The sequence below is a fragment of the Pedobacter sp. UYP1 genome, from assembly GCF_040547305.1.
In the GTDB taxonomy this organism is placed as follows: domain Bacteria; phylum Bacteroidota; class Bacteroidia; order Sphingobacteriales; family Sphingobacteriaceae; genus Pedobacter.
Window position 1 is genome coordinate 1 of the sequence record NZ_JBEPPL010000014.1, and the last position, 57,671, is coordinate 57,671.

At 38.1% G+C, this 57,671-nt stretch carries 44 protein-coding genes and 1 tRNA gene (1 of these 45 running past the window's edge); 23 read left to right on the forward strand and 22 right to left on the reverse strand.

The annotated features are described in order from the left end of the window. Window positions 1–258 precede the first annotated feature (258 nt). The 6 genes from ABIB30_RS21515 to ABIB30_RS21540 all read right to left on the reverse strand — a co-directional run bounded on the left by ABIB30_RS21515 (window position 259) and on the right by ABIB30_RS21540 (window position 7,311). Window positions 259–331: transfer RNA gene (locus tag ABIB30_RS21515), tRNA-Lys, on the reverse strand. Window positions 332–636: 305 nt separating this feature from the next. Continuing rightward, the gene (locus ABIB30_RS21520; protein ID WP_354305110.1) at window positions 637–1,731 is read right to left on the reverse strand and encodes a serine hydrolase domain-containing protein; all 1,095 of its coding nucleotides are present in this window, start codon (window positions 1,729–1,731) and stop codon (window positions 637–639) included. 50 nt (window positions 1,732–1,781) lie between these two features. Continuing rightward, on the reverse strand, window positions 1,782–2,237 hold the full coding sequence (locus ABIB30_RS21525) for a PaaI family thioesterase (RefSeq protein WP_354305111.1): 456 nt from the start codon (window positions 2,235–2,237) through the stop codon (window positions 1,782–1,784). Window positions 2,238–2,309: 72 nt separating this feature from the next. Continuing rightward, complete coding sequence (locus tag ABIB30_RS21530) at window positions 2,310–4,700, reverse strand: ABC transporter permease (protein WP_354305112.1); 2,391 nt, start codon at window positions 4,698–4,700, stop codon at window positions 2,310–2,312. Between the two features lie 160 nt (window positions 4,701–4,860). Then, the gene (locus ABIB30_RS21535; RefSeq protein ID WP_354305113.1) at window positions 4,861–6,345 is read right to left on the reverse strand and encodes a hypothetical protein; all 1,485 of its coding nucleotides are present in this window, start codon (window positions 6,343–6,345) and stop codon (window positions 4,861–4,863) included. A gap of 93 nt (window positions 6,346–6,438) precedes the next feature. Next, window positions 6,439–7,311 carry an ABC transporter ATP-binding protein gene (locus tag ABIB30_RS21540; protein WP_354305114.1) on the reverse strand — a complete coding sequence of 291 codons (873 nt, stop codon included), beginning with the start codon at window positions 7,309–7,311 and terminating at the stop codon, window positions 6,439–6,441. Window positions 7,312–7,741: 430 nt separating this feature from the next. On the opposite strand from ABIB30_RS21540, the gene ABIB30_RS21545 reads away from it, so the two are divergent. The 7 genes from ABIB30_RS21545 to ABIB30_RS21575 all read left to right on the forward strand — a co-directional run bounded on the left by ABIB30_RS21545 (window position 7,742) and on the right by ABIB30_RS21575 (window position 20,984). Next, window positions 7,742–10,861 (forward strand): SusC/RagA family TonB-linked outer membrane protein, encoded by a 3,120-nt coding sequence (locus ABIB30_RS21545; protein ID WP_354305115.1) that lies wholly within the window; start codon window positions 7,742–7,744, stop codon window positions 10,859–10,861. Between the two features lie 117 nt (window positions 10,862–10,978). After that, a complete protein-coding gene (locus ABIB30_RS21550) occupies window positions 10,979–12,634 on the forward strand; it encodes a RagB/SusD family nutrient uptake outer membrane protein (RefSeq protein ID WP_354305116.1) in 1,656 nt (551 codons plus the stop codon). Window positions 12,635–12,644: 10 nt separating this feature from the next. Beyond that, on the forward strand, window positions 12,645–13,166 hold the full coding sequence (locus ABIB30_RS21555; protein ID WP_354305117.1) for a hypothetical protein: 522 nt from the start codon (window positions 12,645–12,647) through the stop codon (window positions 13,164–13,166). A gap of 68 nt (window positions 13,167–13,234) precedes the next feature. Continuing rightward, window positions 13,235–15,916: a glycoside hydrolase family 2 TIM barrel-domain containing protein gene (locus tag ABIB30_RS21560; protein ID WP_354305118.1), complete on the forward strand. Its 2,682-nt coding sequence runs from the start codon at window positions 13,235–13,237 to the stop codon at window positions 15,914–15,916. A gap of 2 nt (window positions 15,917–15,918) precedes the next feature. Then, complete coding sequence (locus ABIB30_RS21565) at window positions 15,919–18,381, forward strand: glycoside hydrolase family 2 TIM barrel-domain containing protein (RefSeq protein ID WP_354305264.1); 2,463 nt, start codon at window positions 15,919–15,921, stop codon at window positions 18,379–18,381. A 45-nt stretch (window positions 18,382–18,426) separates the two neighbouring features. After that, complete coding sequence (locus ABIB30_RS21570) at window positions 18,427–19,740, forward strand: alginate lyase family protein (RefSeq protein WP_354305119.1); 1,314 nt, start codon at window positions 18,427–18,429, stop codon at window positions 19,738–19,740. A 56-nt stretch (window positions 19,741–19,796) separates the two neighbouring features. Continuing rightward, the gene (locus ABIB30_RS21575; RefSeq protein WP_354305120.1) at window positions 19,797–20,984 is read left to right on the forward strand and encodes a glycoside hydrolase family 88 protein; all 1,188 of its coding nucleotides are present in this window, start codon (window positions 19,797–19,799) and stop codon (window positions 20,982–20,984) included. Window positions 20,985–21,075: 91 nt separating this feature from the next. Here the strand turns inward: ABIB30_RS21575 and ABIB30_RS21580 are convergent, their stop codons facing one another. The 3 genes from ABIB30_RS21580 to ABIB30_RS21590 form a co-directional block, all read right to left on the reverse strand. Further along, the gene (locus ABIB30_RS21580; protein WP_354305121.1) at window positions 21,076–23,451 is read right to left on the reverse strand and encodes a TonB-dependent receptor; all 2,376 of its coding nucleotides are present in this window, start codon (window positions 23,449–23,451) and stop codon (window positions 21,076–21,078) included. A 123-nt stretch (window positions 23,452–23,574) separates the two neighbouring features. Then, the gene (locus ABIB30_RS21585) at window positions 23,575–24,621 is read right to left on the reverse strand and encodes a helix-turn-helix domain-containing protein (RefSeq protein WP_354305122.1); all 1,047 of its coding nucleotides are present in this window, start codon (window positions 24,619–24,621) and stop codon (window positions 23,575–23,577) included. A gap of 198 nt (window positions 24,622–24,819) precedes the next feature. Next, the gene (locus ABIB30_RS21590) at window positions 24,820–25,422 is read right to left on the reverse strand and encodes a tetratricopeptide repeat protein (protein WP_354305123.1); all 603 of its coding nucleotides are present in this window, start codon (window positions 25,420–25,422) and stop codon (window positions 24,820–24,822) included. A gap of 259 nt (window positions 25,423–25,681) precedes the next feature. On the opposite strand from ABIB30_RS21590, the gene ABIB30_RS21595 reads away from it, so the two are divergent. Further along, a complete protein-coding gene (locus ABIB30_RS21595; protein ID WP_354305265.1) occupies window positions 25,682–25,861 on the forward strand; it encodes a DUF4287 domain-containing protein in 180 nt (59 codons plus the stop codon). 46 nt (window positions 25,862–25,907) lie between these two features. Continuing rightward, window positions 25,908–27,161 carry a Na+/H+ antiporter gene (locus tag ABIB30_RS21600; RefSeq protein WP_354305124.1) on the forward strand — a complete coding sequence of 418 codons (1,254 nt, stop codon included), beginning with the start codon at window positions 25,908–25,910 and terminating at the stop codon, window positions 27,159–27,161. A 111-nt stretch (window positions 27,162–27,272) separates the two neighbouring features. On the opposite strand, the gene ABIB30_RS21605 is transcribed toward ABIB30_RS21600, so the two are convergent. After that, entirely contained in the window at window positions 27,273–28,763 is a 1,491-nt protein-coding gene (locus ABIB30_RS21605) for a serine hydrolase (RefSeq protein ID WP_354305125.1), read from the reverse strand. 479 nt (window positions 28,764–29,242) lie between these two features. Here ABIB30_RS21605 and ABIB30_RS21610 point away from each other — a divergent pair, with 479 nt between their 5' ends. After that, complete coding sequence (locus ABIB30_RS21610) at window positions 29,243–30,274, forward strand: ankyrin repeat domain-containing protein (protein WP_354305126.1); 1,032 nt, start codon at window positions 29,243–29,245, stop codon at window positions 30,272–30,274. Between the two features lie 40 nt (window positions 30,275–30,314). Here ABIB30_RS21610 and ABIB30_RS21615 read toward each other — a convergent pair whose 3' ends face one another. Continuing rightward, a complete protein-coding gene (locus ABIB30_RS21615) occupies window positions 30,315–30,668 on the reverse strand; it encodes a winged helix-turn-helix transcriptional regulator (protein ID WP_354305127.1) in 354 nt (117 codons plus the stop codon). Between the two features lie 142 nt (window positions 30,669–30,810). Between ABIB30_RS21615 and ABIB30_RS21620 the strand changes: the two genes are divergently transcribed. Continuing rightward, on the forward strand, window positions 30,811–31,770 hold the full coding sequence (locus ABIB30_RS21620) for an aldo/keto reductase (RefSeq protein WP_354305128.1): 960 nt from the start codon (window positions 30,811–30,813) through the stop codon (window positions 31,768–31,770). Window positions 31,771–31,888: 118 nt separating this feature from the next. Here the strand turns inward: ABIB30_RS21620 and ABIB30_RS21625 are convergent, their stop codons facing one another. Continuing rightward, window positions 31,889–32,368, reverse strand: coding sequence for a hypothetical protein (locus ABIB30_RS21625; protein ID WP_354305129.1), 480 nt, complete (start codon window positions 32,366–32,368; stop codon window positions 31,889–31,891). Window positions 32,369–32,844: 476 nt separating this feature from the next. On the opposite strand from ABIB30_RS21625, the gene ABIB30_RS21630 reads away from it, so the two are divergent. Both ABIB30_RS21630 and ABIB30_RS21635 read left to right on the forward strand, forming a co-directional pair. Further along, the gene (locus ABIB30_RS21630; RefSeq protein WP_354305130.1) at window positions 32,845–33,903 is read left to right on the forward strand and encodes a helix-turn-helix domain-containing protein; all 1,059 of its coding nucleotides are present in this window, start codon (window positions 32,845–32,847) and stop codon (window positions 33,901–33,903) included. 112 nt (window positions 33,904–34,015) lie between these two features. Continuing rightward, a complete protein-coding gene (locus ABIB30_RS21635; RefSeq protein WP_354305131.1) occupies window positions 34,016–36,412 on the forward strand; it encodes a TonB-dependent receptor domain-containing protein in 2,397 nt (798 codons plus the stop codon). 77 nt (window positions 36,413–36,489) lie between these two features. Here the strand turns inward: ABIB30_RS21635 and ABIB30_RS21640 are convergent, their stop codons facing one another. Both ABIB30_RS21640 and ABIB30_RS21645 read right to left on the reverse strand, forming a co-directional pair. Beyond that, window positions 36,490–37,041: a HEAT-like fold family protein gene (locus ABIB30_RS21640; RefSeq protein WP_354305132.1), complete on the reverse strand. Its 552-nt coding sequence runs from the start codon at window positions 37,039–37,041 to the stop codon at window positions 36,490–36,492. A gap of 663 nt (window positions 37,042–37,704) precedes the next feature. Then, a complete protein-coding gene (locus ABIB30_RS21645; RefSeq protein WP_354305133.1) occupies window positions 37,705–38,823 on the reverse strand; it encodes an acyltransferase family protein in 1,119 nt (372 codons plus the stop codon). Between the two features lie 198 nt (window positions 38,824–39,021). Here ABIB30_RS21645 and ABIB30_RS21650 point away from each other — a divergent pair, with 198 nt between their 5' ends. Further along, window positions 39,022–39,729 (forward strand): hypothetical protein, encoded by a 708-nt coding sequence (locus ABIB30_RS21650; protein ID WP_354305134.1) that lies wholly within the window; start codon window positions 39,022–39,024, stop codon window positions 39,727–39,729. Between the two features lie 48 nt (window positions 39,730–39,777). Here ABIB30_RS21650 and ABIB30_RS21655 read toward each other — a convergent pair whose 3' ends face one another. From ABIB30_RS21655 to ABIB30_RS21665, 3 genes are all read right to left on the reverse strand, one after another. Then, window positions 39,778–40,173: an immunity 22 family protein gene (locus ABIB30_RS21655; RefSeq protein WP_354305135.1), complete on the reverse strand. Its 396-nt coding sequence runs from the start codon at window positions 40,171–40,173 to the stop codon at window positions 39,778–39,780. Window positions 40,174–40,259: 86 nt separating this feature from the next. Further along, complete coding sequence (locus tag ABIB30_RS21660) at window positions 40,260–40,952, reverse strand: response regulator transcription factor (protein WP_354305136.1); 693 nt, start codon at window positions 40,950–40,952, stop codon at window positions 40,260–40,262. Beyond that, window positions 40,949–42,436, reverse strand: a complete 1,488-nt coding sequence (locus ABIB30_RS21665) for a sensor histidine kinase (RefSeq protein ID WP_354305137.1) — start codon at window positions 42,434–42,436, stop codon at window positions 40,949–40,951. Before ABIB30_RS21665 ends, ABIB30_RS21660 begins: the two co-directional genes overlap by 4 nt. Window positions 42,437–42,609: 173 nt before the next feature. Here ABIB30_RS21665 and ABIB30_RS21670 point away from each other — a divergent pair, with 173 nt between their 5' ends. Beyond that, entirely contained in the window at window positions 42,610–44,997 is a 2,388-nt protein-coding gene (locus ABIB30_RS21670; protein WP_354305138.1) for a TonB-dependent receptor, read from the forward strand. 14 nt (window positions 44,998–45,011) lie between these two features. On the opposite strand, the gene ABIB30_RS21675 is transcribed toward ABIB30_RS21670, so the two are convergent. After that, window positions 45,012–45,770, reverse strand: coding sequence for a response regulator transcription factor (locus ABIB30_RS21675; RefSeq protein ID WP_354305140.1), 759 nt, complete (start codon window positions 45,768–45,770; stop codon window positions 45,012–45,014). Window positions 45,771–45,864: 94 nt separating this feature from the next. Here ABIB30_RS21675 and ABIB30_RS21680 point away from each other — a divergent pair, with 94 nt between their 5' ends. Both ABIB30_RS21680 and ABIB30_RS21685 read left to right on the forward strand, forming a co-directional pair. Next, entirely contained in the window at window positions 45,865–46,515 is a 651-nt protein-coding gene (locus ABIB30_RS21680; protein ID WP_354305141.1) for a DUF1349 domain-containing protein, read from the forward strand. 210 nt (window positions 46,516–46,725) lie between these two features. After that, complete coding sequence (locus ABIB30_RS21685; protein WP_354305142.1) at window positions 46,726–47,169, forward strand: SRPBCC domain-containing protein; 444 nt, start codon at window positions 46,726–46,728, stop codon at window positions 47,167–47,169. 73 nt (window positions 47,170–47,242) lie between these two features. On the opposite strand, the gene ABIB30_RS21690 is transcribed toward ABIB30_RS21685, so the two are convergent. Together ABIB30_RS21690 and ABIB30_RS21695 are read right to left on the reverse strand one after the other, a co-directional pair. Beyond that, window positions 47,243–47,590 (reverse strand): YtxH domain-containing protein, encoded by a 348-nt coding sequence (locus tag ABIB30_RS21690; RefSeq protein ID WP_354305143.1) that lies wholly within the window; start codon window positions 47,588–47,590, stop codon window positions 47,243–47,245. 21 nt (window positions 47,591–47,611) lie between these two features. Then, complete coding sequence (locus ABIB30_RS21695; RefSeq protein ID WP_354305144.1) at window positions 47,612–47,983, reverse strand: SpoIIAA family protein; 372 nt, start codon at window positions 47,981–47,983, stop codon at window positions 47,612–47,614. 126 nt (window positions 47,984–48,109) lie between these two features. Here ABIB30_RS21695 and xth point away from each other — a divergent pair, with 126 nt between their 5' ends. Continuing rightward, complete coding sequence (gene xth / locus ABIB30_RS21700) at window positions 48,110–48,883, forward strand: exodeoxyribonuclease III (RefSeq protein ID WP_354305145.1); 774 nt, start codon at window positions 48,110–48,112, stop codon at window positions 48,881–48,883. Window positions 48,884–48,941: 58 nt separating this feature from the next. Here the strand turns inward: xth and ABIB30_RS21705 are convergent, their stop codons facing one another. Continuing rightward, on the reverse strand, window positions 48,942–51,440 hold the full coding sequence (locus ABIB30_RS21705; RefSeq protein ID WP_354305146.1) for a PAS domain S-box protein: 2,499 nt from the start codon (window positions 51,438–51,440) through the stop codon (window positions 48,942–48,944). A gap of 110 nt (window positions 51,441–51,550) precedes the next feature. Here ABIB30_RS21705 and ABIB30_RS21710 point away from each other — a divergent pair, with 110 nt between their 5' ends. The 5 genes from ABIB30_RS21710 (at window position 51,551) to ABIB30_RS21730 (ending at window position 56,821) form a co-directional block, all read left to right on the forward strand. After that, window positions 51,551–53,257, forward strand: coding sequence for an FAD/NAD(P)-binding protein (locus tag ABIB30_RS21710; protein ID WP_354305147.1), 1,707 nt, complete (start codon window positions 51,551–51,553; stop codon window positions 53,255–53,257). Between the two features lies 1 nt (window position 53,258). Then, window positions 53,259–53,852 carry a DUF1543 domain-containing protein gene (locus tag ABIB30_RS21715; RefSeq protein ID WP_354305148.1) on the forward strand — a complete coding sequence of 198 codons (594 nt, stop codon included), beginning with the start codon at window positions 53,259–53,261 and terminating at the stop codon, window positions 53,850–53,852. Beyond that, the gene (locus ABIB30_RS21720; protein WP_354305149.1) at window positions 53,849–54,400 is read left to right on the forward strand and encodes an HD domain-containing protein; all 552 of its coding nucleotides are present in this window, start codon (window positions 53,849–53,851) and stop codon (window positions 54,398–54,400) included. Before ABIB30_RS21715 ends, ABIB30_RS21720 begins: the two co-directional genes overlap by 4 nt. 94 nt (window positions 54,401–54,494) lie before the next feature. After that, window positions 54,495–55,931, forward strand: a complete 1,437-nt coding sequence (locus ABIB30_RS21725) for a hypothetical protein (protein ID WP_354305150.1) — start codon at window positions 54,495–54,497, stop codon at window positions 55,929–55,931. A 14-nt stretch (window positions 55,932–55,945) separates the two neighbouring features. Further along, entirely contained in the window at window positions 55,946–56,821 is an 876-nt protein-coding gene (locus tag ABIB30_RS21730; protein WP_354305152.1) for a glycosyl hydrolase, read from the forward strand. A gap of 76 nt (window positions 56,822–56,897) precedes the next feature. Here the strand turns inward: ABIB30_RS21730 and ABIB30_RS21735 are convergent, their stop codons facing one another. Next, on the reverse strand, window positions 56,898–57,671 hold the 3' portion of the coding sequence (locus ABIB30_RS21735; protein WP_354305153.1) for a hypothetical protein. Its footprint extends 630 nt past the window's final position; 774 of the gene's 1,404 nt are visible here — the last part of the coding sequence; its start codon lies off the right edge, out of view; the stop codon is at window positions 56,898–56,900.

Sequence of the window (57,671 nt, forward strand, 5' to 3'; positions counted from 1 at the left end):
TTTGCTCGGCTTGACTCAAAATGAAAATTCTCGTTTGATTTAAAAATGCAAAAGAAAGAATTTATTTTATTCCCCCCAACTTTTCCGCTTGATCCATATTTACATTCATTTTGGTGAGTTGAATTAACCAAAATTTACTCACCGAATCACTCACTTTTTTTATGTGATTTAATGCTTATTTTGATATATCCCTGAAACTAAAAAAGCTTGCAATCATATGATTTGCAAGCTTTTACGTAGTTTTGATACTATCTTCTGTGATCCCGCTGGGATTCGAACCCAGGACCACTACATTAAAAGTGTAATGCTCTACCAGCTGAGCTACGGAATCATCATTCTTTTCAGAATAATACTGGAAGCGTTTCCGTTTTCAGTGATGCAAAAGTATAATTTTAAATTGAATAAATACGTTTTAAGTGATAATAAAGCGGGATATTTTGAATTTTGTTGCTAAAGTGTTGAATCCTAGTTACAATAATTTTCATCATTTTATCTCTATTGCCCAGGAAACTGGCTTTACTTATTCATTATCCAGTCAATTTACCCTTTAAAGAAGAAAAACATACCCTGAAAACCGCTTTATCTTCTGAAATATATCACGCGGCACCAAATTTTGACCCTAACAATAATCTTTACCTACTGTGCTAAATAAGCAGAAATCACACTTAACCGCATTTTATTCAGCTCAACAGTATTCGTATTTGATAATAAGATAAAAGTCAATCCTTTATCAATCAAATGCACCCAATTCGCATTATGTCCATATCCAGCACCTTGTCTTTCGGCAAATAATGTATTAATCTTTCCAAATTTCTTTGGATACACCCAGAAGCCGATGGCTACAGAACCCAGGTTTTCATAAGGAGTAAGCATCAGAGCAACAGTTTCCTTTTTGAGAATAGTGTGGTTAAATATCGCCTGATCAAAAATTAATAAATCTTCAGGAGTGGAATACATAGCCCCTGCAGAGAAATGATTATCTATATAATGATTAGTCGGCATATGAATTTTTGTGGTATCCTGGCCATCATTAGCATAACCCTCATCAATATTAACTATGATATCACTGTGGTGCAAATAATCGGTATGCTCCATATGAAGAGGTTTGAGTATCTTTTCCCTTAATACCTCCTCATACGGTTTCTTGTAGATGTTTTCAATGATCTTACCCAGGATAATATAATCCCCATTGCTGTAATTAAATTTAGTACCTGGCCTATCAATCAGCTTCTCAGAACAAAACTTCTGGATAAACTCATCAACAGACCAGATATCATTGCTATAGGCTTCAAAAAGATCCCTCATCTCTTTTGTATCTCTTCCACTACTGTAAGTCAAAAGATTCCGTATGGTCGCCTTTTTAGCCGCTTCGCCCTTATATTCCGGATAATAAGCAGCAATTGTAGAATCAAGATTGATTTTTCCCTCTTCATACAACTGCATAATCAAAACAGCAGTAAAAGTTTTAGTTACAGAGAATATCTTAAACCTTGTTTTTTCTGAGAACTTGATATCATAATGGCGGTTAGCAATTCCAGTATATCTCAAATATTCGACCTTTCCATTTTTTGCGATCAGCACCGCTCCATTAAAATTCTTTCGGATACAAGAATCAAGAACATGATCTACACGCTTGGAATACGGTGCAGCTTTAACAGCAGCAGTTTGTGCTTTTGTGGAAATCACTGCAAATAATAAAAATAAAATGCAGTAGGAGAGGTGTCTTTGCATATAGAAATAATTAAATAGCTAAATTATCAACAGATTATCAGGTGTGTATTTTATGCTCCATTTATTTTATGATCAGTCTTCAGTGCATTAGAATAGCCCCTGGCTAAAAGCCTGTCTTTTTTAAGATCCCATAATTCAAACTGCACATTTATGATCTGCCTGCCAGCTTTAATAACCGTTGTTTTACCTGTAATTACATCTCCAGCTTTTGCAGTAGAGAAATAATCTATGACGTTATTTATCGTCGTGTAAAAATACTCCCTTCCCAGGCTAATAATGGTAGCACCAATCATATCGTCCATAATAGCAGCCGTTACACCACCATGCAACGTACCAATCGGATTGGTCATTTCATCTCTGACAGTATATTCGAAAGTCATACTTCCATATTCTATTTCGCGAACTATTGGAGCCAGCCACAGCATAAATGCAGATGGAGAATTGGTTACTGTTTTTCCAAGCTGATCGATCAGACCCTGCCTGATTCGAGTGGTATCATTTTTCATATAAACCTCCTTTTGAGATTTAAATATACCACTTGGTATTATGATACTTGCTCATTATTTTAAAAAATTAATTTACTCATATTTCAGCGCATCAATCGTATTGGCAACAGCAGCTTTATAAGAACGGATACTAACCGTTATCAAAGTAATCAGCATTGAGATCAAAAAGGCCAGAGCAAAAGGCCAGATACCTAATTCTATACGATAAGCAAAGCCTGACAACCATTTTGAAACCAATAGATAAGCTAGCGGCCAGGCAATGAGGTTAGCCATGAAAACCATCAATAAAAATGAACCGTTCAGCATCTTGACCAATTCGAAAGTTGATGCACCCAATACCTTTCTGATCGCTACTTCTTTGGTGCGTTGAGTAGCCACGAATGAAATTAATCCGAATAGTCCAGTAAAAGATATGAATATAATTACTCCGGCAAAAACCCGGAATAATATAGCCATGATTTTTTCACTTTGATAATAACGGCTAACAGCATCACTAACAAATTGGGCCTTATAAATCTCATTTGGGAAAGTACTATTCCATAAAGCCCCGACCTCTTTCATAGCGGGCATAAGCTGAGCCTGATCCATTTTAATTGCAAACTTATAGTAAGCATCCTTTTGCGGATAAATTATAAGCGCAGAAATAGACTGTTGAAGTGATCTGTCGTTAAAATCCTTAACCACGCCAACAATCGGCATTTTAGTTTCGTTCTGATTGATGATTTTGCCAATTACCTCCTGCGGATTACTAATATTCATCTTCTTCAGAAAGGTTTCATTCACGACATAGCCATTCACGGTATCACTAGTTAAAAATACTTTCCCGGCTATCAATTTTAGATCAAATACCTTAAAATAATCAGCATCTGCAGAAGAACGTCTGATTTCGAAATCCTCGTTTTGCTGTCCATTGTAAGAAAAATTGGTGGTACTCATTTCGTTAGACAATGGCGGACGCTGGCAATAACTAAAGCTTTGAACGCCATTTATTTGCAGTACTCTTTCTTTAAAATTCTTATGTTTTGTCTGCGCAATACTATCATTTGGTACATTCATAATAGCAATAGCATCAGTTTTAAACCCTAATGGTTTTTGATGTACATAGTTCATCTGCTCCAGGATAATCAGTGTGCCAATAATCAGGATAATAGTAATTGAAAATTGGATAACAACCAGAACTTTACGTAGACTCATATTCCCGGAGTTTACTGTGATTTTGTTCTTGATCGCTAAAGCCGGACTAAAACCCGAAATAATTAATGCCGGGTAAAAACCTGCAAGCAAACTCACGATCACTACTAATACAATCAGGAATGCAAAAATTACCGGATGCTCAAAAATGCTGAAAGATATCTGGGTTTTAAATAAACTTTCCATTTGAGGAAGCGCTAATTCCGTTAAAATACAAGCGAATATTAAAGCGATCAATGTAATGGTAAAAGTTTCAGTTAAGAACTGAACGATCAATTGCTTACGTTTACCACCCAGTACCTTGCGTACACCAACTTCTTTTGAGCGGTTAATTGATTGTGCTGTAGTTAAATTAATGAAATTTATACAGGCTGTAACGATTAAGAATAATCCAATTACACCAAGTCCGTACAGTTCGCTTTTAACGGCGTATAATTCTGCAAAATTACCTTGTTTCTCACTAAAATGAATGTCTTTAAGGGCTTGCAGCGCATTAGTCTGGTTACCTTCAATCTTTTTGTCCTGATAGTACTTCTTATTAAAAAGTCTTAAAGGTTCTTTTAAAGCTGCAGCCGTGACCCCATTTTTCAGCAATATATAACACTCTGTTTGTGAACTCACCGAATCCCAACTCTTATTATCCTTTTGGGGGAAGTTCTGGTAGCTGATCATAATTTTAAGCGGAAAACTGCTGTTTTTAGGCATATCCTTAAATACTCCGGTAACTTTCAGGCTCGTTTTCTTACGAAAGACAATGATTTTCCCAATTGCATTTTCAATGGTACCAAAAAAACTCTTAGCAGTTTCTGCGGATAAAGCCACCGTATTAGGTTCCGTAATCACTGTTTCTGGACTACCATTCAGCCAGCCCATTTCAAAAATCTCAAAGAATTCCGGTTCGGCATAATGTACAACTTCTTCTGTCTTTATCCGATCTGCTCCATTCTGGTCTTTCACTTGAATAATACCATTGTCCATTGATATAGTTGCAATTTTTTCTATTCCAGCGAGGTCATTCTTCGCTGCGGCAGATAAAGGTATCGGAACTCCCTGTGTATCATCCTCGAAACTGCTATATTTCCAATGTGTGGTGAATCTGTAAATTCTATCCTGGTTTTTATAACCTTCATCAAAACTCAGTTGATAGCGAATAAAAATAAAGATGAGGATGCAGCTTGCCATTGCAATAGAAAGCCCCAGAATATTGATCAAAGTATAACCTCTGTTTTTCCAAAGGTTTCTCCATGCGATCTTTAAATTTAACTTGAACATATTAGATAGTTATACCTCTGGATTAGCTAATGGTATGCCAACCGTAAATTACTCAATAATACAGTTTAAAACCACTTTTCTTCGGAATAAAGCTTTTGTACTGTTCACGAATGAACAGTTAACGATCGGAAACGTACAGTAAGAAAAACGACAAAAATGCCTATAAATGTCTCGATTGATAGTTTCTAACTATAAAACTGATCAGTAACACAGACACATTTAATCCTGTTAATATAACTGCATAATCTAAGCTGTTTGCATGAAGCATACTACCCAGGTAATCAATAAAAGTCAGTTTATTGATCACTGCATAGGTAAGCATGAAAAATATGATTTCATACAGTTTTTTGCCCCCAGTTATAATTCCGGTACCTGCAGCTAATGAAATGATTAATACCGCTCCATTGATAATATTAATGACAGCATATATATCTGCTAAAACTGCATACCTCAAAATTACAGGTAATGCAAGTACAACCGCTAACAAAATACCGGACAGAATTTGTGCCGGTAATATTCTGAACAATGGCCTGTAAGATGCAAATGTGAAATAATGCAGCCTGTTTGTTTTCTCTTTAGTTGTCAGATCCGACCAGCGTGTAACCTGTAAAAACCATAGAATAGGGAGTAAGTAAGCGTGTGCTATAGTTAAAGGAGCAAAGCACATACTTAGCCATAAACCCATATTAACCAGCCAAAACCATTTGTTCCCTTTTCTAACTAGCAGGAGCAGTTCAGTCTTTATAAAAGGCAAAATACTATAGTCTGTAACCAGAGGAGGCATTAAACTTCTGCTGATACCCTGAGGTGTCAGGTTTAATCCATCAGTTTGCTTTGGTTCAGCTACTACTTTCTTTTTAGTGGCAGACTGTTTGAAATCAAACCTGTGAAAAAAGAAAGAAGAAATATAAACAAGCAGTACACTAATTGCTATCCATAACAGCCGGCTAACCAGAAAAGGCACTTGCCAATGAATTCCCTCGTAAACAAAAATTTTAAACGGTTTCTTGCCACTAAAGATAAAGCCAAATGACGGATCTTGAACACCGGTATGAAATTGAGAACTAATTTCCTGAGCGATACTACTGGTGATCGTTTTTAATCCAAAGGGATCAAGGAGTGTAGCCAGGTTATTGGCCTGCTGCAATTTAATAGAGGCCATTGTCATCCCAAAAAGCATAAAGTAAAGCAGGAATTGCAGCACCGTTCTTTTACCCAAAAACACTTCTGCCAGAATTGCCAGGGCAGAGACTAAAAACATGGCGGGAATTGGTAATATCAGGTAAGGTAAAACGAAATTTGCGAGTATAAAAGGATAACCTGAATCCCTGATGAAAAACATAATTATACTCACAATAAACGTGCAGCAAACAATTGTAAGCAAGACCATTAAATTGCTTAACATTTTGCTCAATAGGTAGTTAAAGTTTGTGATTGAAGTACAGGCAATGATCAGGCCTACTTCAGTTTCAATATCTTTCTTAATGGCGCTATTCACCAAAAGAAAACCATACATAGAAAGCATAACAGTGGCCATGATAGCCGAAACATAACCAGCCCATGCTGAATTATAAGCACCCTTGAAACCTGGAACGTTTAACGTGGTATAACTTGCGGTATGCAGTGGCACAAATAAATAGGCCATATATACCGTGAAAACCAAAGTGATTAAAAAAGAATAACTACGCGTACGTTGTAAATAATCGGCTTGGAGAAGGTTGTAGAAGTATTTCACAGGCTATGCGTTATTTTGAGTTAAAAATAAATAAGCATCTTCTAAACCAACCTTAACAGGAGTGGAGGAAGGCGCAATAGCATTGAAATCGCTAATGTAACGCACGCGTACTTGATCAATATGTCTTGCTGTATCAATTACCCGGTATTTACTTTTAAAGGCAGGAAGTGATGCAGACGCTATAAGAACTTCAAATACTTTATTTTCTGCGTATTTTATAATATCCGGCTGACTGCCTTTCGTAATTAACTTTCCACCTTGCATCACAGCTACTTCATCGGCAATCGTTTCAATATCTGAAACGATATGTGAGGAAAGAATAATGATACAATCATCCGCAAGTTCAGAGATCAACTGACGAAACCTAACCCGTTCTTCAGGATCAAGACCAACTGTAGGCTCATCAAATATCAGGACTTTAGGATCATTTAATAAAGCCTGCGCAATACCGATGCGTTGTTTCATTCCACCAGAATAAGTGCCGATTGGTCTTTTTGCATCAGCGATCAGGTTTACGCCTTCAAGTAATAGCTCAATCCGTTGATTCAGACCCTTTCCACCAATACCTTTCATAGCCGCTATATAACTTAAAAATTCATAGGCATTAAGATTTGGATAAACTCCAAAATCCTGAGGTAGATAACCAAGGATTTTGCGGATATGACCAGGACTCTTCACAATGTCAACACCATCTAAAAACAAAGTGCCTTGCGTTGGTTTACTGATCGTTGAGATAATTTTCATCAGCGTAGATTTACCTGCTCCGTTTGGCCCCAGCAAACCCAGGATTCCATTTTCCAGCGTAATTGAATAATCTTCCAGGCCAGTTTTATGTCTGTTATATTTCTTTGTGAGATTTTTAATTTCCAGTACCATGCGTTAATTTATATAAATAAGACATAGCAGGCAATGTTAAGTTACATCCTGAAAAAAATAAATTAAAGTTTAAAATATCGCGTTTTAAATCACCTATATAAGCTTTCCGAGCACAATACAATTTATTTGACCTGTTATAAGATCAAATTATTTCAAACGCTTGAAATGATGAAAAAGTGGCCTTTAGCACGTTTTTGGAGATTTAGCTTAAACCATTTAGAATGCTGTTGTTTAATTTCAATTCCTAATCAAACTAAAAACCAAATATAATATGACGTATTCTCTAAACCTCTCTCCGGGATGTCTGCATCTCTATGTATCGTCCGCTAATCTCCAAATTAATCAAGCCCTTCCTGTATAAGTAAATCAATAGTCTTTCCAATTTCAAAAATTGGGTTAAACAAGCAAATCAACCAAATATTTAAAAATTATGGATAAACTTTACAGCTATTTTCTTTGTATCTCCCTGTGCTGCTGCTTTTCCCTCACTGCGGGCGCACAACAAAAGATAACAGGAACAGTAAAAGACATTCAAGGTTTACCTTTACCCGGGGTGAGTGTCAAAATTAAAAATACCACAATCGGATCATTCACCAATGCGAATGGCCAGTACAGCATCTCATCTGCCAGCCCAAATGGCGTAGCCATTTTCAGTTTTGTAGGCTATCTTTCTAAAGAACTTTCCTTTAATGGGAAATCGGTGGTAAATGTAACCTTAGATGAAGATGCACAAGGACTTAACGAAGTTATTGTAGTGGGTTATGGCACACAGAAAAAAGTAAACCTTACCGGTTCTGTAGCACAGATCAGCGGCGATGTATTAACGAACCGGCCTGTTCCGAATGCAATTGCAGCACTTCAGGGGATTTCGCCAGGAGTGACCATTACCAGGAATAGCGGTAAACCAGGAGCGGAAAGCTATGGCCTGCGCATCCGTGGTTTTTCGTCTGCGAATGATACCAAAGCCTTGGTTTTAGTAGATGGAGTAGAAATGGATCTGGCATTGGTAAATCCGGACGACATTGAAAATATATCCGTTTTAAAAGATGCAGCCGCAGCTTCTATTTATGGAGCAAGAGCAGCTGGTGGCGTGGTTTTAGTAACTACGAAAAAATCTACAAGTGGTAAAACAAGAATCAACTTTAGCAATAACTATAGTTTGAATATTACTGCCAGACAACCCAAACGATTAAACTCCTGGGATGAACAAGCACTGATTGATGAAGCCAGGTTTAATGCAACAGGAGCGAAGGAATTTACAGATGAGCAAGTAGAATGGCTTAAAAATCCAAACTTTAACTACAGACCAAGCTTAACCGCAGATCGTTGGGATTATTACGCGAATACAGATTGGATTAAAGAAGGAATGGATAAGGTGAATGCCTCGCAAAACTATGCGCTTTCTGTAGGTGGCGGAAAACAAGAATTAAATTACCTGCTATCCGGATCTTACTTTAAACGTGACGGTGTATTGCGTTATGGGCCTGATGACAATTCAAGACAAAATTTAAGACTATCAGTAAATTCTCAAGTCAATAAATATGTAAGTGTAGGTCTGATTGCAGGTTATGTGAATTCAACAATCCATGAAAACTCTTACGATTCAGGTAATATTATAGACTTATTATACCGCATACGGACAAGGCAACCCGTTTTTACACCAGCCGAAGACGTAACAGGTCAGCAATATAATGGTGATTTACAACTGAACCCTATTGATATAGAGAAAAATGCAGGTGTTAAAACCAGCAGTTATGAAAGTTTTACAGGGAAGATCAGTTTAAATATTAAAAACGTAGTTAAAGGATTGGCATTCGATGTATCTGCTTCCAGAAATCAGGATATGTATAACTTAAGATCAGAGAAAAGAACATTAATCTGGTACGGTAAGAGTACAAATACGATAAGAAATTCTATCAATACGCCAAATCAACTTGATGTGACCAAGAATAAAGGTTACCAGGATAACCTGACAGGTCAGTTTACTTACGACTTGCAGCTGGCCGATAAACATAACTTTAAATTGCTTGCTGGTGCCTCATTTGAACAGTACCGTAAGGATGAAATTTCAGCAAGTGCAACCAATATGGTAAGCAATGATTTCTTTAGTCTGAATTTTGGAGATCCTGCGAATAAAACGAATAGTGACAAAATCGAAACCTGGGCTATTGGTTCTCTTTTCGGCAGATTAAACTATAATTATGACGGAAAATATCTCCTGGAAGCAGTAGTACGTCGTGACGGTAGTTCACGTCTGGGACCAGAAAACCGATTCCAGATATTTCCTGCATTCTCTGCAGGATGGCGCATCAGTGAAGAACCATTTTTTAAAAATAATGTTCGTTTTGTAGATAATCTGAAAATACGCGGATCATGGGGACAACAAGGAAACGGTTCTGTATTAGGTCTGTATGATTATATCTCTTTAATCACCAGTGGATTAACCATTACCGATCAGCCAAACCTGGTTTTTAACGGGACAAAAGCGCAGTACTTGTTTCAAAAAGACTTAGCATCCAGAAATAAAACATGGGAAACTGTAGAATCAAGTAACATCGGTATTGACGCCAGTTTATTTAAAAACAGGTTAACTATTACCGCTGAATACTATCAAAAGTATAATAAGAATATGTTAGCCACCTTAAACCTGCCGAGCATTATTGGGGTAGGTATTCCAAGCAGTAACGTAGGTGAATTAAAAAGCTGGGGGTCAGAACTGGAAATAAAATGGAGAGACATCTTCAAAAATGGTGATTACCATATTGGATTCAGCATTGCCGACAATCAAAATAAGCTGACTAAATATGACGGTAAAAACTCTATAGGTTCAGGAGGCAGAGTTGGCTTGTTACAAGGTTATCCACTAAACAGTCTCTGGGGATATAAAACAGACGGCTATTTCCAGACTCAAGCAGAAGCAGACGCTTATAAAGCTAAAGTGAAATATCCATTTTTTGCCAGCCCGGGGCCTGGTGATGTGAAATATAAAGATCTGGACGGCAGTGGAGTGATTGACGCAGGTGGAGGTACACCAGACAAACCAGGAGATTTAGTTTATTTAGGCAATACCAATCCAAGATATACTTTTGGAATCGACTTAGGTGGAAGCTGGAAAAGATTTGATTTCTCTGTGTTTTTCCAGGGGGTACTCAAACGTTCCTTCTTTATTGAAGAAAATACATTGTCGCCAATTCTTGGAACTTCAAACATGCCATGGACTATACATCAGGATCACTGGACGCCAGACAATCCGGATGCCTTTTTTCCACGCATGTATCAAACAAGTGCGCATAATTTCAGGCCTTCTGATAAATGGGTTCAGAATGGAAATTATATCCGCCTGAAAACTGTTCAGCTTGGCTATAATTTTAAAGTGAACAGGAAATATATTCAGAATCTTAAAGTATACTTCTCCGGACAGGATTTATTTGAAAGAACAAAAGTGCTGAGTGTATTTGATCCTGAACTGGGAGATAATGACAAAAATGTAAATGCGTCAACTTATCCTTTTTACCGTTCAGTATCATTTGGAGTAAATATTACTTTATAAGGGAACTATCATTAAAATAAAATGCAGAGATGAAACCATCATGATTTTTCAAATTACATAAAGAAATGACTATAAAATCATGATAGCCTCATAACCGCTAACAAACAATATAGACTGATGAGAAAATATAACATACTACTAATCTTTGTTCTGCTGGTTACGTTACTTAACCTGAGCTGTAAAAAGCTGGACAGATTACCAGAAACATCTTTTACAGATGATCAGTTTTGGAACACTGAAAATGATTTAATAAATGCAGCAAACAGGATGTATCAGCAATTGATTGGTTATACCGTAGATAATCGCGGAGATGACAATGTGAATCAGTCTGGTTTAAATGTGGTCAGTAATGGTAACCGTGGTGTTGCAGGTACCAGTGATGACTGGACAGTTCCGTACAGGCAGATTTTTACAGCAAATAATATTCTCGAGAAAGCAGGGAAAGCACAAGTTACCGATGCGATCAAAAACAGATACTTTGCAGAAGCTCGTTTTTTCAGGGCTTATGCCTATGCCGCTTTAGTGCAAAAGTATGGAGATGTGCCGTTGCTGTTAAAAACACTGACTATTGAGTCACCAGAATTAACGATGCCGCGTACTGAACGCTCAAAAGTGGTGCAATCTATTTACGATGACCTTGATTATGCGGCGCTTTGGTTACCAACCAGGGCTGCATTACCAGCTGCTCAATATGGAAGAGTGACTAAAAGTGCAGCCTGGGCCTTAAAAGCAAGAGTCGCACTGGACGAAGGTACAAGAGGCAAGTTCTTTAACACGCCAAATTATCAGCAAAACCTTCAGCTTGCCGCACAAGCAGCAACCTTAGTCATGGGGCAGGGGCATATGCTTTTCGCTAATTATCAGGGAATGTTCACGCATGATGGTGAAGGAGCTGGGAATACAGAGAATGTTTTTGTAAAGCTATATGGTTTAACAGCCGCATTAGGTTTAACGCATAATACCTCGCGTGATCTGGAAAATGGAAGAATTGCACCTACTCGTAATTTAATCCGCATGTTTTTATACAAAGACGGTTTGCCAGCTTACAATACTGACAATACCCCGTCAACCACTAAATCTACCTTTTTTGTGAATGAAAAGGACGAGGTAAGTTATAATACCATTCTGGATAACAGAGATCCGAGGATTACCACTTTAGTTTATAGAAGTGGGGAACAATCTTATCAGAGAGCTTGGGTGCCAGGGACTTCTCTAGGAACAAGATCAGCTTATGCCGCAAAGAAAGGATTTAATCCGGCCGATTGGACAACGAATAACAATGCGACTGTCCATAAACCATTGATCCGTTATGCAGAAGTTTTATTAATCTATGCAGAAGCAAAGTATGAGATGGATGGAGCAATCAGCGATGCAGATCTAAATCTGACCGTCAATGCGCTAAGAACAAGAGCCGGTTTACCCGTTAAATTAACCAATGCCTTTGTGACCACGAATAACCTGAGCATGCGCGAAGAAATCAGGAGAGAAAGAACTGTAGAACTATGTCTGGAAGGTTTCCGTTACAACGACTTGTTGCGCTGGAAAATTGCAGAAACTGTTTTGCCGAAAACTTTGCTGGGTGCTAAGTATAATGTGACAGAATGGGTGGGTACTACGGCTGCGTCTTTGAATCTGAATGCAGATAAAGTTTTAATAGTGGAAGATGCCAGTAAACGAACTTTCGATCCGAAAAGAGATTATTTATATCCTGTTCCATTGCAAGAAATCTCATTGAGCGGAAATAATGTAGTACAAAATCCCGGTTGGAATTAATCTTAAAAACATGAAGAAAACAATTATATATTTAACCGCTTTTGCACTTTCAGCCCTTGTTTTTACGGCCTGTAAAAAGGATGACGATAATTCAAAAAAAGGCTTGCAGGAATATGAAAATTATTATTACGCTGGATTTCTGCCCTGGAATAATACTGGCACAGAATCAGTACTCCGGACACAAACTAAACTGGTGAAGTTTCCGGTTCAATTTTATTCAGCCTATGTGCGTGACTACGATGCAACAGCTCAATATACCTTCGTGACTAAAGGAATTACAAATCCTGCAGTTGCAGGACAGGACTTTACCGTGGTTGATAAAAATGGGAATGCAATTACAGCCGTAAATGCGATATATTCACTTAATTTTCCACAAGCGAAAGCATTAGTTGATACTATATATATCAAGGTACTGAATAGTGCGGTTGCCGGAACAAGGAAAATAGAACTTGACCTGATTAAAAATACGAATGAAAAATACACGGTAGGAACTTTTACACAATCCTATATACGCTTTTTGGAAATCAAATAAATATGTATCCCGGGTTAGCAAAGGGTTAATCCGGGACTAATAATGAATTGTAATTTAAACCCTGAATTTTGAAATATACTTGCCGACACCTTATCACACTGCTGATACCCTGCGTTTTATTAGGCGCATCTACTGGCTATGCACAAAATAAACCAGCCAAACTGATCAGTTTAAATGATCAGTGGAAGTTCAGTAAAGACCAGGTAGCTGGTCAGGCTCCTTCCCCGAACCTGAACTGGGGAACTTTCAGTATTCCACATAGCTGGAATACAACAGATGTTATAGACGATGAACCTGGTTATTATCGCGGTACAGGCTGGTATAAGAGAAAACTCAAACTCGATCCAAGTTTAAAAAGCAAAGAAGTTTTCCTGGCTTTCAATGGCGTAAACCAGGAAACTGAGGTTTATGTAAATGGAAAACTGGCGGGAACTCATATCGGTGGATATACGAGGTTTGTTATCCCTGTAAGCGGTTTCCTAAATTATAAGGACGATGAAGTACAAGTAAAAGTAACCAACCGGTTTAATGAAGATATTGCCCCTTTGACCGCTGATTTTACCTTTTTTGGAGGTATTTACCGGAATGTGGAGTTGATAGTTACAGAACCGGTTCATTTTTCTAAAAATGATCATGGCAATAGTTCAGGCGTTTACCTGACAACACCTGATGTTTCCAAAGAAACGGCCAGCGTAAAAGCGAAGAGCCTAATTGAAAACGCCTCGGCAAAAGAAATTAAAGTTCAGGTACATACAGCTTTGACAAATGCTGATGGCGTAGTTGTGGCTACAAACATAGCTACCTTAACCGTACCTGCGCATCAAAAAAGCACTTTTGAACAAGACCTTAAAAACATTAAAAACCCTCAGCTATGGTCTCCTGAAAATCCATACCTGTACCGTGTTATCACACAGCTCATTGATGCTAAAACTAAAACTGTTTTAGATCAGGTAGCTAATCCATTAGGTTTCCGATGGTTTAAGTTTGATGCTGAAAAAGGATTTTTCCTTAACGGAGAACCTGTTAAATTAATGGGAGCGAGTCGTCACCAGGATTATGAAGGTATGGGAAATGCTGTTCCTGATGCTTTACAAATAAGAGATGTAGAATTACTGAAAAAAATGGGCGGAAACTTTCTGAGAGTTTCACATTATCCTCAGGATCCTCAGATTCTTGAAGCCTGTGACCGTTTGGGTATCCTGGCATCCGTAGAAATTCCTGTTGTCAATACGATTACAGAGTCTGCGGCATTTACAGAAAACTGCAAAGACATGCAGGTAGAAATGATCCGTCAAAACTTTAACCATCCAAGTGTGGTGATCTGGGCTTATATGAACGAGATTTTATTGCGTCCTAAGTTTACAGATGATAAACCCAGACAAGCAGTTTATTTTAAACATATCGTTACGCTGGCACAGACACTAGATAGTCTAACCAGAAAAGAAGATCCTTCAAGATATACAATGATTGCAAATCATGGTTCTTTTGATAGTTATCATAAAATAGGTTTAACTAAAATACCAATGATCGTAGGCTGGAATCTGTATTCTGGCTGGTATTCGGGTAATATTGAAGATTTTGGTAAATTTTTAGACCGTCATCATCAAGAATTGGCAGGCAAACCCATGCTGGTCACTGAATACGGTGCAGATGCCGATCCGCGTATCCGTTCTTTTTCACCTGTCAGATTTGATAAAAGCGTTGAATATGCTATCAAATTTAACCAGGTTTATTTAAATGATATTATCAAAAGACCTTTTGTAAGTGGCGCAATGGTTTGGAATTTAGCTGATTTTAATTCTGAAACCAGAGAGGAAACTATGCCTCACATTAACAATAAAGGGTTGTTAACCTTGGGCAGGGAGCCAAAAGATATTTACTTGCTTTACCAGGCTTATTTACTAAAAAAACCATTCCTTAAAATAGCTTCAGGGACATGGAAAATCAGAACTGGAGTTGCAGATTCTTCTAAATCATTTGCTACTCAACCTGTACAGGTGACCACGAATCAGAAAACAGCAGAGTTGTTTATCAATGGTCAGAGCCTGGGCGTAAATGATGCAGTAAATCATGTTTGTTCCTGGGAAGTTCCGTTTGTCAATGGCTTGAACCAATTGAAAGTTACCTCTGCGGCTTACAGTGATGAGCTGGATGTAGATTTTACTTTGCAGCCATTTGAATTTTCAGACCGTCAGGTCCCCTTTAAAGAAATGAATATTCTTTTGGGGGCGAAACGATTTTACATAGATAATACTACCCATCAAATCTGGATGCCAGACCAGCCTTATCAAAAAGGCAGTTGGGGATATATCGGAGGTGAATCATTCAAAGGCACGAATAACAGAATGTCTTATGGAAGTGATAAAAATATCCTGGAAACTGATAACGACCCTATTTATCAAACTCAGCAAGTTGGAATCAAACAATTCAAATTGGATGTGCCTGATGGTGAATATGAACTTTCTTTATACTTCGCAGAACTCATTGGTGGTGTTACTAAAGAAGCTTTAGCTTATAACTTAGATAATAATCATCAAAAAGAAATAGTTAGTCAACGCATATTTAATGTAAGTATTAACGGAGAAAGCTTTCTGGAAAACCTGAACCTGGCAGCAGATTATGGTTATACCACCGCAGTAAAGAAAAGTACAAGGATTACTGTGCAGGGTGGAAAAGGAATCACTTTAGACTTTAAGAAAATAGAAGGCGTACCAGTATTAAATGCTTTAGGGCTTAGAAAAATTTATTAATGATGATCAGATATTTTTGTGTGTTTGTTATTCTTGGATCTCTGCTTGGAATTCGTCCGGCAGAGGCACAGGAATCAAAACGTTTAAATCAGAATTGGGAATTCGTAAAGCAAGATTTAGGTGGGATCTGGGAAGCTGTCCGCCCAGTTGGCAAGGGAAACCCGGAGAGTGTACCGCTTTGGGAATCAGTTACCTTACCACATTGTGTGAATGCTACAGATGCGGTTGATCCTGCTGTAAACTATTACCAGGGGCCATCTTGGTACCGTACGACTATTGATGTAAATAATCCTTACCAAAAAGGACGTACATTATTGCATTTTGAAGGTGCGGGACAGAAAACAGAAGTCTACGTTTATACTACAAAAGTCGGCTCACATGTAGGTGGCTATGATGAATGGACAGTTGATATTACTGAGGCAGCCGAAGCTTTCAAAAAAACAGAAGTCTGCCGGAAACAATTCAAAGGTAAAATCCCGGTGTCTGTACGTACCGACAATTCAAGAGATCTGGAAATGATTCCTTCAGATCTTTCCGACTTTAATATTTACGGAGGCATTTACCGCTATCTGAACCTGGTTTATACGCCGGCGCTTTCTGCTGATAAACTCTTTGCTAAAGCAGAGGTCGATGCAGCCGGGAAATCCGGTCAGCTCACGGTGAATGCCAGATTCTATAATCCTTCAGGAATCAGTGAAGCTAAGGTTTTATTGAAATTAGCCGATCCTTCAGGTAAGGTGGTCGCCAAAACAGAAAAGAAATTAAATGACCTATCAAATGATATTGGGTTATGGGAACTTCAGGTAAAGAAACCTGTATTATGGTCGACAGCTCAACCTTTATTATATACGCTGCAATATGAAATCCATTCCTCAGCTGGCATCGCCAGGGGAACGGAAAAAGTTGGCTTCAGGAACTTTGAATTTGTAGAAAAAGGGCCTTTTATGCTGAACGGAAAACGTTTACTGCTCAGAGGCACACATAGGCACGAAGATCATGCAGGAGTTGCAGCTGCCATGACAGAAAATATGATCCGTGAAGAAATGATCATGATGAAAGATATGGGGGTTAATTTCATCCGTCTGGCACATTATCAGCAATCCCGTATTGTTTTGAATCTATGTGATAGTCTTGGAATTATGGTGTGGGAAGAAATTCCGTGGTGCCGTGGCGGATTGGGTGGAGATGTTTACAAAGAACAAGCCCGGCGGATGCTGACCAATATGATCGAACAACATTATAACCACGCCTCAGTTATTCTCTGGGGAATGGGAAATGAAAATGACTGGCCGGGTGACTTTCCTGAGTTTGACAAGCAGAAGATCAGGGTTTTCATGAAAGAACTAAACGATCTTTCTCATAAACTCGATAATTCCCGTTTAACTGCTATCAGGCGATGTGACTTCTGCAGTGATATTGTAGATGTCTATTCACCCTCTATCTGGGCAGGCTGGTACCGTGGTAATTACACCGATTACAAAGCCGTTTCTGAAGAAGAATTTAAAAAAGTAAAGCGGTTTATTCACGTAGAATGGGGTGGGGACAGCCATGCGATGCGGCATTCGGAAAATCCTGATAAAGCATTAAGTAAAATAAAAACTGGTCTGGGAGCCGACGAGCGGGCAGGAGATGCTTCCTTATTTGGAGGTGCAGCCAGAATTTCTAAAGATGGAGATTGGAGTGAATCTTACCTGGTAAACCTCGTGGACTGGCATTTGAAAGAGCAGGAAACTATGCCTTGGTTAAGTGGTACTGCTTACTGGCCATTTAAAGATTTTTCTACTCCTGTAAGACCAGATAACCCGGTACCTTATATGAACCAGAAAGGTGTTGTAGAAAGGGATCTGACTAAAAAGGAAGCTTTTTATGTTTTCCAGTCTTACTGGACAACACTGCCGATGGTGCATATTTATGGACATACCTGGCCAGTAAGATGGGGAGAACAAGGGGAAGAGAAAATGGTGAAGGTCTATGCTAATTGTACAGAAGCTGAGTTGTTTCTGAATGGTAAAAGCTTTGGTGTCAAGAAAAGAAATAGTCAGGATTTTCCTGCTGCGGGGTTACGCTGGAACCTTCCGTTTGTTAAAGGCGAAAATACAATTACTGTGGTTGGTAAAAAAGGTAAGGTAACGGTGAAAGATGAAATCAAGTTTAAGTATCAAACCGAAAAATGGACTAAACCAGCAAAACTAACTTTGACTAAAATTGACCAGCAAGATGATGTAGCGACCGTAGAAGTGAAACTCTACGACGATAAAAATATACAATGTCTGGATGCTGTAAACTGGATTAACTTTTCTTTAGCGGGAGAAGGTAAACTCATGGACGATTCAGGAACCTCATCAGGCTCAAGAAAAGTACAGGCTTATAACGGCCGTGCAATTATTAAAGTAAAATTAAATAAAGGAAAAAGTGTGGTCGCTGCCCAGTCTGATGGTTTGTCAGCTGCCTTTACCAACCTTTAAGCATTTTGAACAAATGAAATTAACCTATTGATTTAACCAAGCACTATGAAAGTAATATTTTCCGTTTTATCTGCTGCTGTTATTTATATAAGCCCGGCGGTATTTACCAATGATTATTCCCCTGCTGGTAGAGATACTTTGACTGTACAGTCTTTAGAGCCTGCACAGAGCATATCCGTGTCGTCTGTTCAGAACGAATTTTCTAGTCAAAAAGCGCCTGATTCTGCTGTCCAAAACGCATCCGATTTAACTCAGAAGGAAGGAATCATAAAGGGCGCGACTATTTTACTAAGGAAGCAAATCCTTGCAGAGGCAGTGTGGGCAATGACCCAGAAGCCAGTTACGATAACAGACGCCTCCTCACCCAGAAGTGCAGGAGGTAAACACGACTTCTTCTCTGAGGCTGATTATTTCTGGCCAGATCCTAAAAATCCTGACGGGCCATATATCAACCGGGATGGATTAACCAATCCTGATAATTTTGTAGAACACCGCAAAGCCATGATCCGTTTAAGTAAAGTAATCGGAGCGCTGGCTTCTGCTTATCAATTCACCGGAGATGAAAAGTACGTTACACAAGCAATTCTCCATCTGAAAGCATGGTTTGTAAACCCCGAAACTTTAATGAATCCGAACCTTAATTTTGCGCAGGCAGTGAAAGGGAAATTTACCGGACGTAATTATGGTATCATTGATACGATCCATTTAATGGAAGTTGCACAAGGGATGATTGTTATGGAAAAGGCAAGCGTATTTGATCCTCAAACTGCTTCAGCGATCAAAGGTTGGTTTTCAGCTTATACCAATTGGCTAAATACCAGTAAACCTGGGATTCAGGAGAAAATGGTAAAAAATAATCATGCCACTTGCTGGGCAATTCAGGTAGCGTCATTTGCTAAATTATGTAATGATCAGCCGATGCTGGATTCTATGCGTGTGCGTTATAAGACTGTACTTTTACCAAATCAAATGGGAGCAGATGGTAGTTTTCCGTTGGAAATGGCACGTACAAAACCTTATGGATATGCTATCTTTAATCTGGATGCAATGACGGTCCTTTGCCAGATTTTATCAACCCCATCAGACAATCTCTGGGAATTTAAAACTGCCGATGGTAAATCTATCAAACTAGGGCTATCTTACTTATATCCTTTTATTGCTGATAAAAGCAAATGGAGTTTGAAGCCGGATGTAATGTATTGGGAAAATTGGCCGGTTGCACAGCCTTTTCTTCTATTCGGAGCAAATGCTTATCAGGAAGAAGCCTGGTATGCAACCTGGAAAAAATTAGACCATAATCCACAAGTGGTAGAAGTAATCAGAAATCTGCCCATCCGCCATCCGCTGATCTGGTTGTAAGACCTGGTACCATTCAATGAACAAAAAACACGCATAAACTAATAATAACTAAATAGATGAAATTGAAAATAAACTTAACACTGGTTACCTTATTGTGTCTCTCTGCGGGAAGCACCGTAAATGCACAAAATGTGAATGTAGCCAAAGCATTAATTCCTGCTGAAAAACAAGTTGAGATCTTGCTTAAAAATTCAGTAAAGGTCATCGCATCAGAACCAAAATATATTGCACCACGTACACTGGAAAATAATCAATTGAAATTAGTAATTGGGAAAGACTGGACCAGTGGTTTCTTTTCTGGAATGTTATGGTATATGTATGAGCTGACCAAAGATCCTAAATGGTTGGAACCCGCTAAAGAATTTACACAAAAACTGGCACCACAGCAATTCAATACCGGAACACATGATTTAGGTTTTATGATTTATTGCAGTTATGGTAATGGCTATCGTTTAACTAATGATACCAGCTATAAGTCGGTTATTATACAAGCTGCAAAAAGTCTATCTAAAAGATTTAATCCAGTAGCAGGAGTGATCCGTTCCTGGGATCATAATGCAGATAAATGGCAGTTTCCAGTAATTATTGATAACATGATGAACCTGGAATTGCTTTTTGAAGCGACTAAATTGACCGGAGATTCTTCATTTTATAAGATTGCAGTGAGCCATGCAAATACAACCCTTAAAAACCATTTCAGAGAGGATTACAGTTCTTTCCATGTAGTTGATTACGATCCTGCAACCGGTGCTGTAAAGTGGAAAGGAACCGCTCAGGGTTATAGTGACCCATCTGCCTGGGCAAGAGGACAAGCATGGGCTTTATATGGTTATACTTTATGTTATCGTGAAACAAAAGATATCGCTTATTTAAAACAAGCAGAAGGTATCGCTAAATTTATTCTGAGTAATCCAACGCTTCCTGCCGACAAAGTACCTTATTGGGACTATAACGATCCTCAAATTCCAAATTCGCCAAGAGATGCATCAGCGGCAGCTATTACGGCTTCAGGTTTGTATGAATTGAGCGGCTATAGTAAAGAAGGTAAAAGTTATAGAAAAACAGCAGATCAGATCTTGAATAGCCTGATTAAAAACTATACTAGTAATGCAGGCACAAATGATGGTTTTATTTTAGCACATAGTACTGGTCATAAACCAGCAAAATCTGAAATAGATGTACCTATCATTTATGCAGATTACTATTATTTAGAGGCTTTGAAAAGAAGTAAAGGCGGGAAATAATCAATTAAAGGAAAGTTCCGGATATTTTGAAATGTCCCCAATATATTGACTGGTTTTGAAATTCAGCGGTTATTTGGGGGCATTTCCTGTTTTAGTTTGTTCTTCTTCTTTCTTCCTCATTTCCAAGGCTGCGTTGTTTAATGTTCACCTTATCATTTCCAAAGCTGTAAGCTAAAGAAAACCTGAAAAACCTGCTGCTGTAATTTTGGCCATAAACCTGTTTTATTCCGTTGACCACAGAAGTATAATCTCTCAGAGAGGCCTTATTAAACACATCATTAACAAGCATCGATAACTGCAGCTTATTTTTAAGGAGGCTTTGCTTGATCCCCATATTTAATCCTGATAACTGACCGGTTTCATATAAGCCTCTTTTCACGAAAGAAGTATAAAAATAATCTGCTTGTATTTTAGTAGAAGTGCTTAATGAAAAGGTATTATTCGTGGTTAAATATAGTTGTAAGCTGTTTTTGGGTATTGCATTTACCATCTCATTAAAAACACTTTTTGACCCCAAAAGATAAACTGAGTTTTGGCTTTGCCACCACGGGGTAAAGTTAACTGTATAATTTTCACCAATTCCATAATAGTATTCTTTGAAATAGTTTTGTCTGCTGATGATTTGAATATTCGTTACGGGGTCTGAATTAAACACGACTCCATATCCATCAGTTGTAATATTAAAGAACAAGTTTGTTCTCAGGTTTCCTTTATATACATAAGTAAAATCAAAGTTGTCATTATAGGAGGGTTGTAAAAATGGATTTCCTTCTGAATAACTCTTGCTGTTTAAATAGTAACGGAATGGGTTTAAATCTCTAAAAACCGGTCTGTCAACTCTTTTCCCATAATTGAATAAGAAATTATTGTTTTCATCTTTTTTGTAAGAAAGATAAAGGGTAGGGAATAACTTCAAATAATTGTTCACTGTTGTTTGATTTTTGTTGTCTGAATACCCGTTAGTCTGAATGTTTTCCATTCTTAAACCTATTTGCAGGCTAAACTGACTGCCCAGACTTTTAATTCCATTTACATATAATGACTGATTATTCTCCTGATAATCAAATCCATTGGATTGGGTTTTATCTAAAATAGGATAGCCGCTAATTGTATTGTAATAATTGATATCGGCTTTGCTCTTGATAAAACTCATTTTAGCACCGTAAGAGAGGTTCATAAATTTCAATGGATGTTCCATGTCAACCTTTATACTTGTATTGCGGATATTTTGTTCAGAAATATTTTTTGCGGATTGATTGATATTCAGAAATTCCATATCGGGCAAAAATGAGCTGGTCAAGAAATTGTTGTTGGTTTTTGAATTATAGGTGAAATAATCAAGATCAAAAGATAGTTTTCTACCGGCTGTATCCAGTTTCGTAAAAACATGTGCATTGTAAGTATGGCTGGAATTGTTAAGCTTGCTTAATCCATTATTAATCAAAAGAGAATCAATCTGATGGGCCGTATTCCTGATTTTGATGGTCGTCATGTCCTTTGAATCCGGGTTCTCCTGGTTGCCTATATATTGTATGCCCAGGGTGGTGCGATCAGAGACGTCATAATCGAATGCCAGACCACCAGAAAGATTGTTCTGTTGCTGCTTTCCTACACGGTTTAATTCCCAAAGACCATTCGGATAATAGGTAGTTAACTCTTCCGTTTGTTTCAGGCTTCCCGTTTTACCGTCAATATTCATAGCTAACCTGACCTTGTTTTTATTGTATAGAAAATTATCATTTAAGGAGTAAAAACTATAAGTGCTCTGATTATAAGTCATACTGGTTGAATTCTTCCAGGAGTCCTGAACTCCTTTCTTTAAAATTATATTAATCAGGCCCCCGTTTCCCCCAGCTTCGTATTTCGCGGGCGGGTTAGTAATCACTTCAACGCTTGCGATGTTGGTAGCATCAATTGAATTTAAATAACTGATCAGCTCATCTCCGGTTAACGCTATCAATTTGCCATCAATCATTACACGTGTATCCCCTTTACCCAATATGCTAATCGAATTATTCAAAATCATAACACCAGGCGCTGTGCCGATTGCGTTTACAGCGTTACCACCTGAAGCAGAGATACTATTCTCCACGTTAAATACGATGCGGTCTGTTTTATATTCGATCAGTTTTTTCTTAGCTACGATTCTGACTTCCTTTAACTCATCATTTTGCTGTAGCGTGATTATGCCTAAATTTGTGTCTTTTGCGATGAGTATAATTTGCTGCCATGTTATAAACCCCAGGTAACTAATCTTTAATTGATAAGAACCATTCTCTAGCTTCAATTCGAAAGACCCATCTTCTTTAGTGAGTGCCCCCGTGATTACTTTACCCTCAGGGCTTGTTAAAATTACATTAGCCCACACTATAGGCTCATTGTTTCCTTTGACATTCCCTTTTAACTGTATTTGTGATTTTGCCAATAATGGCAGTATTAGAATGGCATATAAGATGATTGTTTTCATACGTTTTACTTTATGAATACAAAGCTGCAGATGAAACGCCGGATAGGTGACCGATAAAAAAAGTCGGACTATTTTATTCTCAGAAAAATAGTCCGACTTTTTTTTATTGAAGTACGACTTTTGTTAAGTTGCTTGTAACGAGTTGTTTCTGTACTGTGTCGGTGTGAGTTGGGTGTGTTTCTTAAATGCGAAATTGAAGGTAGATTTTGAATTAAAACCAGCCGCATACAGTACCTCTTGTATATTCAATTCACGTTTTAGCGGATCTTTTAAAATCTCCATCGCTTTTTGAATGCGGTATTCATTGATAAAGTCAAAAAAGTGCTGATCCAGATGATGATTGATTAATATAGATAAGTCACGAACAGGCATTTTCATTTGATCGGCAAGATCCTGAATCGTTAAAGAGGGTTCAAGATAAGGTTCAGCCTGCGCCATAAATTCCTTTAACTGCTCAATCTTGACAGTTAACTTGTCGGCCTGAGGCTGCCCAGTATTATGCTGGTCAGTATCAGGCTGATTGGTTCCATATTTTGGTTCTGGCAGAATGTCCTGAACTAGCCGCAGTTTAGAATCTACTCCTCTGAAAAGATCCGGATAATGTAACGCTTTTAAAACAAACCAGCACAATACACCGAATACAGCGAATCCAACTATAAGATGTGCATTGTCAGTGATATTCGTATAACCAGTAAACTTTAATAAGTTCTTAATGAAAGCTATGAAATACTCTACTGATAGTAACGAGGTAAGTTGGAATAGCCAGGTATAAGTAATAATTGTCGGCTCTGTATAATTCTCCAGATATATCTTTTTGGATTTCTTTAAAACCACAAAGGCAGCAATTAAATAAAATGTGATTTGGAGGGTAGCAGAAACCTGGATAAAAATTGCTTCCGGTAATTGAATGTAATGGTTGATAAAGAGCTCTTTATCTGTTAAATCTGCTAAATAAAAGCGTGGGGTCACCACTAGATTCATAATCACAAAAGGGATCACATGTAATAAATGTTTGGGCTTCAATTTAAAATCTGAATAACAAACGGATAATACGTACAGATAGAAAAACGGAATTATTAAAAACACAGTCTGAAGTCTGAACATCCCGATGTCCGGATAATCATTCAGAAAATAATAACTGATAAATCCACTGATATCAATGCCACTCATAATAATAAAGCAGGCCAGCAGTCTATTACTTAATTTATGTTGTGTTTTTACAGTGAATAAAAACAGCGCTAGAAGGAGGGAGATAAAAACAGAAATTACACATAAGATTTCTGTTAAAATAGATTGATTCATCAATATTAAGTTGATTTGTCTGCTAAACTAATCAGAAATCTTAAATTATAATTTATTTCTTTAAAACTATTCGTCGTCCAGTAAAGAAACACAATCTTTTCCAAGCAGCGCCTTACGTTCAGGAAGACTTGCTAAAGAAGTAGTGTCTTTGATGCTTTTGTAAAGTGAAGTCAGGATACCTAACGTTCTTTCATCGGTTTCGCAAGCTTCTGATTTTTCAAAATAGGGAATAGTTTTCAGTACCTGGGTTTTATAAGCTTTAAAAGCAATCGCATGTAATGCTGCATCTTTAAGCTTTGCAGCTTCGCTTACCTTACGTCCTAAAGTATCACATTTCTTTAAATTGATAAATCCCAACGAGGTATAAGTCACGTAATAACCCGGAACGAGCTTAGTCACGGCTTCATAAAGAGGCTCTGCTTTCTCTGGTTTACCCATAGACTCATATATCCTGGCCAGATGGAAGCTAACATTAGCAACCTGTTTGTCATTCAATTCAGCGGAGCGGTTCAATAGGGAAGAAGCTTTCTCAACAGTTGCCACATTCTGATCTTCATTCATTCTGGACTGTGTGTAATCAAAGTATAATTCTTTGATATCTTGCTTCTGAGCAAATGCAGTGCTGATCCCAAGTAATAGGAAGAGGTTAAATAATACTGTTTTTTTCATAGGTAGTTTTCTGATCATACTGTCTTTACACTTTACTAAAGACAGCCTAAGATGCGATTATTTTAATTTATTATTACTTTTTTATTTTTAATTATCTATATGATGTTCTGTATGTGGTTTTTATTTAATTTAGGATAAACTCCATAAACAGTTTTTTTGCAAGTTCATAAATCTTATATTGTCGGGATAAACAAGGTATATCGCCATTAAAATTTAATCTTATGTCATTTCAAGCGTACCTCGACAAATCAGCAAGAAAATAGGCAAAGGCCCCGAAGAATTAAAAGAACTTGCTGATCAAAAAGGATTTTCTGAAAATGGGCATCTCAAACCAGAAGTTAAAGCAGGACAAATTGTAAGCTGGTTAAAAGAAGAATTTGAATTGGGCCATGGACATTCGATGGCAGTTTATGCACTGCTGAAAGGGCTGAAGGAGTAAGTTTTCAAAAGCATATCTACTGAAAATAACGCTTTAAACTATAAAATTGGAAAATTACAGTATCGTCATTTTTATTATGGCCTTGATGATCGGTTTATCTGCAATTGCTGATAAGATCCGGCTGCCATATCCTGTACTATTAATCATTGCCGGTATAGCTGTCGGTTTTATCCCCGGCCTGCCAAATATTGAGCTCAGCCCTAATATTGTTTTCCTGATCTTTCTGCCGCCGCTATTGTATGATGCTGCATTTAACATCTCCTTCAAAGAGTTTAAAACAAATATTCATACTATTTCGACTTTGGCAGTTTCGCTTGTCTTTATCACTGCCTCCGGAATTGCGGTCATTGCACATTATTTAATTCCAGGAATGAGCTGGCCACTTTCTTTTGTCCTGGGTGCAATTCTCTCCGCAACAGACGCAGTAGCTGCAATGAGCATTACCAAAGGTCTTGGTTTATCTCATAAAACGAATACTATTTTAGAAGGGGAGAGCCTGGTAAATGACGCATCAGCATTAGTTGCCTACAGGTTTGCCGTTGCAGCTGTGACAGGATCTGTTTTTGTATTCTGGAAAGCTTCACTGGAATTCGTGCTCCTGATGGCCGGAGGGTTTTTAATCGGAATGATTATGGGGCAAATATTGGCCTATATACTCAAATTGGTGAAAGACAATACGATGGTCTCCATCAGTTTTATGTTGCTTATGCCATTTTTAACTTACCGGACAGCAGAAGAATTGCATGTTTCGGGTGTGATAGCCGTTGTTGTATTAGGCCTGGGAATTTCCAGGTTCAGCAATAAAGTGTTTCCGGAGAAATTAAAGACGCAATCCAAATCAATCTGGGATATTATCATTTTCCTGCTGAATGGTTTGATTTTCATTTTGATCGGTTTGGAATTGCCCTATATTATGAAAAATATTGACCACGATTTGATTCCTTCTTATGTTGGTTACGCATTTATCATTACTATCGGTGCTTTATTGTTTCGTATGGTCAGGGTATTTCTGCAACAAATTAACCTTCAAAAGGCATTTCAGAAACAAAAACGCGGGGTCACTGAACAAGCATTGCTGGATTTTAATACCAGTTTAATTATCAGCTGGTCGGGTATGCGGGGCATCGTATCGCTTGCCATCGCGATTGGTTTACCTGTGACCTTAGCTGATGGAAGCCCTTTTCCCCAGCGCAACGCCATTATATTTATTTCAGTGGCCGTAGTACTTTTTACACTGATTGGACAAGGATTAAGCTTGCCATGGATTGTGAAGAAACTAAATAAGCAAAGCTCCACATAATAAATAAGCAAAGCCCCGCATAACAGATAAGCAAAGCCTCACAGTAATGTGAGGCTCAGTGATTCCAAATAGCTAATTAGCCCCTGTTTAACTTCCTGTTCAGCTATTTGTTTAACTACCTGAAAGCGCTTTGATACGATTTGAGGCATTCGCATTTTTAGGGTTCAAAGCAAATGATTTTTTATAGCTCAGCACAGCTGCTTTATAATCACCCGTGATTTCCAGCATTTCTCCCAGACTATCATGCGCATTTGCACTTTCCGGATAAAGTATAGTATTCAATTTAAAAATTGATAAAGCCTTACTCATTTCTTTTTGACTTAACAGTTTATATCCCCAGCCATTCAGGTCATTCTCACCTGGAGAAAAAGTTGAATCTTTCTTTTTGAGTTCAGCTACGACAGCAACCGATTTATCGAAACCTTGCTTAAGAAGCGCTATCCTTAACTTTTGAATAACCGGAGGTAAACCAAAACCATTTGTTTCGTGCATGTCCGGAACATAGTATGCGCCTATTTCATCAATAAATCTTTCCGGATTAGCACCCATTAAATTAGTCAATACCACTATAGATAGATCATCCTTTAAATAAACAAACAAGGCAGATCTGCCACCACCTACCGGGCCAACAGCAGGATGTTCCGCTCTGGTCACTGTTGGCCATCCAAGTGCATAACCATTAGTCAGCTGATCAAATCCACCAATTTTTCCATTATTTAATACTGCTGGTGTCCACAATGCATCTATACTTTTCTTATCTTTTAATAGTTTGCCATCTTGCAGCGCGATAAGCCAATGTGCCATGTCTTTTGAAGTCGATAAGATTCCTGCGGCTGTTCTGAAAAACAGAGGAAACTGTATATATGCAGTACCGGGACTGTTACCTCTAACCATCCGGCCGTTAACAAATTTCTTCATCGTATAAGCGCCTGCTGAGTTTTGAACTACATCATAAGAATCGCCAAATCTTGTTAACTGCATTCCAGCAACTTTAAACTGCCTTTCTTCAATAAACTTTGTGAAATGTACGCCACTTAGTTTAGTAATGATTTTTCCAAGAATAACATAACCAGTCTGGTTATAACTGAACTTTTCACCAGTATTAAATTCCATAGGTAATGTTTTAACTTTCTCCCATGCACGGTACTCATTTGCATTTTCCAATACCTGTTCATTGTCATCGAGAATATCTGGTAAGCCCGAGGTATGGGTTAATACCTGCTGCAAAGTTATTTTCTGCCAGGAAGCAGGCAGGCTATCTATATAAAGTGAAATAGGATCGGTAATTTTCAGCTTACCTTCTTCGGCCAATTGCATCACTGCAACTCCTGTAAAAGCTTTGGTGATGGAGTTAATAGAGAATATACTTTGATCCGTTGCAGGAATGGAATTTTCCAGATTCGCAGTTCCATAAGTTTTTTGTTTGATCAATTGTCCGTAACGAACTACTGCCAGTTGTAAAGCAGGAATGTGTAGTTGCTGCATTTTTTGTGCGACAAATACATCAATACTATCTGGTTGATCAGAATTTTGTGCCTTAGACAAAGCAGGGACCAGCATCCCGGAAATTAAAAATGTTGCTGTAAGCTGTTTAAAGTTCATTTTGTAAAAGAGGTTAATTTAGTCGCATCCCATCAATAAATAGGGGATATAGCATAAGACCAGCATTAACGATTTATGTTACATCCGGATTTCATAGACATAAAAAATCCCTGCAAACATAAATCTGCAAGGATAATCAAGTATTGCTATAAGTTTAATAGCCAGTAATGTTATATAACTATGAACAATATAAAACTCCCAAAGTAATAAATACCCATACTCCAATGTAGAAAAAACCTAAAAGGGCTGTTATTGTGTTATCTTTCATATCTTTTGTATTAGATAACAAACATAAAAATTTTTTATAAATTATTAGCCTAATCATATGCATTAATACGTATTTATATGGTTTCTAAAGCTGCTTACTTACTACAAAAAGAATCTTTTGCTTTTGTAGTAAAAGAATAATGTTTAAGCTATCTGGTAATATATTTATTTAGTTATCTTCCGCATTGATTATAACCGATATTTAAAATCTCATGAGAATGGATAAAGCTTTGAAGATAAGCCGGAAAGAATATATATATAATCTGGAAGCTAGGGAAATCGATCCGATCAGCAGATTCTTTGCCAGTACAGCAGGAAAATTAATCGCAACGCCAACAATTGGTTTAAGTGCTCAACATGAAATTTATGTCAATCAATGCGAAGTAAATGGTACTCACCTCAAACTAGTATTTACTACGGGGCTTTTTGAATTTCAAAATATAGAATTGTGCCTCTGTTTACCAAAAGAATGGGAATTGAGGCGTTTTGCTTCTTCTCAGTTCATAGAAGAAACTTTTATAGTTGACTTGTTAAAAGAAATCACTGTAAAAATGGAACGTAAAAAGTCAGTATTTCAAATCGCTGAAGGTCTTTTTTTTGATCAAAACAAGGCACCCTGGAACAAGCTTTCATGGGATCAGGAAATTGAAGGTTTAGTTCTTGTTAACTACAACTGGGATAAAAATACTAAGCAAGAGGAAGGCCGGAATGATGCAGATGAAATTATCACAATCTATACTTTAATGCCGGTTTATAAAACTGGAGGTAAAATTAAAGATAAACTAAATGAAATACTGCTATCAAAAGATCAATTAAGCTGGGAACAAATTGCTTTTCCATTGAATAAGGCGATAAGACTTCAGCAAATGTTAAATGACGGAGTAACAAACAACAACATGGATAAAGTTCAGCAGGCAGTGGAGGAAGGTGCAGAGGTTAACAGAGGCTATATAGAAGAGCATTGGCAAATGGGTTTTTATTCAAATCAAACTATTTTAACCCAGGCTTTTGATACTGAAAACGTATCATTGATCAAATATCTGGTTGAGAGTGGGGCAGAAGTACCTTTGAATGCACTGGCTTATCTTGGAGGTTGGGGGAAACGAGACATTTTTGAATACCTGATCAGCAAAGGGGCGGATATTAATGCGGAATCTGTGGGGATGACGACGCTGCAGCGTGCAAAATCTTTTAAAAATAGAGAAGGTTTTGATCACTTAATCGCTTTAGGTGCGGTTAACTAATAATCATGTTAACTAATTTGGATTAAACAATTGATTGAGCCTATTCCTGTAACCTGATCAAATCTTCTAATTCTGCACGATGATCTTCTCCCCACTGGGCGGTGAGGCTAATTGCAGGTATTAAGCTTTTACCCAAAGGAGTTAATTCATACTCTACCTTTAAAGGAAGCTCATTGTATGTGATTTTGGAAATTATACCATGATCCGTTAGTTGTTTCAGTTGTGTATCTAAAACTCTCCGTGATGCTTTGGGCATCTTTCTTTGCAATTCACCGGGGCGTTTAATACCTGAATAAATGCACCAGATCAGATTGAGTTTCCATTTCCCATTGATGACTTGCATGAACAAGTGTAATCCGCAATCCAGTGAAAGTGGTATCTTTTTTTTATACACAGCAAATTGATTTAAAGATCAAATATAGGTCATACGAATATAATATCTGGTATAGCTGAATTTAGCCGTACTTGTATACTATAGTCTGTATAGCCAATTTTACAATATTAAATCAGCTTAATTATATTATAAAATCAAGATCATGAAGTATAAGTTATTTGGAACAACAGGTTTATATGCCAGTGAAATCATATTGGGTGCCTCCATGTTTGGAACACGAAAAGGGTATGGGGCAAATACGGAAGATGCCAGGCAAATTTTAACATCCTATACAGACGCCGGTGGAAATATGATAGACATTGCCGACACCTATCAGCTTGGTGAGGCTGAAGAGGTGGTAGGGAAATTTATTGAACATCAACGCAGTGACTTTATAATTTGTACAAAATATACGCGAAGTAGTGAAGCTAATCCTGCCATTAGCAATTCCGGAAATCACCGTAAGTCAATGAGACAAGCTATAGAATCTAGTTTGAAACGGTTGAAAACAGATTATATTGATATTTATATGCCACATTTTGATGATGGTGTAACGCCTTTAGATGAAATTGTGAGAGGGCTGGAAGATCTGGTCAATTCTGGAAAGGTGCTATATACAGGCTTGGCAAACTTTCCCGCCTGGAAGGCTTCTGCAATTGCAAGTTCAACACATTTAACTGCCATACAGGTTGAATACAACTTATTGCAGCGCACCGCTGACCGTGAACTCATCCCCATGGCTGCACAAATTGGTTTAGGTACAATGCTGTATTCACCATTAGCTGGCGGCTTATTGACAGGAAAATATCGCAAAGGAGAGACAGGGCGGATAAATCTTAATCAAGCTTCGGCTTACCAGGAAGAGGAGACTACGAAAACAATATTAGATCAACTTTTTATAATTGCAGCAGAACTTCATGTGGAACCTGGTCAGGTAGCTTTGGCCTGGGTTTTATCAAAGGGTAATTTCCCAATCGTTGGTGCACGTACAATTCATCATATCAATGATAGTATAAAAGCTGCCTCTATTCAATTAAGTCAGGCTCAGTTCACTCAACTCGATCAACTCAGCGCTGTTTCTTTAGGCTATCCGCATGATTTACTGGCAACAGTTCAAGGTTAGCCTGAGCAGATTTCAAGGTTTAGCCTGAGCAGATCTTAAGATCTGCCGGAACGGATTTCAAGCTTAGCCTGAACGGATTCGTTTTCAATCAATTTTCGTTGTGAATGAATTACTCATGCTATCCGATAAAATTACCGGGATTCTCACTGATAGGGGGAGTCCCTTCCAGCTTATTTTTTACTTTGTTATATAATTTGTCAAATGATGATTCATTGCTGACGACCTTTAATGTGTATTCAAATGGATAAAGTAAGAGGACAATTCCATCCTGGTCATATTTTAGCACCATAGTTCTCAAGGGAAATTCGGGTTCTTTATCTAAATAGAGTTTAAAATTAAGGTTCCTGATCAGGAAATCATTAAATGCAAATGCTAAAAACTGGATGGCTTCATTGTCCCGAAGCCGAAATGCCTTACCATAATTTATAAACCCTATACCATCATCTATTACCTGATCTAAATTTAATGGATGGTTCACAGGCGATGCTATATTTTTTTCCAGCTTGTTATCCGTGAAATAGCTTTCAATCATTTTTATACTGTCATCATATAATTTGAGATCATTATCATAAGCTTGTTCCACATATCTTTTATCCAAAGTTTCAATAGTATATATACACTTTTGAAATCACGCTCTTCCTGATCACTCTCTTTTATCTCTTTAGCGGAAAAGATGTTTTTTAAAAAACCTACCATAAATTTGTCTGACTAAATTATCTGATTTAAACTATTCAATGAAATCCAATTATTTACCAGGTAAAATCTTCCTCATAGATATTGGTGGGTATATGATTTTAAAGGAAATATTGTGATTTTCAATTAAAAATATAAAATTTAATTTTAATATTCCCTGTTTTATCAATTACACATTTTAGTTAAAACTGAAAAATTTAAGCGTCCTCTTGTCTTTTTTGCTAATCAGAAAATCAGGAAGTATAATAACGGTAATTTATTTGAGGAGTATATTAATAAAATCGTGTAGTTTTATCGTTCTTGATACTTGTTATGTTTTTGAAACTTGCAGTATTGTTTTTGATACCTGCTCGTTTGAAGCTGAAGAATAAATAATCTGATATGAACGTTAGTAAAGAACTCTTATTCTTTTTTAGTGCTTTGGGTACTTTTAACGCCCTTATTTTGGGCGTCTATTTTTTCTTTTTTACCAGGAAAAAATACCTTACTAATTATTTTCTGGGTGCTTTATTATTTGTTCTGAGCGTGCGGGTCGGAAAATCTGTTATGTTGCATTTTAATGGCAGTCTTCCTAAAATTTATCTGCAAGCAGGTCTTTCTGCTTGTTTTTTCATTGGTCCTTTTCTTTATTATTTCCTGAAGTCTGCTATTGAAGAGGTCAGTATGCTCAAACGTAGTTGGATTTGGAGTCTTTCCCTATTATTTGCACTCATTCTGATAGTCGGGATAAGATTTCCATATCAGGATTACCCGCAGCTCTGGAGTTATTTTGTCTGGGTTATTTATGCGCAATGGCTCATTTATTTAGTCAATTCCGGGTTTTTGCTGAAGGGAATGTTTAAAAAACTAATGCTGAAAGAATCCTCGATGACTGCACCTGAAACCTGGCTTCTGATGATATTTGTCAGCAATGCGATTATCTTTGTTTTCTACTTCCTTGCCATAATAAATGCACCTTTTACCTCTTATATCAGTGGAGCTGTTGTTTTCTCATTTATCCTGTACCTGGTTATTTCTGTCATTTTATATCGAAAGAAAACAGACGATTTATTTCTGTTGACGTCCAATAAAACCCCCGTTAAAAGAGTAAACGAAGCTGATGCAGAAGTTTTGATCAGAAAGCTCGAAAAAGTAATGACTGAAAACGAAGTTTATAAAAATCCTGACTTAAAACTAAGCGACTTATCCAAAGGAATCAATGTTTCCAGTCACCAGTTATCACAGCTATTAAATGATAATCTAGGCAAAAACTTCACCACATTCGTCAATGAGTTCAGGATAAAAGAAGCCTGTAAAATTATCAGTACTGATGATCGGCTTACCCTTGAATCCGTTGGTTATGAAGTCGGGTTTAACTCTAAATCTACTTTCTTTGCTGCTTTCAAAAAACAAACCAATACCACCCCCTTAAATTATCAGCAAAACAACTTGAAACGATAACACACTCAGTATGGATTTATAAATCCGTACTCCTGATTCCTGTTTACAATACCTCTGGATACGATTTCTTTTGGACTTTCGCCTTGAAACCAAATTCAATCGTTAAAAATCCATGAAGCTCTTTTTTCTTTTTGCAGTTAGTTTTACTGCACTTAATTTTCTTCCGTCAAGGCTTGAAGCCCAGCATATCACTGGAATTTCAGGTTATGTTAAAAATGTAAATCAAGAATCATTAATGGGGAATGTATCCATGTTAACTGTTCCCGATTCTACGCTGATTAAAGTAACCAGTTTTTACAATGGTGGTTTTGAAATTTCAGGTATACAGCACAAAGAAATCCTGCTGAAATTGACCTCATTATTATTTGCCGACACTATTATACACGTTAAATATCAAGGACAGGCGCTCATTAACCTGGGTAGTATTATCATCAGAGAAGCTAAAATGCAGCTGAATGAGGTGCAGATCAGGAGCCAGACGCCTTTAGTAAGGTCAAATCCTAATGGAAATGTTGAGGTCAATGTGGCCAGTACTATCTTAGCCGGCAGTAGTTCGGTCAATGAAATCTTATCGAGAGCTCCGAATGTGATCGTGAACGAAGGGAGGATTTCGGTGTTTGGTAAAGGAGATGCTATTATTTATCTGAATGGCAGGCAAATCACTACTGAAAGAATGGCTTCCATTCCGATCTCGCAAATCTTGAGGGTGGAGATCATTTCGAACCCTTCTTCTAAATATGATGCAGAAGGAAAAGCTGTGATTAATATTGTGATGAAATCTAATACCACGCAGGGGCTATTTGGCTCTGCCAGCCAGCAGGTAAGTGCGTCAGAATTTGCTGGCGCTGATTCGAATACCTTACTGGACTTAGTTTATACTAAAGGCAAACTTTCTATGACTGGTAATTATGGGCTTTTAATTGGGAACAACAGGGAAATCTTGTATACAACCAGAACCAGGCCAGCTCAGGAAGATTATTTAAGATCTGAATTAACAACAGACTGGAAACGTAAATACAACAACTTTTCAAACTATGGTTTTGGCATTCAATATAATAAGGATCCAAGGCAATATATTTCGCTGGGATATAGCGGCAATCTGGAAGATTTAGGTGGAACTCAGCAGAGTGAAAATACGATCACTACAAATCAGGCGACTAGTTTTTACAGTAGCAATCTTGCAAAAGATGAGGTAAGGCTTAACCATTCGCTGACTTTAAATTATAATAAAATACTCGATACAACGGGATCATCCTTTTTTATGGGAAGCCAGTACTCACGCTTTAACACGACTATTCATGATCTGATTTCGGAAGCCAATAGGGTGAATGACAACAATATTTACAGACTTCTAAAGAATGATGTGCAGCACCAAATCACTATTTCAAGCACGCAGGCAGATTATATAAAGGTATTCAATGCGAACCGCAAACTAGAGGCGGGAACTAAATTCAGCTATGCCTATACCTCATCAGGCACGAAATTTCTGATTGCTGAAAATGAAGGGGATTTTAAGTTGGCTCAGGATTTATCCAGTGATTTCAATTATACAGAGCGTATACCAGCTGCTTACCTTAATTATAGCGATGCTATTGATAACCAGACGAAATTTGGGTTTGGTATCAGGGGAGAATGGACAAGCTATAGTTTAAAAACTACAGTGGGAGCAGGGCAATTGGTTGAGAACAGCTACTTTAATGTTTTTCCTAATTTATTCATCCAGAAAAACATCTCGGAAGAACTTAAACTGCGTGCCGCTTATAGCTCAAAAATAACAAGGCCTCGTTATCAGGCATTGAATCCTTTTGTAATCTATCAGGATCCATTTACGACTATAGAAGGTAACCCTAAGCTGACTCCAGAAAAAGTGCATGCTTTTGAGGTAGGAGCCAATTATAAAACTTTTGATTGGAAAGTGGGTTATAATTATACTTTAAACCCACTGAGTGCAGCGGCTTTAAGAGGCGAAAAACCAAATAGCTATGTCCTGAAAGGAATAAACCTGGACCGGGATCATACCTTTTTTACCGCGCTGTCGGCATCCTTTAATACTAAATGGTGGACAACGGTAAATACGGTTAATTTGAGTTACAGCAAATCGATTGACCATGAGTTTTCTTTTGTAACTGTAACCCCAAGACCTCAGGTATATTTGTATTCAAATAATACTTTTAATATACGTGACCTGTTTAAAGTTCAAGTACTTGCCTGGTATCTAGGTGACCGGTATTATGGCCTCTATTATAACAAAAACAGATCTACGATAACTTTAGGGTTGGAAAAGAACTTCTTCCATAACACACTGAAAGGAAGATTGATTGCAAATGATATTTTTCACAAATCAAATACTGCCGGAAACTATGAAGTAGGCCAGACAGTTATCTATTTTGACAGGACGCTTAATACCAATTATTTCAGGCTAATTGCAAGTTATACCTTCGGGGGGGTGAAAAATACTGTTTATCAGAATAAACAGACAGGGCAAACTGAGAATAGCCGGGCAAACTGAGAATAACCGGGCAAACTGAAATAGCCGGACAAACTAAAAATAATAAAGAAAGCTAGTTTAAACTGTAAAGAATGGACTTATTTCAACTGCTTTCTGATCTGTTTCACTTTTGCATAAAATCCAATACTTTCTTTATCAACCAGGAAATCCATGGTCTGAATAAGTTCTTCTTTAATCCAGCTATGCTTGGTGTGGAGATTAGCTAAGATGTTCAGGCAGTGTGATTTAATGGCTACCGGTACTTTTTCGTCTATCAGCCAGCTGAAGACTGTATTCACCAGAGATTCCGTATCATAATTAGCCAGCAACTCTTTTAAAGCAGCTGATGCATTTTTTTTTGTCATCAGAGCCAGAATTTTACTGTAATGTCTGCGTGCTGAAAGGTTGTTTTGGGCTGGAAATTTGACCAGAAAATAGCTGGCATAAGGTAAAAACCTGTCCTGGTGTAAAGAAAATATGTTTTCTAAAATCCAGGCAGCTCTGAAAGCGATTTGTTCGTCTTGATGAAAAGTTATATCTATGAGTTCTCGTACCGAAAAGGTTTGTTCTGCTGCAATTGAAGCCAGTTTTTCTACTTTGCTTTTTTGCAGTGTTGTTTTCAATGTATCGAGCAGAGAATAGGACAGCATAATTTAAAAATAGTATATTTTTTAAAAACCACGCAATAGTGCAGCTTATAAAGCTGGAAAATTGCGTGGTTTCATAAGTACATCAAAACTTATTTTTTACCATTTAAATAAACGCTGTCTATTTCCTTACCAATTTTTCTTAAAATAGGTGAAGCCCCATCCCCTGTGAAGCTTAAGATGCGGTTAGCCAGTGGATACAATTGGGAATATAAAGGAGCCTTATCCAGAATCAGCGTATCCGAATAGTAATCTTTATAAGCCGGAAGTAAATATCCAGCAAAAGCGCGGCCATTACCCTTTGCGAATTGTTTTTGATAAAAGAAATTCTTATTACGATAATCATCATCTCTTCCCCAATCCGCAAACGTTATTTTTGGGATCCGGCATAAATTGGGAATAGTAATTAAAGTATCAAGATGATTAAGAGCGACCTATTTTTTAACGTTCATACTTATAATTTTGATAGGTTAAATAATCAGAGATAATCAATGTAATATTGAGTTATCCGGGTAGGAAAAAGCATAGGAAAGCAATAGAGATTTCTTTCTATTACTAGCTTTTATTGCGGAGTATCTGATTAAAAATAAGTAAGTTATATTATGAATTCAAAAGAATAAATGAGTTTTTTATTATAAATAATAGCAAAAATGATATAGCCTGCACTTAAGAACTGGCTAATATTTTATCTTTTATCCTGAGAAATGGCAGCTCCACGCAATATCTCAGAATAACAGCACCTAAAAGGGACGTTCCAATACACAAAATCAGTGTTAAGCTACTGTCTTTTTCTAGTCCAGCCTGCTCCAATAGATTTTGAGTCATATGGATCGTGATCTTATGAACCAGGTAAATTGAATAGGATAATGCTGCCAGATGAAAAGTGAATTTTGATTTAAATTTATAAAGCAAACAATTCGGGCACACAGCTGAAGCTACTATAGCGCCGAAAGCCAGCGATATAAGAGGAAAGCCAAAAATAGAACTGTTAAAACTATGCGGATTAATGCAGATAAAACAGGCGCTTAACAAAAGGAGCAGACCAGATAGGAGCAGCCAGTTTGCATATTCATTTATTCTTTGATAAGCCAGTGGATAAAAAGTAAATATTGCTGCAATTCCTACGCCTGTTAATAAGCCATCCAGCCGGTTATAAGTTGGATAGTATATATACTTGTACCATACAAATAAAAAACCATCGCTGGTTAAATGTGGTGCTACCAACTGATTCCAGCTCCATAACCTGAGCGCAAAGCCTAAGATAAAAAAGCCTATGAAAATATATATAGATTTTTTGCCAAGTTTAAAGTATTGGATCAACAGTACTATCAATGGTAATATGAAGTAAAATTGCTCTTCTATGCACAAAGACCAGGCATGTGTAAAGGTGCCGGTTTTTCTCAGATCAAGATCCAGGTTTAAAGTAAAAGTGAGATGTTGCCAGATTGGAGCAAGTTGTGCCCTTTCACGAATAGCTGGGATAGCCAGGTAAAGTATCAAAACAAACAGATATGCGGGAATGATTCTGAAAGTCCGTTTGATAAAGAATTCATTTAAAGATAAAGCTCTTCCTTTGCTGATTCCCCTGAAAATTTGTCCGGCAATCAGAAAACCACTCAAAACAAAAAACAAGTCAACACCAATCCATCCCAGGCCAATGATTTCTTCCGGCCAGTCCGGATGTGCGAAATTCTGGTAATGATAAAAGAAAACTAAGGTAATTGCAAGTGCCCTCAGATGATCAGGGCCAGAAAGTTTAGCAGGGGCAATCGAACTATGGTGCATTAAGTTGGGGAAGAAAATTTAGCGCTGATCAATTTTTTTTCAAATTAGCTATTTTAATGCTAAATCGAACATGGTAAACCAGTGAAAGATGTACCTCATTCTTTAAGCTGAAGTAGTCCGTTCTTGCAAAGAAGGACTTGATACTCTGGTTTCTAAATTCTGCCTATATTTGATATAACAGTTAGCAGAATTTAACCTATGGGGATATTAAATCTATTCAAAAAGAAAGAACCGATAAATACTACGAATGAAGATGATAATGGAGAATTGCCATCACTAAGCGATTTTAAGTTTTATTACCTCTATGGATTTACAGATCAACCCAACCAGGTTTCAGCTGATTTTGATCAGTTCAACGCGCTCTATAAATTAGTAATCGGACAGATTGGAGGCGCGGCTATTACGAATTCTTATCATCCATACTTTATTGTAAACCCAAAAGGGACAACTGTTTGGGCAGCGGCATATATTAAATTATATATCAACGAAAATAAAGGTGAAGTATTCAATAATATCAGTACTGCAGCTGCTATTTATGGAGTTGATACTTCACCTATTCTTAAAGACATGCATGTATGGCCTGATACGAGGTTAACAAATGCTGAAAATCCTGTTTTCAGCAAATATGTTCCGTTTATAATCCCATTTCTGGTTTCAGCCAGCCACCCGGACTCCAGTCTACCGGAATCCAGTCACCCGGAATTAAACTGGGATAAAGAGATTAATTCAGGTATGGCAACAAAAGGCAATGCCACAGCTTACGTAGAACAAGTAAATGCAGCGATTAAATTTTTTATGCCACCACCTGCTTTCATCATTGGCTTTGATGAATTTGACGAAAATAATCCTTCGGGAATGATTGACAAGTTTATTGAATGCAAATCAATGTTTAAGGCGGAAGCTTAGGATAGGCTCTAATCCTTAACTTTTAGCCCCTGACTTCTAATCCTTAACTTAAGAAGGGTTAGTAAAGCTGCCCAGATAAACCAGGTTATTATAGCTGTTTAGTGGTTTTTCTATAGTCAATTCGTCATCTGCGTAACTAATGATTGCATTGACTAATGGAAGTCCTTTTTTTACGCCGGCCTGGTAGATTGCTACCTCTAACTGGTCATCCCAAATTGGTAGCTCTTCAATAGCGCTCTGGATACTGATCCTTTTTCTGCTATGGTAAACGGTAATCCAGTCTTCATCATAGGCTTTTTCCAGGTTCAGATCTTTACCGAACTGGCTGCGCTGATTAAGGTCTGAATTGTCTTTGATGAATTTAGACTGATCAAAATATTTATCAAACTGTTCTTCAGTCTTATCTGTGGTGCCTGCCCATACGTGAATCTTTTGCTGTGCCATCTTTCTATATTAACTCCGGTTTTTAATGGAGCCTTGCAAGGTAAGGGTTTTGTGAGGGAATTGGTAATTTAGCCCTCACAATTAAGTTAACAGATCAATTTATAACCAATACTTCTTAAATTCATGATTTGAACACCTGGTTCATCCTTCAGTAATTTTCTTAAATGCGTCATAAAAACATCCATACTTCTGGTATTATAATAATTGTCATCTCCCCAGATCTTGATCAGTGCCTCCTGACGCTCCAATACATCGTTTTTCCGCAGAATCATCATCTCCAATAAGGCACATTCTTTGAAAGAAAGGGAATGTTCTCCCAATGAGGTGCTTAACTTTTGCGAAATGGTATCCAGCTTGCAATTTGCAAAAGAATAAACCTTATTATTTTCGACGGGCTCCCCAATAGTATCTTTTCCGAAACGTTGTAGCAAAGCCTCCATTCTCACTAATAATTCTTCCATGCTGAACGGCTTTTTGAGGTAGTCATTGCCACCAGATTTAAAACCCCTGACCACATCTGCCGGGAGTAATTTCGCACTTAAAAAGATAATTGGCAGGTCTGGCTGGGTCGCCCTGAGTTCTTTAGCCAGCGTATAACCATCTTTTGAGGGCAGCATGATATCCAGAATACAGATATCAGGTTTAAAGGAAAAATACGCATCCATTACCAGGTTTCCATCTCCAACAACCTGAACAGTATAACCACTGCTTTTTAATCCATCGCTCACAATGTGCGATAAAAAAGGCTCATCCTCTACATATAATACTTTTAAACTCATGAGGCTATCGGTAAGGTGATGATAAAATTAGTTCCATTTCCGGGCTCGCTTTTAACTTTGATAGTTCCCCCATGTTTTTCTACGATTTGTTTGACATAATGAAGTCCTAAACCAGACCCTTTGGTATCATGTGTATCGCCTTTTGCAGGAACCCGGAAGAATCTTTCAAATACTTTTTTATGATAGATTTTGTCAATACCCGGTCCATTATCTTTGAAACTTAAGGTTACTTTCCCGGAGTCATATTTACAATTGATTTCTAAAAACAGATTATTCCCTGAATACTTGAAAGCATTATCAATCAGGTTATAAAATATATTGGTCAGATGGACCGGGTCGCCATAGACAAAACAAGGTTCTTCTAAAAGATTGAACTGGATATTTGCCCCGCTGCTTTGCAATTGCAACTGCATAGAGTTGATCACTTGTTGCAGTCCGGATTGTACATCATATAATTCCAGGTTAAGTAGTTGTTCTGCTTCAGTCTCATTATTGCTATTTAAGGCTTTTTCAACCATCAGATCTAAACGCCGCATTTCGTGCTGACTGATGTCAAGGTAATTTTGGAGCGTTTCCGGATTATTGATCAGGTTGTATTTTTTGATAGATTCCATGGCAACCAGTACGGTTGCAATAGGCGTTTTGAGCTCATGGGTCATGTTACTGGTGAAATCTGATTTTGCAGCCGCATATAACTGCTGACTGCGTAACAGTTTGATTATAAAATAGAAAGCAGTGCAGGTAAGCAGGATCATGAGAATGGAAGACGCTAAATAATACCGCATCCGGTACCATACTACGGAATTAATGCTACCCAGGTTCAGTTGACATCTGTAGATATCCTGAATATTATAGAGATAACTCCTGCTGGTAAATGCTGGTTTGAAGTCCTTTGGGACGTCGCTCTTAAATATTTTTGCATTATAAGAATAGATGTTGTAATAAGCTTTGGAGTTGATTCCAATTTTCTTTAAACTGGCATTCAGACTCTTTTTCATTTTTACCAGGGACAGGCTATCAGTTAATCTGAGTTGTTCCGGATTTTTTCCTGTACTGGTTACCACGGGTCTTCTATGTTTATCTTTGAAATTTTCCTTTAAGTTCAGACCCATGGTAACTGCTGTGCTGTCTTCATCAACAATGATACTGGTAGAAGTATGCATACCCGGGATTTTCATATTATCAAATGCCAGTCGTAATTGTTCCCATTGCGGGGAAAGAAAGAGTTGTTTCGCCAGCAGCAGATTACCGGGGTCTTTAAATATAGTCAGACTGTAATACATATTCGTTTGTGCCGTTCGGCTCACCAAACTTTCTATTTCATCTTTGAGTTGTTTTTGCTGCGCCTCAAAAAGTTGCTGCAACCAGACCACCTGGAGCCCGGTGCTTAATAGAAGTGAAAGCACGATTAGTATATAAGTATATTTTGCTTTGAGCCATTTCATAGGGTGAAGTTCCTCATAATTTATCTGCTTCGGTCCCATTAAGATACGATTTAACTCTATTTAACTCAACTTAACTTCCGTTTAGGAAGCAGCCAGGTAGGTTTGTGGTATGATTTAATAAGATGAAACCTTCCTGGTTTTTCGGCTCACCTAACGAGATGATTATAAAATCAGGAAAGCTTCATAACCATTTAACAAACAAATATATACTCATGAAAAATATACTTTATATGTTATTATTGTTGCTTCCTTTTCAACTTTCTGCTCAGCAAAAATTAAGTGGAATTGTTAAGGATGAACAAGGTAGACCGCTGGATGCGGCAACGATAACAATTTCACAGCAGGGACAGGTAATCACTAGCCAGCTGGCTGATCTGGGTAAATTTACGCTGACTAATCTTAACCAGTCACCTTATCAGCTTTCAGTTTCACTGATAGGTTACAAACCACTATTACGTACCTTCAGCTTACCAAAAGATAGTCTCAACCTAACGCTGCTGAATGACAGCAAGCAGCTGAAAGAGGTTGCGATAACTTTTACCAAACCAACTGTTGAACGAAAAATAGACCGTGTTGTCTTTAATGTAGAAAACAGCATTATGGCTAGTGGCGGTACCGCATGGGACGCTTTAGGGAAGGCTCCGGGCGTAAGGACTGCGAGTGATGGGGGAGTCACAGCAAATAATAAAGGAGTTACGGTTTATATGGATGGAAAACCGATAAGATTATCAGGTGATGATCTGGCAGCTTACCTGCAAAGTATTCCTTCCGATCAAATTTCAAAAATAGAAGTGATGCCAAATCCTTCTTCCAAATATGAGGCGCAAGGAGGAGCAGTGATTGAGATCGTCTCTAAGAAAATAAAATCGGATGGATTTAATGCCACCTTAAACGGCGGTTATACCCGTGGACAATTAAACCGGTATACCGGTGGCGGAATGTTTAATTACCGCAAAAATAAACTGAATATCTTTGGCACTTATAGTTATGCTGACAGAGATCTCCAACGAAATTTAAGTCAATACACTATTTTTCAGACGCCAGCTTCCTATGCTTATTGGGATATGAACAAAATCAATATAAATGGGAGTAAAGTAAATAATTATACGGCTGGTGCAGACTATAACCTGACCGATAATCAGGTGGTAGGCGTGCTGATTACCGGTAATAATTCTGCAAATACCGGCAGCAGTACATCGCTGACCAATATTTATAACAATTACCGTGTTTATCCTGATTCTGTACTCAACACCAATAGCACCAGCGCAGGACATTTAAATCAATACAGTTTTAACCTGAATTATAAAGCAAAATTAGATAGTTCTGGCAGGAGCCTGAATGTAGACCTGGATTATGCACCTTATACCCGCAACAATACTCAATATCTGAATAACCTTACGTATTTGCCGGATGGAAGTCTAGCCTCTGCGCCTTACCATACTTCATTCCCGGCTACTCAAAAGATAAATATATGGTCTGGGCAGCTAGATTATGAATACAAGCTGGGTAAAATATGGTCCATGGAATCCGGCATTAAATATACCAGTACAGTGAGTGAAAACCAGTTTGATTTCTATAATACTGCTGGGATTGCCCCGATACTGGATTCATCCAAAAGTGACCAGTTTAAATATACTGAAAATACAGCTGCGGGTTATACCAGTATAAACGGAGCTTTTGGTAAATGGGATTTTAAAGGAGGGATCCGTGCAGAATATACTACAACTAAGGGTCTGTCAAGCTCTCTGGATTCTATCAATGTCAACAAATATCTGCGGATATTTCCTACCGTATTTGTGACTTATAAAGCCTCAGAAAATAGTGAGTTTGGTTTTAACTATTCAAAAAGAATAGACAGGCCGGATTACAGGCAGCTCAATCCTGCAAAAAGTTATTCAAGCCCATATAATTACTGGAGCGGCAATCCATTCCTGAAGCCTGCTATTATCAATAGCTTCCAGTTGAGTTATACTTTACACCAGAATTATACTTTCTCAGCAGTGTATACACAAATAGATGACCTGGCGAGTAATGTGACTGTTCAGGATAATGTCAATAAAACCTTTTATGATACACAGCGGAATATAGGAAGTATCAGAGATCTTGGTACAGAACTTTCTTCCGTTCATCATCCTTTTTCCTGGTGGGAAATCAATAATACTGCACAAGGGTATTTAAGGACGCAAAATTCAGATCAACCAGGAAATACTTATAATTACCGCCAGTTTTATTTTTACCTCAGAAGTGATCATGCATTTACAATTGATAAAAATAGCGGTTTGAAAGCAGAAGTGAGTGCCTGGTATAATAGCCCGGTACAGCAGGGGACATTACGAATTGCTCAAACTTATGATTTAAGTGCTGGTATCAGTAAACAGGTATTCAACAAACAAGGAACAATTAAATTTAGCGCTGCTGATTTGCTTTATAGTAACCCATACCGGATTTTAATCAATAACGGAGGACAGAATAATGGTATTTATCAGAAAAATGACACACGCGCATTTACAGTAAGTTTCTCTTATAAATTAGGTAAAAGTGTAGCAGCGGCACGTAAACGTACTACAGCGAGTGAAGAGGAGAGAAAAAGAGCAAATTAATCAGCTCAGGCTCATCAGATCAGGTTCATTCTTTCTGCGATGCGGCATGCTTCCAGCGAGTTACTGACCCGTAGCTTTTCTAAGATGTTCTGACGGTGCCTGTTCACTGTATTCACGCTGATAGATAACAGATCAGCTAGTTCTTTGCTCATTTTGCCTTTTCTGATCAGCTTTAATATTTCTTTTTCACGAACGGATAGTATTTTGTTATACTCTTTTTGATCAGGTTTAAGCGTAACACCAGTAGCAGAATTGAGAATTACACCCGTTGTTGCTACAGATTCATCATAAGATAAGTTATAAAGACAAAGCGCTAGCCACAGACTGCCATTTGAAGAGCTGCATACATAAAACATGCGGTGTTCTACAGCGCTGTAATTCTCATCTTTGTTGCGCATCCGGATTTTGCTTTTAACATGGTAATCGGATCTTTCAGCGATGGGTATGTTTTTTAATAAGTTGAAGAACTGAAGCTCCAGCAGGTGTTTTTCAACAAGGTCATCCGGATGGATCTTGTTGAAAATATCATCTTCCCAAATGGAATTTATTTCTTTCGCTTGCGCATTTTCATTAAAACCCAGTTCCTTCGCTACTCTTCCATTATAAATATAACTTTTATTAGCCTCCATATCACTTAATACAGCCAACGAATTTTCTATTTGGGAATACATCAAGGCCATATACTGGTATTGAGCAAGGTTTGCGGCTTTATTATGCGCTTCTCCAAAAGGTTGTTTTAATAGTTTTTCATTGAGGGTATTGATGATATTCATTTAAATATGGTTATTAATCAGCATTGGAGAGCCGTCCACTGGATTTTACATTTGTAGGTAAATATAACGTATGGTTATTAACTCAAAACAACAAATGAAGAAAATTATTTTATGCATCATTACATTCGTAATCGCGCAAACGGGATTTGCTCAGACTTTGGAAAAGATGCAGTGGTTTAATGAGCCGCAAAAGTGGGAAATTAAAAACAACGCACTGACCATGTCTGTAACCCCTCAAAGTGATTACTGGAGAATTTCACATTACGGCTTTACCGTTGATGATGCTCCTTTCTATTACAGCACCTATGGTGGAGAATTTGAAGCTAAGGTGAAAATTTCCGGAAACTATAAAGTCCGGTTCGATCAAATGGGATTAATGTTACGTACTGATCATGAAAATTATATCAAAGCAGGAATCGAATTTGTAGATGGTAAATACAATTTAAGTACTGTGGTAACGCATAAAACGAGTGATTGGAGTGTAACCACATTAGATAAAACACCAGAATTTGTCTGGATAAAAGCGGTAAGAAGGCTTGATGCTGTGGAGATATTTTATTCTTACGATGATAAAACATATGTGATGTTGCGCAATGCCTATTTACAGGATAATAAACCTGTAATGGTTGGATTTATGGCAGCTAGTCCTGATGGAAATGGTTTCAACGCGAAATTTGAAGGTTTTTCAGTAAAGCAATTAGCTGATCAGCGAAGATTGGAATGGTTGAAGAAAAACGCGGATTAAGATAGATATTCCTGAATATTTCCCTGGATACCGTATGCTGAACCCGGATACAGTAAGCTTAACCTGAATATGGTAAGTTTAAAGATAAAGCCCTGCTCACGTGATATTGGCAGGGCTTTATGCATTTGTCGTGAATTGCACCTGATAATGGCGTTATTGCCCCTTATAGATCTTTAACAGAGTGTTAACTTTAGAAAAAAGAAACAGGCTATGAAAAAGATGGAATTTAGTATTACAATTAATGCCCTGCCAGAAAAAGTATGGGATGTGATTATTGGAAAAGATACGTACGATTTATGGACCTCGGTTTTTGCTGCCGGTTCAACCGTGCAAACAGATTGGAAGAAAGGAAGTAAAGCAATTTTTGGGGACGGTAAGGGGAATGGTATGGTTTCCGAGATCGTGGAAAGCATTCCTGGAAAGTTTTTATCCATTCATCATCTTGGTGAAGTGAAGAATGGGGTTGAAGATCCAACTACTTACCAGGGCGAAGATTGGGGAGATGCTTTGGAGAATTACACGTTTGAAGCTGTGAATGGAAATCAGACGTTGTGGCGCGTGAATCTGGATATGAATGACGAATATGTAGATTATATGGAAGAAACCTGGCCATTAGCGCTGCAAAAGGTAAAGGAGCTGGCCGAAGAAGGGTAGGTTCTTGTCGTCATATATCTGATTTTCGATGTTAAAAAGGTGAGCTGGCTAATACCTTAGCCAGCTTTGATCTCTACTCTTTTACAGTTTGTTTTTTCCAGGCTGTCGTACCTGCCGAAGGAACCTTAATTTGTGTCGTATCTTTTCGTTTATTTTTTGGCCCCTGTAACTGATCAGCATGCTCGCGGTTGGTTTCGCGCAGATCATCCATTAACTGATCTTTCAATTCTTGGTGGTGTTCCTCCTGTTTTGCAGCGTTAAATGTGTTCGCTAGTAATTTTCTGGATTCACGTCCAGATCTGGGTGCAAATAATACGGCTATGGCAGCACCTGCTGCAAGTCCGGCCAGCAGTGCAAAGGCACTTAGATTATGATCTTGTTGGCCGTATATTACACCTTTAATGAGTTTTCTATAGTTCATAAAATTTAGGTTTAATAGTTATTAAGATTCTTTGACACTTAACCAGTCAATTGCCTGGGGTAATTCTGACAGCTCGTAGCCTTTAGCTTCTCCAGGGCTTACGTAACTGAAAATATCTGTGAATTTTTCAACAGCCTTCTGGTCGGTTACAATGGCCATTTTTTTCCATTGGGTGAGGTGTTTGACCCCTGCAATCAGGTCTTGTATCCAAGCTCCGGCAGTAAAATTCTGCACATTTGTTTCCAGTACCAATAGATAATAAATTTCTTTATAGCGTGCACTTAATGCCTCCAACCCAGGTAGTAATACCTGCTTCAAGTCATCTTGGGTGACCTGGTCACTAGCGCGCACGCCAAATACATGATCGGGTAAATTTGGAATGATAGTCAGCATATCTCAAAAGGTTGATTAGACGGTTATAACAAGATGAAAATGATAAGGTTTTTAAAATTTGGCGAAACATTTACCCAGTCAATCTGTTGCATGAGCTATATCAAATGCTATAATTAAGGGCTCATCATGAAAATTGCCACCTATAATATTAATGGGATTAATGGACGTTTACCGGTATTGTTACGCTGGCTGGAAGTTGCTGCGCCGGATGTTGTTTGTTTACAGGAATTAAAGGCCCCCGAAAACAGATTTCCAGAACAGACTTTGTTAAAAGCAGGATATCATGCCATATGGCATGGTGAAAAAAGCTGGAATGGGGTGGCGATCCTTTCCAAATATGGAGAAATAAAGGAAACACGGCGAGGATTGGATGGAGATTCGCACGATTTACAAAGCCGCTATATTGAGGCTTTTATCAATGGAGTGGTAATAGGCTGCTTATATCTGCCTAACGGTAATCCTTTCCCTGGCCCGAAATTCGACTATAAGCTGCAATGGATTGAACGTTTATCTGCGCATGCTAAAAAACTTCAGGGTTTTGATTTGCCGGTAGCGCTGATTGGAGATTATAATATAATTCCTGCAGAAATTGATACTTATAAACCTGAAAAGTATCTTAAAAATGTGCTGTTCCGTCCAGAGTCGCGTAGATTATTTGCTGCACTTCTGGACACTGGCTGGAAAGATGCGATTCGCCATTTATATCCTGAACAAAAGATTTATACCTTCTGGGATTACTTTCGTAATGCCTATGGGAGAGATGCGGGATTAAGGCTGGATCACTTTCTATTGAATCCGGCATTGGCTGCGCGTTTAAATGGTGCCGGGGTAGACCGTGATGTGCGTGGCTGGCCACATTCCAGTGATCATGCCCCGGTTTGGATTTTGCTGGACGAGTAGTAAATCTTATTCTTTAAAAATTGTTATCCCTTAAGCGCCATACGGCTTTAAAATTATCCTATGGTAGTGGCAAGCTGAAACTAAATGTAGAGCCTTTGCCGAATTCACTTTCACACCATATCTGACCATGATGCCGATGAATGATTTCCGCGCAAAGATATAAGCCAATTCCAAAGCCAGAAATCGAATACATATGGTTTCCCTCCACACGATAATACCGGTCAAATATTTTAGCAATGTCTTCCGGTTTAATACCCATTCCATGGTCTTTTACACTGATTTTCGCAGTACCATTAGCTATGGAGCAGGTAACGTTAATTATACTACCCTGAGTAGAGTATTTTACGGCATTACTGATCAGGTTATGAATTACCTGTCCGATCTTATCCCGGTCGGCACTTAAAATGGCCGTTTCAATTGGGTCAAATATTACTTTATGGCTTAAAATGGTTGCTAAAGATTCCTCTTCTGATTCTTTGAGGAGCAAAGCAAGATCAAAGTTCTGGCGATCTATATGTATTTTACCAGACTCTAACCTGGAAATATTCAAAAATCCATTAATCATACCCGTCATCTTGGTTACCTGGGCATTTGCTTTCTCCAAGGCGTTTATAATAAACTCATCTTCCCGTTTTGTCAGCTTGATAAGCAATAGCTGCATGTAACCTTTTATTGAAGTGAGCGGCGTTTTTAATTCGTGGCTGACCATTCCTATGAAATCATTCTTGCGTATTTCATCTTGTTTTTTCTCCGTAATTTCATGAAGGATACCCGTAAAATAATCTCCACCTTCGCTATGCTGCATCTCACCAATTCCACGTACCCAGCGAATTTTACCATCGTGGTAACCAATGATGGGGTGCTCAGTGTCAAACCGGGTACCTTTAGTGAAAGCAGATTCCACGTGATCTGCAACTTCTTGCCGATAATCAGGATGAATCTGGTTAATAGCTGCCTCATAAGAAAATTCTTCATCTGGATAAAATCCAAAGAACTCCTTTAACTTTGGTGAGACCACAAGAGAGCGATCTTTAGCATTGATATAAAAAGTACCCAGTCCGGCAGCATCAATCGCTATGCGAAGATTTTCTTCTGCACGTTTAATTTCTGCGGCTGCCAGGTGCTGTTCTGTGATATCCATAACCACACCAGTAAAAGCTGAAAATGCACCTGATGGATCAACTTTTAAGTTTCCTATCGCCCGTAGCCAGCGCAACCGTTTGTCATTCAGTCCGATCACAGGGTAGGTGACGTCATAATCACCGTTATTATAAATAGCATTCTCCAGCTTTGTCGCTACATAACTACGGTATTCTTCGGGAATCTGTGCCAACGCCTGCTCAATAGAAAGCGATTGCTCAGGATGATATCCAAACAATTCCTTTAAACGGGCATCGGTAATGAATTCGCGTGTAACTGAGTGGATAAACCAGGTACCAAAATTAGCAGCATTAACTGCTAAACGAAAGGCCAGTTCACTTTCCTCAATTTTTTGCTGGGCCATAACAAGTTCCTGATTAACAAAGGCCAGTTCTTCATTCATTGCCAGCAATTCTTCGTTAGAGGCAGCGATTTCTTCATTGGTAGCAGCCATTTCCTCATTGGTAGCGGCCATTTCCTCGTTAGTCGCAGCCATCTGTTCGTTAATAGTTTGTAACTCTTTGGCGCTTTTTTCTAACGTGTCCTCCCATTGCTTACGTTCGGTAACATCCCGTGTGGTTCCGGCTACAGCTTCTACCTCACCTTGCTCATTAAGTACCGGTGTTAAAATGTAGTCATAAACCCGTCTGCCTAAAGTAGCGTGTGGAAAAGATACTTCACCACGAATGGGTTGTTTGGTCGCTTTAATCTGATCGATTTCCTTTTCATGCATCTCAGCATGCCATGGTTCGTACCCATTTTCTAATAACCCTTTTCCAATGGCAGTTTCCCAGGTTTTACCCCACATAGAAAGTAGTGCACTATTTGCATAAGTGAAACGGTAATCAAGATCAAAAACATACATCAAATCAGGGGTACCTGATGTAATTGTTTCATAAACTCTTTTTTGCTGGTCAGATTGCGCCCTGGATTCTCTTAAGGCTTCTTCAGCTTTTTTACGTTCAGTAATATCACTGGCTGTACCGAACCATTCCATGATCTCACCCTGGTCATCCATTATTGGAACCGCTCTTGAAAATGTCCAGCCAGGCGTGCCATCAGCCCTTATTACCTGATGTTCCAATTGAAATATTTTCTTTTCCCGTATGGCATCAGCTATGGCGGTTTTTACATTTTCCATATCCTCCGGATGGATATTGTCAGCCTTCCAATCAATTGTAGGCTCATGAGCGTCCTTTAAAAAACCACGGCCGTTAAGTTCCCGCATCACTTGCCAATCTGCACTCATGCTATAAATGACATCAGAAGTAGCGTTGACTAGCGCTCTGAAACGAGCTTCACTTGCAGCAAGTGTATGTTCATTTGATAAAGTTTTATTGATGGAGTTGGTCATAACTAAGAATAAAAACACGCAATAATCGTAAAAAAACAAGAAAAGATATAATTTGTTTTTCATCTAAAATATAGATTGTGAAAATCTTCATTTTAAGCCTGAAATAATTTCGTGTAAAACATTTGATAACAAATGGTGTTGATGCTGTAATCTTCATTTAAGACTGCGAAAAATTGGAAAACATTAAACATATTGGTATTCTCGGCGGCGGCCCGAGTGGATTATTCATGTTCAAACGATTGATAGAATCTGGTAGCACAGCGCTGATGATTAAGATATTTGAACGAAAAAATAAATTAGGATCGGGGATGCCCTATAGCTTGGAAGGAGCAAATGATGAGCATATTACCAATGTATCGAGCAATGAAATCCCACTATTGGTCACTTCACTTTCCGACTGGATTAAATCGGTTCCTAAAGATACGCTTGATAAGTTTCATATTGATCCGCTGCGTTTTAATGAATATAAAGTTCTTCCGCGGCTGCTTTTCGGTCAATATTTAACCGCTCAGTTTGAGCTGTTAAAAAAGATGGCCAGCAAAAATGGTATAGATTATCAGATATATTATAAAAGTGAAGTAACAGATATTATTGATTATCCGGATCAGGGCACGGTGGTTGTAGAAATAAACGGAGAAGAAGAATTCAAATTTGACAAGGTGATCATCTGCACAGGTCATAATTGGCCAAAAAGGCATGAAGGAAAAGTTCCCGGGTATTTTGATTCACCATATCCACCTGTTAAACTGGCATTAAAGCTTGACCATCCGGTTGCTATAAAAGGATCTTCCTTAACTGCTGTCGATGCGATCAGAACCCTTGCACGTCATAATGGTACTTTTGATAAGGATAATGACGGTAATCTTTCTTATCAATTACTGGATCACAGCCAAAACTTCAAGCTGATATTACATACAAGGAATGGAATGTTACCCGCAGTCAGATTTCATTTGGAAGATTCCCACTTATCCAATGATTCCTTATTGACTAAGGAAGAAATCGCTGAACATATCGCCTCAAATCATGGTTTCTTATCCCTGGATTACATATTTGAAAATGACTTTAAGTTGCCAATAAAAGAAAAGGAACCAGAATTTTATGAAAAGATAAAAGACATGAACCTGGAAGAGTTTGTTGAGGCAATGATGGAATTGAGAGAGCGGCTTGATCCCTTTCAATTGCTGAAAGCTGAATATGCTGAAGCTGAAAAATCGATTCTGAGAAAGAAGTCTGTTTATTGGAAGGAAATGTTGGGCGTCTTAAGTTTTGCGTTGAATTATCCGGCTAAATACCTGTCAGCAGAGGATATGCAGCGTTTGCATAATTCTTTGACCCCATTAATTTCGATTGTGATCGCTTATATTCCTCAAAGTTCGAGTGAAGAAATGTTAGCGATGTATGAGGCTGGTGTGCTGGAACTTATTCCAGTAGGGGATGATAGCCACATTGAGGCGATGGATGAAGGTGGTGCGACTTATCATTATACAGATGAGGCCGGAAACGAACAATCCATATATTTTAATACTTATGTAGATTGTGTTGGTCAGCCACACCTGGCTTTTGAAGATTTTCCTTTTAAAAGTTTATTAAGTGGAAGAACTGTTAGCCCTGCCAAGCTTAAATTTCGTTCTGCAGAAGAAGGTCAAAAAGCATTGGCTCATGGTAAAGAAGTAACAATTGATCAAAATGGTGACTATTATCTGAAAGTTTCAGGTATTACGATTAATGATCATTTTCAGGTAGTTGATTCGTATGGAGCGCTGAATGATCGCATTTATATCATGGCGGTACCTTATATCGGTGGCTATAATCCTGACTATTCAGGTCTGGATTTCAGTGAAGCGGCATCTGCTGCAATTATTAAACAATTATTAGTATAAAATGAACGAAGAAATATCAGGAGAACTTAAATTATATATGATTTTATTAGGCTCGAAAGCTCCCAAAAGGAATGTCGAGCAGCACGATTTCTTTTTTGGTATTGCGCGTAACTTGAAGGAACTAGTACCTTCCATTCGTTCTTTCTGGCCAGAAGCCGGGAATAGTATTCATTTAGATGGCTGGCGTGAGATCACGATGGTAGATGGCTATCAGGTTAAGGTTGTTTTAAAGGAGGATGCCCCTTTACTTTCATCGCCCTTATTTTCACCGAAAAAGCTTTTCTTCATTAACCTTGGAGGGTATCAGCCTGATATCCTGGAAGAACAGCATTATACGGTTTTGAGTGTTCATGAAGAACGCACACAGGCCATTCAGGAGGCCAAGAAAACGGTATTCTTTAAAAATAATAAAGTTAAAGGTGCGGGTTCCCATATTGATGAAAAATACGGAATAGATGTAGATGATATCTATAGAATAGAGGATATCCTTGCTGATGAGTTTAAAGAAAAGTATCATTTATTGATTACCCCTTCATCGGGACAGGAACAAGATACCATCAATTTAGGTTATCTAAAACTTGATAAGATCAAATGATAGTCAGAGAAAAATTAGCAGACTGGGTGGCATCGAAGCATGCCGGACAACTTATAAAACGCACCGGAAAACCTTACTTTGATCATTTGCTGGCTGTAGCTGAAATGGCGGCCCCAGCTGTGGCGTTTGGCTATGAGATTGGTCTTTGTCATGATTTGCTGGAAGATACCTATACTAATGAACAAGAACTGATAGCGGCTTTAATTAGCTTTGGTTATACGTTTTCAAATACTAATACAATCGCGTCTTGTGTAACTGAGCTGACTGACGTTTTTACAAGAGCAGCTTATCCCGAGTTGAGTAAACTGGAACGAAAAGCACGGGAAGCTGAACGTTTGATGAAAATTAGTGCTACTGCGCAGACCGTAAAATATTGCGATCTGATTTATAATATGGATTGGGTTTTAGAGTTTGATCAAAAGCATGCAGAGGTGTATTTAATCAAAAAGAAGTTATTATTGAATGCTATGGTTAAAGGCGATGCGGGCTTGCGACAACGTGCGCTGCATGCAATTGACAATGGGCTTAAAGGCGCATTTATTTTTTAAACCGGCAAAATAAAGCTGATTTACTCCTGTATATTTTGAAATATCTATGGTATGTTTGGATATTAATTTACCTGATAATAATCCAATCCAGTTAATGAGAAAGTGTTTCACTGTATTTTTTGCCTTTATCTTATTTCAAGCCCAAGCCCAATCCGTAAGTAACTATCTGGAAAAAATCAGGAATAATCCATCAAAGCTGACTGCTTTCTTCTCGCAAATGCCCAAGGGCGGCGATCTTCATCACCACTATAGTGGCTCTGTTTATGCGGAAAGTTTTGTCGATTATATCGTTAAAAATGATTACTTCATCAACCGGGAAACACTGGCAATAGCCGAAAAGAAACCGGCAGACGATAAAGACTGGAGCAAGCTGAGCGCCCTGAAAAAAGAGGGCCAATTGGAAGAATACAAATTCAGGCTTTTAAAGAAATGGTCTGTTAAAGATTATAATAACGTTAGCATTCCTTCGGATAAACAATTCTTTGAAACCTTCCCTAGTTTTGATGTCGCAAGTGAAAAAAATATTGACTCTGGCTTACTGGAAATAAAAAACAGGGCAGTCAAAGAACATGTCAGCTATATAGAAACCATGCTTGGCTCAGTTAAGTGTGAGCGTTTCAATGATTTGAGCTCACAATTTGATCCGAAATTTCATACTGTACTGCAGCAAAAAGATGAGCGGTATTGTCAAGCGCTGCTAGACACACTTTATGGTAAGTTCATGGAAAAAAACATCGTTTCCTGTGCGGATAACTTCAGTGAAAACACCATTAACAAATTACATCATGCCATGCATATTGATGATGATTCATTTATTATGCGTTACCAGACTTATACGGTAAGAACTTTAGAAGCCAGCGAAGTTTTCAAAAGGTTGCTGTTAGCTTTTGATGCGGCGAGTAAAAATCCGCTTATAGTTGGTGTAAACATTCTTTCTCCAGAAAATAATGAAGTAGCTATGCGTGATTACTGGTTGCACATGCAAATGTTCAAATACTGCCATAAAAAATATCCTTCGGTTAAGTCTACAATGCATGCGGGTGAACTTACACTTGGCCTGGTTAAGCCTGAAGAATTAACCTGGCATATTAGTTCGGCCGTTTATGATGCAGGCGCTTCGCGTATTGGGCATGGCGTAGATATTCCATATGAAGCGAATAGCTATGCATTGCTGAATTATATGAAAGAAAAAGGGATCGCTGTAGAAATCAACCTGTTCAGTAATGAATTTATTTTGAAAGTGAAAGGTGACCGTCATCCGGTAACACTTTATAAAGAATTTAATGTACCTATAGTGATCAGTTCGGACGATGCAGGAGTACTGCGAACCAATTTGACTGAGCAATATGTATTGCTGGCCAGCAGATATCCTGAGTTTACTTATAGTGATATTAAAAAGATCATTTATAACAGTATAAATTATTCTTTTATCAAGGAACCATCAGTGAAGACAAAGTTACTTGCGAAGCTGGACCGGGATTTTATAGCATTTGAAAAACTCGTTATCAATAACCTGCAGAAGAAAAATTAAACAAAATTTCGATTATGGTCAAGATATTAAAAGCAGCGCTTCTTCTGTTTTGTGCAGTAGCTGCGGGATGTAGTAAGAATAATAGTTCATTACCAGATAATCAGGTTAATCCTATTGTAGTTACCGGTAAAAAGGGTGCCGATTTTAATGTGAATAATCAGAATGGTACTTGGTGGGGAAATGTGATCAATCTGCAAAGCCACTGGTACTATACCTGGGGCACAGATATGCCGCTGCAGTCTGCTCCGCAAAATTGTGAATTTGTACCCATGTTCTGGGGTAGATCAAACGTGAGTGATGCGAACATTACTTATGCTAAACAGCTTGGAGTACAAGGGAAAGCAAAATTTATCCTTGGATTTAATGAGCCTGATTTGGGCGATCAGTCAAATATGACTGTACAAGAGGCATTAGCTGCCTGGCCAAAATTAGAGTCTATCGGTTTGCCTTTAGGTAGCCCTGCAACGGCCTGGCCAACCAGACAATGGATGTATGATTTTCTTGATCAGGCAATTGCGCAAAATAAACGTGTTGATTTTATCTGTGTACATATGTACGTAGGGACAGATGATGTTGCTTTTGTTAAAGTTTTACAAGATCTGCATGATAAGTATAAAAAACCGATCTGGATCACTGAATTTGCAACTGTTGCGAATAATGCAACAACCATGGCACAGAATCCATATACGCCTGAAATGGTGCTGGGCTTTATGCAAAGATTATTGCCTAAGCTTGAAGCGCTTGATTTTGTACAGCGGTATAGCTGGTTTTCTGGTTTACCGACCAGTGCAAGGCTTTGGTCTTCTGCACTTGTAGATGCGAACGGTAATTTGACGGAGTTGGGTAAGTGGTATGCTGCTTATAAGCCGAATACGGGGATTAAGAAATAGTTTATCCCGGTCGTGCTAAGGCCAGGATAAACTATTTTGTCAGGATAACTACTTTGCATTAATTTAATACCAGATTTTAATGCCAGAACCTGCTCGAAGTGTTGTGACGTCTGTATCTTTTGATAGCTGCAAAATTAGCTTGTAAAAGTTTGTTTTGCGGTGATGGATTTGCAGATTCGTAATTACCAACTGCTTTCATGGCCATAACCATATCATAATCCATAGCGACTTGTCCTTTATCAAAAGGTACATTGCCAGCGTTATTTCTGAACCATAATTTCCATTTGGCGCTTCCTGGCGTATAAACGTAAGTTGCAGTGTCAGTGTTTTTAGGGAAAGGGCCAGGCAATACGAATGACACAAAATTATCCTGTGCAGGACTATGACAGCTCATACAAGAAGATAAAGCCAGGTTTTTATAGACTTTGCCAGTGGTTAAATCGACTGCTTTTTGCGCAACCGCACCGTCATTCGGGCCGCTAAGCCTACCTCCCCAGCCTAAGGTCTCCTTACTGTAGAATGGTGCTTTAGGATTGATTATCGTTTCTGCCAATTTAGGATAAGGAGGGGTAACAGGGCTGTTTACATCCGGATCGTCGCCCCACATGGCGCCTAATGGTACCATTTTCTCCCAGAATGATCCTTTAGCATCTTTGTCGTATACAAAAGTGGAGTAAACCCAACCCGTTTTTGGAGATGTCTTACTGTCTTTAACTATCACATCCATTTGAAAGAAGCTGACTTTTCTTACCTGATATCCCTTTTTTGGATTTTCAGTTGTTGGAATGGTATCATAAACACTAAAGGTTTGTGCATCTTTCATCACAGGCCATTGCGGATAATTGACATT

Coding starts and splice junctions, on each gene's coding strand:
- ABIB30_RS21520 (WP_354305110.1), bottom strand. CDS start 1,731: ATGCAAAGACACCTCTCCTACTGCATTTTATTTTTATTATTTGCAGTG.
- ABIB30_RS21525 (WP_354305111.1), bottom strand. CDS start 2,237: ATGAAAAATGATACCACTCGAATCAGGCAGGGTCTGATCGATCAGCTT.
- ABIB30_RS21530 (WP_354305112.1), bottom strand. CDS start 4,700: ATGTTCAAGTTAAATTTAAAGATCGCATGGAGAAACCTTTGGAAAAAC.
- ABIB30_RS21535 (WP_354305113.1), bottom strand. CDS start 6,345: ATGGCCTATTTATTTGTGCCACTGCATACCGCAAGTTATACCACGTTA.
- ABIB30_RS21540 (WP_354305114.1), bottom strand. CDS start 7,311: ATGGTACTGGAAATTAAAAATCTCACAAAGAAATATAACAGACATAAA.
- ABIB30_RS21545 (WP_354305115.1), top strand. CDS start 7,742: ATGGATAAACTTTACAGCTATTTTCTTTGTATCTCCCTGTGCTGCTGC.
- ABIB30_RS21550 (WP_354305116.1), top strand. CDS start 10,979: ATGAGAAAATATAACATACTACTAATCTTTGTTCTGCTGGTTACGTTA.
- ABIB30_RS21555 (WP_354305117.1), top strand. CDS start 12,645: ATGAAGAAAACAATTATATATTTAACCGCTTTTGCACTTTCAGCCCTT.
- ABIB30_RS21565 (WP_354305264.1), top strand. CDS start 15,919: ATGATCAGATATTTTTGTGTGTTTGTTATTCTTGGATCTCTGCTTGGA.
- ABIB30_RS21570 (WP_354305119.1), top strand. CDS start 18,427: ATGAAAGTAATATTTTCCGTTTTATCTGCTGCTGTTATTTATATAAGC.
- ABIB30_RS21575 (WP_354305120.1), top strand. CDS start 19,797: ATGAAATTGAAAATAAACTTAACACTGGTTACCTTATTGTGTCTCTCT.
- ABIB30_RS21580 (WP_354305121.1), bottom strand. CDS start 23,451: ATGAAAACAATCATCTTATATGCCATTCTAATACTGCCATTATTGGCA.
- ABIB30_RS21585 (WP_354305122.1), bottom strand. CDS start 24,621: ATGAGTGGCATTGATATCAGTGGATTTATCAGTTATTATTTTCTGAAT.
- ABIB30_RS21590 (WP_354305123.1), bottom strand. CDS start 25,422: ATGAAAAAAACAGTATTATTTAACCTCTTCCTATTACTTGGGATCAGC.
- ABIB30_RS21605 (WP_354305125.1), bottom strand. CDS start 28,763: ATGAACTTTAAACAGCTTACAGCAACATTTTTAATTTCCGGGATGCTG.
- ABIB30_RS21610 (WP_354305126.1), top strand. CDS start 29,243: ATGAGAATGGATAAAGCTTTGAAGATAAGCCGGAAAGAATATATATAT.
- ABIB30_RS21620 (WP_354305128.1), top strand. CDS start 30,811: ATGAAGTATAAGTTATTTGGAACAACAGGTTTATATGCCAGTGAAATC.
- ABIB30_RS21630 (WP_354305130.1), top strand. CDS start 32,845: ATGAACGTTAGTAAAGAACTCTTATTCTTTTTTAGTGCTTTGGGTACT.
- ABIB30_RS21635 (WP_354305131.1), top strand. CDS start 34,016: ATGAAGCTCTTTTTTCTTTTTGCAGTTAGTTTTACTGCACTTAATTTT.
- ABIB30_RS21640 (WP_354305132.1), bottom strand. CDS start 37,041: ATGCTGTCCTATTCTCTGCTCGATACATTGAAAACAACACTGCAAAAA.
- ABIB30_RS21645 (WP_354305133.1), bottom strand. CDS start 38,823: ATGCACCATAGTTCGATTGCCCCTGCTAAACTTTCTGGCCCTGATCAT.
- ABIB30_RS21650 (WP_354305134.1), top strand. CDS start 39,022: ATGGGGATATTAAATCTATTCAAAAAGAAAGAACCGATAAATACTACG.
- ABIB30_RS21655 (WP_354305135.1), bottom strand. CDS start 40,173: ATGGCACAGCAAAAGATTCACGTATGGGCAGGCACCACAGATAAGACT.
- ABIB30_RS21660 (WP_354305136.1), bottom strand. CDS start 40,952: ATGAGTTTAAAAGTATTATATGTAGAGGATGAGCCTTTTTTATCGCAC.
- ABIB30_RS21665 (WP_354305137.1), bottom strand. CDS start 42,436: ATGGGACCGAAGCAGATAAATTATGAGGAACTTCACCCTATGAAATGG.
- ABIB30_RS21670 (WP_354305138.1), top strand. CDS start 42,610: ATGAAAAATATACTTTATATGTTATTATTGTTGCTTCCTTTTCAACTT.
- ABIB30_RS21675 (WP_354305140.1), bottom strand. CDS start 45,770: ATGAATATCATCAATACCCTCAATGAAAAACTATTAAAACAACCTTTT.
- ABIB30_RS21680 (WP_354305141.1), top strand. CDS start 45,865: ATGAAGAAAATTATTTTATGCATCATTACATTCGTAATCGCGCAAACG.
- ABIB30_RS21685 (WP_354305142.1), top strand. CDS start 46,726: ATGAAAAAGATGGAATTTAGTATTACAATTAATGCCCTGCCAGAAAAA.
- ABIB30_RS21690 (WP_354305143.1), bottom strand. CDS start 47,590: ATGAACTATAGAAAACTCATTAAAGGTGTAATATACGGCCAACAAGAT.
- ABIB30_RS21695 (WP_354305144.1), bottom strand. CDS start 47,983: ATGCTGACTATCATTCCAAATTTACCCGATCATGTATTTGGCGTGCGC.
- xth (WP_354305145.1), top strand. CDS start 48,110: ATGAAAATTGCCACCTATAATATTAATGGGATTAATGGACGTTTACCG.
- ABIB30_RS21705 (WP_354305146.1), bottom strand. CDS start 51,440: ATGAAAAACAAATTATATCTTTTCTTGTTTTTTTACGATTATTGCGTG.
- ABIB30_RS21715 (WP_354305148.1), top strand. CDS start 53,259: ATGAACGAAGAAATATCAGGAGAACTTAAATTATATATGATTTTATTA.
- ABIB30_RS21720 (WP_354305149.1), top strand. CDS start 53,849: ATGATAGTCAGAGAAAAATTAGCAGACTGGGTGGCATCGAAGCATGCC.
- ABIB30_RS21725 (WP_354305150.1), top strand. CDS start 54,495: ATGAGAAAGTGTTTCACTGTATTTTTTGCCTTTATCTTATTTCAAGCC.
- ABIB30_RS21730 (WP_354305152.1), top strand. CDS start 55,946: ATGGTCAAGATATTAAAAGCAGCGCTTCTTCTGTTTTGTGCAGTAGCT.